The sequence below is a fragment of the Bradyrhizobium sp. AZCC 1719 genome, from assembly GCF_036924525.1.
In the GTDB taxonomy this organism is placed as follows: Bacteria; Pseudomonadota; Alphaproteobacteria; order Rhizobiales; family Xanthobacteraceae; genus Bradyrhizobium.
Map to the genome: position 1 here is coordinate 2,202,852 of NZ_JAZHRU010000001.1, position 56,033 is coordinate 2,258,884.

51 protein-coding genes, 2 pseudogenes and 1 riboswitch (1 of these 54 only partly in view) are annotated in these 56,033 nt (G+C 62.5%); of the genes and pseudogenes, 39 read left to right on the forward strand and 14 right to left on the reverse strand.

The features are described 5' to 3' along the window. Window positions 1-39: 39 nt before the first annotated feature. Window positions 40-1,254 carry an ABC transporter substrate-binding protein gene (locus tag V1292_RS10430; RefSeq protein ID WP_334372299.1) on the forward strand — a complete coding sequence of 405 codons (1,215 nt, stop codon included), beginning with the start codon at window positions 40-42 and terminating at the stop codon, window positions 1,252-1,254. A 334-nt stretch (window positions 1,255-1,588) separates the two neighbouring features. Then, the gene (locus tag V1292_RS10435; protein WP_334376992.1) at window positions 1,589-3,169 is read left to right on the forward strand and encodes a tannase/feruloyl esterase family alpha/beta hydrolase; all 1,581 of its coding nucleotides are present in this window, start codon (window positions 1,589-1,591) and stop codon (window positions 3,167-3,169) included. Window positions 3,170-3,203: 34 nt separating this feature from the next. Here V1292_RS10435 and V1292_RS10440 read toward each other — a convergent pair whose 3' ends face one another. After that, window positions 3,204-4,478: an NAD(P)/FAD-dependent oxidoreductase gene (locus tag V1292_RS10440; RefSeq protein ID WP_334372301.1), complete on the reverse strand. Its 1,275-nt coding sequence runs from the start codon at window positions 4,476-4,478 to the stop codon at window positions 3,204-3,206. Between the two features lie 333 nt (window positions 4,479-4,811). Here V1292_RS10440 and V1292_RS10445 point away from each other — a divergent pair, with 333 nt between their 5' ends. From V1292_RS10445 to V1292_RS10475, 7 genes are all read left to right on the forward strand, one after another. Beyond that, window positions 4,812-5,141: a hypothetical protein gene (locus tag V1292_RS10445; RefSeq protein WP_334372303.1), complete on the forward strand. Its 330-nt coding sequence runs from the start codon at window positions 4,812-4,814 to the stop codon at window positions 5,139-5,141. Further along, window positions 5,142-6,029, forward strand: a complete 888-nt coding sequence (locus V1292_RS10450) for a sigma-70 family RNA polymerase sigma factor (protein ID WP_442895513.1) — start codon at window positions 5,142-5,144, stop codon at window positions 6,027-6,029. It abuts the gene before it with no gap. Window positions 6,030-6,362: 333 nt separating this feature from the next. Further along, a complete protein-coding gene (locus V1292_RS10455) occupies window positions 6,363-7,538 on the forward strand; it encodes an ABC transporter substrate-binding protein (protein ID WP_334372305.1) in 1,176 nt (391 codons plus the stop codon). Window positions 7,539-7,775: 237 nt separating this feature from the next. Further along, a complete protein-coding gene (locus V1292_RS10460; protein WP_334372307.1) occupies window positions 7,776-8,693 on the forward strand; it encodes a branched-chain amino acid ABC transporter permease in 918 nt (305 codons plus the stop codon). Further along, on the forward strand, window positions 8,690-9,637 hold the full coding sequence (locus tag V1292_RS10465; protein WP_334372308.1) for a branched-chain amino acid ABC transporter permease: 948 nt from the start codon (window positions 8,690-8,692) through the stop codon (window positions 9,635-9,637). Before V1292_RS10460 ends, V1292_RS10465 begins: the two co-directional genes overlap by 4 nt. 4 nt (window positions 9,638-9,641) lie before the next feature. Next, window positions 9,642-10,409 (forward strand): ABC transporter ATP-binding protein, encoded by a 768-nt coding sequence (locus tag V1292_RS10470; protein WP_334376994.1) that lies wholly within the window; start codon window positions 9,642-9,644, stop codon window positions 10,407-10,409. After that, the gene (locus V1292_RS10475; protein WP_334372309.1) at window positions 10,402-11,130 is read left to right on the forward strand and encodes an ABC transporter ATP-binding protein; all 729 of its coding nucleotides are present in this window, start codon (window positions 10,402-10,404) and stop codon (window positions 11,128-11,130) included. The genes V1292_RS10470 and V1292_RS10475 overlap by 8 nt, the downstream gene beginning before the upstream one ends. Window positions 11,131-11,241: 111 nt before the next feature. On the opposite strand, the gene V1292_RS10480 is transcribed toward V1292_RS10475, so the two are convergent. Both V1292_RS10480 and V1292_RS10485 read right to left on the reverse strand, forming a co-directional pair. After that, the gene (locus V1292_RS10480; RefSeq protein ID WP_334372310.1) at window positions 11,242-12,678 is read right to left on the reverse strand and encodes a glutamine synthetase family protein; all 1,437 of its coding nucleotides are present in this window, start codon (window positions 12,676-12,678) and stop codon (window positions 11,242-11,244) included. Window positions 12,679-12,786: 108 nt separating this feature from the next. Beyond that, window positions 12,787-14,145 (reverse strand): aromatic ring-hydroxylating dioxygenase subunit alpha, encoded by a 1,359-nt coding sequence (locus V1292_RS10485; protein WP_334372312.1) that lies wholly within the window; start codon window positions 14,143-14,145, stop codon window positions 12,787-12,789. Between the two features lie 97 nt (window positions 14,146-14,242). On the opposite strand from V1292_RS10485, the gene V1292_RS10490 reads away from it, so the two are divergent. Further along, window positions 14,243-15,034, forward strand: coding sequence for an IclR family transcriptional regulator domain-containing protein (locus V1292_RS10490; RefSeq protein ID WP_334372314.1), 792 nt, complete (start codon window positions 14,243-14,245; stop codon window positions 15,032-15,034). Here the strand turns inward: V1292_RS10490 and V1292_RS10495 are convergent. From V1292_RS10495 to V1292_RS10510, 4 genes and pseudogenes are all read right to left on the reverse strand, one after another. Beyond that, window positions 15,015-15,557, reverse strand: a complete 543-nt coding sequence (locus V1292_RS10495; protein ID WP_334372316.1) for a hypothetical protein — start codon at window positions 15,555-15,557, stop codon at window positions 15,015-15,017. The genes V1292_RS10490 and V1292_RS10495 overlap by 20 nt on opposite strands. Window positions 15,558-15,603: 46 nt before the next feature. Continuing rightward, on the reverse strand, window positions 15,604-15,825 hold the full coding sequence (locus tag V1292_RS10500) for a hypothetical protein (RefSeq protein ID WP_334372318.1): 222 nt from the start codon (window positions 15,823-15,825) through the stop codon (window positions 15,604-15,606). A 5-nt stretch (window positions 15,826-15,830) separates the two neighbouring features. Further along, on the reverse strand, window positions 15,831-16,190 hold the full coding sequence (locus V1292_RS10505; RefSeq protein ID WP_334372320.1) for a PilZ domain-containing protein: 360 nt from the start codon (window positions 16,188-16,190) through the stop codon (window positions 15,831-15,833). A 168-nt stretch (window positions 16,191-16,358) separates the two neighbouring features. Next, a pseudogene (locus tag V1292_RS10510) lies at window positions 16,359-17,327 on the reverse strand (helix-turn-helix transcriptional regulator); the annotation flags it as partial. Between the two features lie 64 nt (window positions 17,328-17,391). Here V1292_RS10510 and V1292_RS10515 point away from each other — a divergent pair. From V1292_RS10515 to V1292_RS10545, 7 genes are all read left to right on the forward strand, one after another. Continuing rightward, window positions 17,392-18,948 (forward strand): benzoate-CoA ligase family protein, encoded by a 1,557-nt coding sequence (locus tag V1292_RS10515; RefSeq protein ID WP_334372322.1) that lies wholly within the window; start codon window positions 17,392-17,394, stop codon window positions 18,946-18,948. 208 nt (window positions 18,949-19,156) lie between these two features. Continuing rightward, window positions 19,157-19,975 carry an alpha/beta fold hydrolase gene (locus V1292_RS10520; protein ID WP_334372324.1) on the forward strand — a complete coding sequence of 273 codons (819 nt, stop codon included), beginning with the start codon at window positions 19,157-19,159 and terminating at the stop codon, window positions 19,973-19,975. Window positions 19,976-20,011: 36 nt separating this feature from the next. Beyond that, window positions 20,012-20,530, forward strand: a complete 519-nt coding sequence (locus V1292_RS10525; protein WP_334372326.1) for a DUF309 domain-containing protein — start codon at window positions 20,012-20,014, stop codon at window positions 20,528-20,530. A 106-nt stretch (window positions 20,531-20,636) separates the two neighbouring features. Beyond that, entirely contained in the window at window positions 20,637-22,325 is a 1,689-nt protein-coding gene (gene boxC, locus V1292_RS10530) for a 2,3-epoxybenzoyl-CoA dihydrolase (RefSeq protein ID WP_334372328.1), read from the forward strand. A gap of 161 nt (window positions 22,326-22,486) precedes the next feature. Next, entirely contained in the window at window positions 22,487-23,923 is a 1,437-nt protein-coding gene (gene boxB / locus V1292_RS10535) for a benzoyl-CoA 2,3-epoxidase subunit BoxB (protein ID WP_334376995.1), read from the forward strand. A 28-nt stretch (window positions 23,924-23,951) separates the two neighbouring features. Continuing rightward, complete coding sequence (locus tag V1292_RS10540; RefSeq protein ID WP_334372330.1) at window positions 23,952-24,236, forward strand: hypothetical protein; 285 nt, start codon at window positions 23,952-23,954, stop codon at window positions 24,234-24,236. 375 nt (window positions 24,237-24,611) lie between these two features. Next, on the forward strand, window positions 24,612-25,895 hold the full coding sequence (locus tag V1292_RS10545; RefSeq protein ID WP_334372332.1) for a hypothetical protein: 1,284 nt from the start codon (window positions 24,612-24,614) through the stop codon (window positions 25,893-25,895). A gap of 180 nt (window positions 25,896-26,075) precedes the next feature. Here V1292_RS10545 and V1292_RS10550 read toward each other — a convergent pair whose 3' ends face one another. Both V1292_RS10550 and V1292_RS10555 read right to left on the reverse strand, forming a co-directional pair. After that, the gene (locus V1292_RS10550) at window positions 26,076-26,876 is read right to left on the reverse strand and encodes an SDR family oxidoreductase (RefSeq protein ID WP_334372333.1); all 801 of its coding nucleotides are present in this window, start codon (window positions 26,874-26,876) and stop codon (window positions 26,076-26,078) included. Between the two features lie 260 nt (window positions 26,877-27,136). Further along, complete coding sequence (locus V1292_RS10555) at window positions 27,137-28,195, reverse strand: polysaccharide deacetylase family protein (RefSeq protein ID WP_334372334.1); 1,059 nt, start codon at window positions 28,193-28,195, stop codon at window positions 27,137-27,139. 168 nt (window positions 28,196-28,363) lie between these two features. On the opposite strand from V1292_RS10555, the gene V1292_RS10560 reads away from it, so the two are divergent. The 4 genes from V1292_RS10560 (at window position 28,364) to V1292_RS10575 (ending at window position 32,741) form a co-directional block, all read left to right on the forward strand. Next, complete coding sequence (locus V1292_RS10560; RefSeq protein WP_334372335.1) at window positions 28,364-29,758, forward strand: OmpA family protein; 1,395 nt, start codon at window positions 28,364-28,366, stop codon at window positions 29,756-29,758. A gap of 2 nt (window positions 29,759-29,760) precedes the next feature. Continuing rightward, complete coding sequence (locus tag V1292_RS10565) at window positions 29,761-30,057, forward strand: hypothetical protein (RefSeq protein WP_334372336.1); 297 nt, start codon at window positions 29,761-29,763, stop codon at window positions 30,055-30,057. A gap of 277 nt (window positions 30,058-30,334) precedes the next feature. Continuing rightward, the gene (locus tag V1292_RS10570) at window positions 30,335-31,393 is read left to right on the forward strand and encodes a lysylphosphatidylglycerol synthase domain-containing protein (RefSeq protein ID WP_334372337.1); all 1,059 of its coding nucleotides are present in this window, start codon (window positions 30,335-30,337) and stop codon (window positions 31,391-31,393) included. Window positions 31,394-31,439: 46 nt separating this feature from the next. Then, entirely contained in the window at window positions 31,440-32,741 is a 1,302-nt protein-coding gene (locus V1292_RS10575) for an ATP-binding protein (RefSeq protein ID WP_334372338.1), read from the forward strand. A 10-nt stretch (window positions 32,742-32,751) separates the two neighbouring features. Here V1292_RS10575 and V1292_RS10580 read toward each other — a convergent pair whose 3' ends face one another. Then, window positions 32,752-33,222, reverse strand: a complete 471-nt coding sequence (locus tag V1292_RS10580; protein ID WP_334372340.1) for an ArsR/SmtB family transcription factor — start codon at window positions 33,220-33,222, stop codon at window positions 32,752-32,754. 226 nt (window positions 33,223-33,448) lie between these two features. On the opposite strand from V1292_RS10580, the gene V1292_RS10585 reads away from it, so the two are divergent. The 10 genes and pseudogenes from V1292_RS10585 to phoB all read left to right on the forward strand — a co-directional run bounded on the left by V1292_RS10585 (window position 33,449) and on the right by phoB (window position 43,445). After that, window positions 33,449-33,970 carry an arsenate reductase (azurin) small subunit gene (locus V1292_RS10585; RefSeq protein ID WP_334372342.1) on the forward strand — a complete coding sequence of 174 codons (522 nt, stop codon included), beginning with the start codon at window positions 33,449-33,451 and terminating at the stop codon, window positions 33,968-33,970. Window positions 33,971-33,985: 15 nt separating this feature from the next. Beyond that, window positions 33,986-36,448, forward strand: a complete 2,463-nt coding sequence (locus V1292_RS10590) for an arsenate reductase (azurin) large subunit (protein WP_334372344.1) — start codon at window positions 33,986-33,988, stop codon at window positions 36,446-36,448. A gap of 267 nt (window positions 36,449-36,715) precedes the next feature. Next, complete coding sequence (gene pstS / locus V1292_RS10595; RefSeq protein WP_334372346.1) at window positions 36,716-37,726, forward strand: phosphate ABC transporter substrate-binding protein PstS; 1,011 nt, start codon at window positions 36,716-36,718, stop codon at window positions 37,724-37,726. Window positions 37,727-37,801: 75 nt separating this feature from the next. After that, window positions 37,802-37,941, forward strand: a pseudogene (locus tag V1292_RS33840) (two-component sensor histidine kinase); the annotation flags it as partial. 154 nt (window positions 37,942-38,095) lie between these two features. Beyond that, window positions 38,096-39,121 carry a PstS family phosphate ABC transporter substrate-binding protein gene (locus V1292_RS10600; protein WP_334372348.1) on the forward strand — a complete coding sequence of 342 codons (1,026 nt, stop codon included), beginning with the start codon at window positions 38,096-38,098 and terminating at the stop codon, window positions 39,119-39,121. A gap of 76 nt (window positions 39,122-39,197) precedes the next feature. Continuing rightward, window positions 39,198-40,106 (forward strand): phosphate ABC transporter permease subunit PstC, encoded by a 909-nt coding sequence (gene pstC, locus V1292_RS10605; RefSeq protein ID WP_334372349.1) that lies wholly within the window; start codon window positions 39,198-39,200, stop codon window positions 40,104-40,106. After that, window positions 40,106-41,065 carry a phosphate ABC transporter permease PstA gene (pstA, locus tag V1292_RS10610; protein WP_334372351.1) on the forward strand — a complete coding sequence of 320 codons (960 nt, stop codon included), beginning with the start codon at window positions 40,106-40,108 and terminating at the stop codon, window positions 41,063-41,065. The genes pstC and pstA overlap by 1 nt, the downstream gene beginning before the upstream one ends. Window positions 41,066-41,171: 106 nt before the next feature. Next, the gene (pstB, locus tag V1292_RS10615; protein WP_334376996.1) at window positions 41,172-41,939 is read left to right on the forward strand and encodes a phosphate ABC transporter ATP-binding protein PstB; all 768 of its coding nucleotides are present in this window, start codon (window positions 41,172-41,174) and stop codon (window positions 41,937-41,939) included. A gap of 11 nt (window positions 41,940-41,950) precedes the next feature. Beyond that, window positions 41,951-42,667 carry a phosphate signaling complex protein PhoU gene (gene phoU, locus V1292_RS10620; protein WP_334372352.1) on the forward strand — a complete coding sequence of 239 codons (717 nt, stop codon included), beginning with the start codon at window positions 41,951-41,953 and terminating at the stop codon, window positions 42,665-42,667. Between the two features lie 73 nt (window positions 42,668-42,740). After that, a complete protein-coding gene (phoB, locus tag V1292_RS10625; RefSeq protein ID WP_057853529.1) occupies window positions 42,741-43,445 on the forward strand; it encodes a phosphate regulon transcriptional regulator PhoB in 705 nt (234 codons plus the stop codon). 179 nt (window positions 43,446-43,624) lie between these two features. On the opposite strand, the gene V1292_RS10630 is transcribed toward phoB, so the two are convergent. Beyond that, on the reverse strand, window positions 43,625-44,134 hold the full coding sequence (locus V1292_RS10630) for a GcrA family cell cycle regulator (RefSeq protein ID WP_028351833.1): 510 nt from the start codon (window positions 44,132-44,134) through the stop codon (window positions 43,625-43,627). A gap of 496 nt (window positions 44,135-44,630) precedes the next feature. Between V1292_RS10630 and V1292_RS10635 the strand changes: the two genes are divergently transcribed. From V1292_RS10635 to V1292_RS10650, 4 genes are all read left to right on the forward strand, one after another. After that, window positions 44,631-45,839 (forward strand): aspartate aminotransferase family protein, encoded by a 1,209-nt coding sequence (locus V1292_RS10635; protein WP_334372354.1) that lies wholly within the window; start codon window positions 44,631-44,633, stop codon window positions 45,837-45,839. Then, on the forward strand, window positions 45,839-46,765 hold the full coding sequence (gene argF / locus V1292_RS10640; RefSeq protein WP_334372356.1) for an ornithine carbamoyltransferase: 927 nt from the start codon (window positions 45,839-45,841) through the stop codon (window positions 46,763-46,765). Before V1292_RS10635 ends, argF begins: the two co-directional genes overlap by 1 nt. A 178-nt stretch (window positions 46,766-46,943) precedes the next feature. Continuing rightward, a complete protein-coding gene (locus V1292_RS10645; protein WP_334372358.1) occupies window positions 46,944-47,945 on the forward strand; it encodes an Hsp33 family molecular chaperone in 1,002 nt (333 codons plus the stop codon). An 88-nt stretch (window positions 47,946-48,033) separates the two neighbouring features. Continuing rightward, window positions 48,034-48,411, forward strand: a complete 378-nt coding sequence (locus V1292_RS10650; RefSeq protein WP_334372360.1) for a hypothetical protein — start codon at window positions 48,034-48,036, stop codon at window positions 48,409-48,411. An 814-nt stretch (window positions 48,412-49,225) separates the two neighbouring features. On the opposite strand, the gene apaG is transcribed toward V1292_RS10650, so the two are convergent. Next, entirely contained in the window at window positions 49,226-49,618 is a 393-nt protein-coding gene (apaG, locus tag V1292_RS10655; protein ID WP_028351829.1) for a Co2+/Mg2+ efflux protein ApaG, read from the reverse strand. Between the two features lie 251 nt (window positions 49,619-49,869). On the opposite strand from apaG, the gene V1292_RS10660 reads away from it, so the two are divergent. The 3 genes from V1292_RS10660 to V1292_RS10670 are packed head-to-tail and all read left to right on the forward strand — an operon-like array spanning window position 49,870 to window position 52,931. Further along, entirely contained in the window at window positions 49,870-51,129 is a 1,260-nt protein-coding gene (locus tag V1292_RS10660; RefSeq protein ID WP_334372362.1) for an OpgC domain-containing protein, read from the forward strand. Further along, window positions 51,126-51,887, forward strand: coding sequence for an SGNH/GDSL hydrolase family protein (locus V1292_RS10665; RefSeq protein ID WP_334372364.1), 762 nt, complete (start codon window positions 51,126-51,128; stop codon window positions 51,885-51,887). The genes V1292_RS10660 and V1292_RS10665 overlap by 4 nt, the downstream gene beginning before the upstream one ends. Before the next feature lie 12 nt (window positions 51,888-51,899). After that, complete coding sequence (locus tag V1292_RS10670; RefSeq protein WP_334372366.1) at window positions 51,900-52,931, forward strand: SGNH/GDSL hydrolase family protein; 1,032 nt, start codon at window positions 51,900-51,902, stop codon at window positions 52,929-52,931. 173 nt (window positions 52,932-53,104) lie between these two features. Here V1292_RS10670 and V1292_RS10675 read toward each other — a convergent pair whose 3' ends face one another. Next, entirely contained in the window at window positions 53,105-54,298 is a 1,194-nt protein-coding gene (locus tag V1292_RS10675) for an O-succinylhomoserine sulfhydrylase (RefSeq protein ID WP_334372367.1), read from the reverse strand. Window positions 54,299-54,370: 72 nt separating this feature from the next. Next, a riboswitch (SAM riboswitch) is annotated at window positions 54,371-54,450 on the reverse strand. Between the two features lie 119 nt (window positions 54,451-54,569). Between V1292_RS10675 and V1292_RS10680 the strand changes: the two genes are divergently transcribed. Further along, window positions 54,570-55,676: a 2'-deoxycytidine 5'-triphosphate deaminase gene (locus tag V1292_RS10680; protein ID WP_334372369.1), complete on the forward strand. Its 1,107-nt coding sequence runs from the start codon at window positions 54,570-54,572 to the stop codon at window positions 55,674-55,676. A 21-nt stretch (window positions 55,677-55,697) separates the two neighbouring features. On the opposite strand, the gene V1292_RS10685 is transcribed toward V1292_RS10680, so the two are convergent. Further along, on the reverse strand, window positions 55,698-56,033 hold the end of the coding sequence (locus V1292_RS10685; protein WP_334372371.1) for an alpha/beta hydrolase. 561 nt of this gene lie beyond the right edge of the window; only the last 336 of its 897 coding nucleotides appear in the window; its start codon lies beyond the right edge, outside the window; its stop codon occupies window positions 55,698-55,700.

A 56,033-nucleotide genomic window follows, 5' to 3' on the forward strand; every position in this document is an offset into this window, starting at 1 on the left:
CGGGAACGCTCAAGATCAAAATTCAAAAGGGAGAGAACAATGAGGGGTTTAAGGTTAGGTCTCGCGCTTGCCTTGTCTTGCATGGCGTCGGGCGCGGTGCGCGCGGAGATTTCCGAAAATGTCGTGCGCATCGGCGTGCTGAACGACATTTCCGGTATCTTCCAGGACACCAACGGCATGGGCTCGGTAGAAGCCGCGCGCATGGCGGCGGAGGATTTCAACGGCGGCGGCAAGGGCATCAAGGTCGAGATCGTCTATGCCGATCACCAGAACAAGGCCGACGTCGGTTCGGCGATCGTGCGCAAATGGCTCGACGTCGATGGCGTCGATGCCGTGGTCGACGTGCCGAATTCCGCCGTCGGGCTCACCATCAACTCGCTGCTGCGTGACAGCCGCATGACGTTTCTTGCGTCGTCGACGGCGAGCTCCGACCTGACCGGCAAGGCCTGCTCTCCTAACACCATCCAGTGGGTCAATGACGCCTGGGCGACCGGCAACTCGACCGCGGCGGCGATGATGGCGCGGGGCGGCAAGGAATGGTACTTCATCACGGTGAATTTTGCGCTCGGCCAGGGCATCGAGGCCGAGGCCACCAACTACATCGAAAAGCACGGCGGCAAGGTGCTGGGCTCGGCCAAGCATCCGCTCAACACGCCGGACTTTGCCTCGCTTCTGCTCCAGGCGCAGAATTCCAAGGCCAAGGTGATCGGCCTTGCCAATGCTGGCGGCGACACCGTCAACGCGGTGAAGCAGGCGGCGGAGTTCGGGCTTCAGCAAAGCGGGCAGACGATGGTGGCATTCCTGCTGTTCATCAACGACGTCCATGGCATGGGGCTTAAGGTAGGCCAGGGCCTGCAACTGTTCGAAGCGTTCTATTGGGACATGGATGAAAACACCCGCGCGTTTGCAAAGCGCTTCGCGGCGCGGCCGGGCGTGAACGGCAAGATGCCAAGCGGCAATCAGGCCGGCGTCTATGCTTCCACGCTCGCCTATCTCAACGCAGTGGCCGCGACCGGCAGCGATCACGCCAAGGATGCGGTGCCTGAGATGAAAAAGTTCAAGGGCAAGGACAAACTGTTCGGCGACGTCACCATCCGCCAGGACGGCCGCGTCATCCACCCGATGTACCTGTTCGAGGTGAAAAAGCCGGAAGAGTCGAAATATCCTTACGACTACTACAAGCTGGTCTCGACCATTCCGGCCGACCAGGCCTTCCGCCCGCTCGCCGACGGCGGCTGCTCGCTGGTGAAATGAAAGTGCTCTCCCTCTCCCGCTTGCGGGGGAGGCATAGGCGGCCTGTGGCCGCCGTTCTCTAGAAGAACGCCGATGCGGAGCATCGGCTATGGGTGGGGGCATCGCCGCATAAAGAACGCGAGACGTTGGCGTCGTTCTTGCCTCGTCTTATTTCTGATTGACGCCCGCTTCGCCTGCACCACCATTGTAGGCCAGACGGCTGGTCAAAAACGCTGCTGCGACAGCGAAGGGGGAAACGATGCAACGTCTCAGATTCCATATTCGCACGCCGATCCAGTTGGCCTCGCTGCTCGCCGCAACGACGTTCTTTGCCGTCGACGCGACAGCAGCAAAGATGGTCGGCGATCCCGCCGCGACCTGCAGCGATTTGATCCGGCCGGTCGACAATGCCGTGCGGATCGATTCTGCGACCATGGTCGCGCCGTCGCCGCTTGCGGTCGCCGAAAGAGCACCGACGCCGGCGGCGCGCATCACGCCGGCCAATCCGGAATTCTGCAAGGTCCTCGGCCAGATCGCGCCGGCCGATCCCAAGGCGCCGCCGATCAAATTTCAGGTGAATCTTCCGGTCGAGTGGAACGGCCGCTCGCTGCAATATGGTGGTGGCGGCTTCAACGGCGTGCTGATCACCGGGCTTGCCTTGCCGCCGGCGTATCCGTTCGGCGCGCCGTCGCCGCTGGCGCGCGGCTTCGTCACCTATGGCACGGATTCCGGCCACGAGACCAAGCCGGGCGAGCCGCCGCAGACGTTTGCGCTCAACGACGAGGCCTTTGAGAATTTCGCCCATCGTTCCTACAAGCGCGTGCGCGACGCCGCGGTTGCGCTGATGGTGCGCGCCTACGGCAACCCGCCGGCCAAGCTGTATTTCATGGGATCGTCGGAAGGCGGCCGCGAGGGGCTAACGATGGCGCAGCGCTATCCCGACGATTTTGACGGCATCTTTGCCCGCGTGCCCGTCATCAACTGGGTCGGATTGCAGCATGCCGGGACGCGGTCGGGGCTTGCAACGATGGGTGAGGGCTGGATCCGTCCCGCGCAGGTCGAGCTCGTGGCCAAGGCGGTGCTTGCTGCCTGCGACAAGGCGGACGGCGTCGAGGACTCGCTGGTGCTGGACCCGGTTGGCTGCAAGGCGAAATTCCAGCCGGACACACTGCGTTGCGCGCCGGGCCAAAGCGGCGATCAGTGCCTGAGCGAGGCGCAGATCGCGGCGATCAGGACGCTGCATTCGACGTACAAGTTCTCGTTTGTGCTGGAGAACGGTCTTGACGATTATCCGGGCTGGGGCGTCTCCGGCGAAAACACCCCTGCGTTTGGTCCGACCGGCGGCTGGGTCGCCTGGTGGCTCGGCAAGGCGGCGCCGGCGCAGCCGCCGCTGCCTGCCAACGGCATCGCCTGGATCTACGGTGCGGGCGGCATCCAATATGTCTTCGCGCGTGATCCGAAGCTCGACGTCACGACCTACAAGCCCGAGGATCACAAGGAGCGCCTGCTGCAGGTATCGCGGTTGATGGATTCGACAAATCCCGACCTCAGCCGCTTTGCCGCGCGCGGCGGCAAGCTCGTGATTCTCGAGAACATGGCCGACTATGCCCAGAGCCCTTACGCAGGGATACGCTATTTCGAAAACGTGCAGCGCACCTTGGGCCGCGAGAAGACAGCGGCGTTCGCCCGCCTCTACACGGCGCCCGGTGTCGACCATGTCGGCTCCGGCGCGCCCGCCAATCTCGACATGCTGGCCGTGCTCGTTGATTGGGTCGAGAACGGCAAGGCGCCCGGCGACCTCGAGGTGATCGAGCAGAAGGTCGAAGCGCCGGCGTTTGAGACCACGCGCTCGTTGCCATTGTGCCAATGGCCGGCATGGCCGCATTACAAATCGGGGCCGACGAGTAGCGCGGCCAGTTTTGCCTGCGCGCGGTGAGGGGCTCCGCCCGCACGATCCCTGCGAAGCGAGCCTATCCCGTGACCTTGCTCGAGCCCTGCGTGATCAGCCGCGCCGCGCGCTGGTCGCGGGCGTGGATCCACAGCCAGCTCAAGGCGACGCTGAGCCGGTTGCGCAGGCCGATCAGGAAGTAGATGTGGGCGATGCCCCAGATCCACCAGGCGAGATTGCCGCGCAGCTTGATGCGGCCGAAATCGATCACGGCCTTCTTCTTGCCGATCTGCGCGAGACTGCCGGCATGCTTGTAGCGGAACGGCGGCAGCGTGCCGCCGCTCAAGCGTGCCTTGATCAGCGCCGCCACGTAGCGCCCCTGTTGCTTGGCCGCCGGCGCGATGCCGGGCACGGGATTGCCGTCGGGGCCGGCGATCGTCACGGTATCGCCGATGGCAAACACGTCGGGATGGCCGGGCACGGTCAGATCAGGCTCGACCTTCAGGCGGTAGGCGCGGTCGGCGGGCGCCTTCAGCCATTCCGCCGCGCGCGAGGCGCGCACGCCGGCTGCCCAGACGATGGTCCTGGCCTCCAGCCTGTTGCCGCCATAGACGACGCCATCGATCGCACATTCGGTGACCGGCTGCCCCAACACCACTTCGACGCCGAGTTCCTCCAGCGCGCGCTGCGCATAGGAAGAGAGGTCTTCGGGAAAGCCCGCGAGCACGCGCGGGCCGGCCTCGATCAGGATAACGCGGGTCTTGTGGGTATCGATGTTGCGAAAGTCCGGCGGCAGCGTGTCCTTGGCGAGGTCGGCGATTGTTCCGGCCATTTCGACGCCGGTCGGGCCGGCGCCGATGATGACGAAGGTGAGTAGCGCCGCGCGCCGCGCCGGATCCTTTTCGCGCTCGGCGCGCTCGAAGGCGACGAGGATGCGCCGCCGCAGCGTCGTGGCATCCTCCAGCGTCTTCAAGCCTGGTGCGAACGGCTCCCATTCATCGTGGCCGAAATAGGCATGGCGGGCGCCGGTGGCGAGGATCAGCGTGTCGTAGGAAATCGTCTCGCCGTCTTCGAGCAGCACGCGCTTTCCCTCGGCATCGACGCCATTCACATTGGCAAACAGCGTCGTCACTTCGGGGCGGTCGCGCAGGAGATAGCGGATCGGCCAGGCAATTTCCGACGTCGCCAGCGAAGCGGTCGCGACCTGGTAGAGCAGCGGCTGGAACAGATGATGGTTGCGGCGGTCGATCAGCGTGATCCGGACCGGCGCACCGGCGAGGCCGAAGGCGGTCTCCAGACCGCCGAAACCGGCGCCGACGATCACGACGTGATGGGGTTCTTTCGGCACGGTCGTCATGGAACGGGACCCCGGTTTCAGATGTCTCAACGCATTGGATTATGTAGCCATTTGCGGCTCCGCTCCAATACGTCTTTGTCAATCGGCCGATAGCGAAAGTGCATCGTGCTGTCGTCCCGGCCCTTATGCGCAACTGCGCATCAGGAGCCGGGACCCATAACCACAGAAGATTATTGTTGAGAATGCTGGAGCCACAGCACAGCGCAACAACAAAATCCTGTGGTTATGGGTCCCTGCGCAGGGACGACGGCAAAATAAATTTCCTGCCACCGCATCCTTTGCCCGTTCCGAAACGTCCTTGGGGTCGAGATGGCCGCAGAACAGGAGAAAGCCATGAGACGGACCGTAATCAGGTACAAAACCAAGCCGGAAATGAGCGACAGGAACGCCGAGTTGGTGGCGGCGGTGTTTGCCGAATTGCAGGCGGCCGAGCCGGAAGGCTTTCGCTATCTGTCGCTGCGGCTGGAGGATGATACGTTCATCCATTTCGTCGAGACCGCAGCCGATGACGGCTCCAGCGCCTTGCCGAAACTGGCGGCGTTTCAGGCGTTCCAGAACGGCATTCGCGAGCGTTGCGCCGAACCGCCGCTGGCGAAAAGCGTGACCATCGTCGGCAATTATCGCATGTTGCGCGAGACCGAGAACGCGCTTGCCGGAGTCTGAATGACAGTGGGTCCCGAGACGTCCGCCACGTTCGACATCGAGCGCCTGCTGGTGGCGATGCGCCCAAAGCTGCATCGCTACTGCGCGCGCATGGTGGGCTCCGTCATCGACGGCGAGGACGTGCTGCAGGATGCCATGATCAAGGCGGTGGAGGCGCATGCCTCCGCCCGCCCGCTCGGCAATCCCGAAGGCTGGCTGTTCCGCATTGCGCACAACACCGCGCTGGATTTTCTGCGCCGGCGCAAGCGCCAGGAGGCGTTCCGGGGACCAGCGGAGGTGGACATGATCGTTGACCAGCTCGATGCCGTGGCGAGCCGCCAGATCGCCGCGACCTCCTTGCGCACCTTCATGCGGTTGCCGGTACCACAGCGCGCGAGCGTCATCCTGATGGACGTGCTCGGCTGCTCGCTGAAGGAAATCTGCGACGTAATGGATTGCAGCCTGCCCGCGGCCAAGGCCGCGCTGCATCGCGGCCGCGCGCAATTGCGTGAAATTGCCGTCGAGCCGGACGACGCGCCGCAGCAAAAACTATCGGACGCCGATCGTGAGCGGCTCGGCGCCTATGTCGCCCATTTCAACGCGCGCGATTTCGATGCCATCCGCGCCATGATCTCGGACGATGTCAGGCTCGATCTCGTCAGCAGGACCCACTTGCGTGGCAAGGCCGAAGTGTCGCGCTATTTCGGCAATTACGACAAGGTCAGCGACTGGCGCCTGGTGGCGGGTCTGGTGGAGGGGCGTCCCGCCATCCTGGTGTTCGATCCCAACGAAGGCGATGCAAAGCCGAAATATTTCGTGCTGCTGGGCTGGTCGGCCGGCAAGGTCGCGACCATCCGGGATTTCCGCCACGCGCCTTACGTCATCGATGGCGCTGAATACCTGATCTGAACGAGCGCTTCTGGAAGGTGCGCCATGACGCTCGTCACGGCGCGCCGCCCCGGCTGCAGCGGTCGACCCATCAGGCTTCTCCGGCCCCCAAAACCGCGACAATTGTTGCCGGGGCAACCGGCATTATATTTCTTGCCATCCCCGCCATCCGCGAATTATGGTGCAGGTGGCTTAAGCATGCGCCGAAGGTTCTAACCGGAGCCTTGGGTTCATGCTTGCCGCTGACCGGCGATTTCGCGCACAAAATACCTCACAGATAAGAGGCGCGCGGAGCAAGCGTTGCCGGTCGCCCGGTTGACCGGGTTTTGAGCGATAAACAGGAGGGGAGTGATTATGAAAAAGGCATTCTGGCTGGCAGGCGCAACAATTCTGGCGCTGGCGCAGCCCGCGCTCGCTGGCGACACCATCAAAATCGGCTTTGTCTCGACCTTCAGCGGCCCGACCGCTGTGATCGGCAACGACATGCGCAACTCGTTCGAGCTGGCGCTCGACCATCTCGGCCGCAAGATGGGCGGCAAACCGGTCGAGGTGATCTATGAAGATGACGGCCAGAAGCCCGATGTCGGCAAGCAGAAGACCGAAAAGCTGATCCAGTCCGACAAGGTCGATTTCATCGCGGGCTATATCTGGTCGAACGTGCTGCTGGCCTCGCTGAAGACCGCAGTGGATTCAAAGACCTTCCTGATCTCGGCCAACGCCGGTCCCTCGCAGCTCGCCGGCGATCTCTGTTCGCCTTACGTGTTCTCGACCTCCTGGCAGAACGATCAGACCCCGCAGGCGGTCGGCACCTACATGAACCAGAAGGGCGTGAAATCAGTGTTCCTGATCGGCCCGAACTACGCCGCCGGCAAGGACATGCTGGCCGGCGTCAAGAGCACCTTCAAGGGCCAGGTCGTCGGTGAGGAATACACGGTGTGGCCGAGCCAGCTCGACTTCTCCGCCGAGCTCACCAAGGCCAAGAATTCCAAGGCCGAGTCGATCTTCGTGTTCTATCCCGGCGCAGCCGGTGTCCAGTTCCTCAATCAATACGCCCAGGCCGGACTGAAGGGGCAGATCCCGCTCTATACGGCGTTCACGATCGACGAATTGTCGCTGCCGCTGCAGAAGGAAAACGCGATCGGCGTACCCGGCGCGCAGCAATGGGTCAACGATTTGCCGTTCCCGGAGAACAAGAAGTTCGTCGAGGACTATCGCAAGAAGCATCCGGGCCTCCGCCCGACCTTCTACGGCGCGCAGTCCTATGACGCCGCGAACCTGATCAACAGTGCGGTGGTTGCGGTGAAGGGCGATACCTCGAAGAAGGACGAGATGAAGGCCGAGATGGAGAAGGCCAACTTCAAGTCTGTGCGCGGCCCGTTCAAATACGGCAACAACCACATTCCGATCCAGAACTTCTACCTGCAGGATGTGGTCAAGGACGCCGACGGCCAGCTCTCGCTGAAGACAGTGGCGACCATCGTCAAGGACGACCAGGATCGCTTCCACGACAAATGTCCGATGAAGAAGTGATTGTTGGCATGGCCGGTGCATGATCGCCGGAGCGCGCCCTCGGGCTTGACCCGGGGGCGGTTAACGACAGATCGTCCGCCCAACAAGAAAAATGGCGGCGGCGCAGATGTGCTGCCGCTGTTTTGTTAGGGCATGATCCGGAAAAGTGGGATCCGGTTTTCCGAAAGATCATGCCCAAAATAGAAAAATAGAGCGGGATGACGCGTCATCACGCTCTAGGTCTAGAGTTTTAGGTTCATGCTCGTCCTTATCGAACAATCGCTGAACGGCCTGCAGTTCGGCCTGTTGCTGTTCCTGCTGGCGGCCGGCTTGACGCTGGTGTTCGGCATCATGGACTTCGTCAATCTGGCGCACGGCTCGCTCTACATGATGGGCGCCTATTTCGCCGCGACCTTCGTGGCGTGGACGAATAGTTTTGTGCTCGGCATATTGCTCGCGCTCGGCGCCACGCTGCTACTGGGCATCGCGCTCGAATTCATCGCGCTGAGACATCTCTACGGCCGCGACCATCTCGATCAGGTCCTGGCAACCTTCGGGCTGATCCTGTTCTTCAATGACGCGGTGCGGCTGATCTGGGGCCCCGCCGGCCTGTCGCTGCCGCTGCCGGCCTGGCTGACCGTGCCGGTGCAGATCGTCCCCGGCGTGTTCTATCCGGCCTACCGGTTGTCGATCATCGCGGTTGCGCTGGCGGTTGCGGCATTGCTTTATATCGTGGTGATGCGGACCAGGATCGGCATGCTGATCCGCGCCGGCGCCTCCAACCGTGAAATGATCGGCGCGCTCGGCATCAACATCAAGCTGTTGTTCACGCTGGTGTTCGGACTTGGCGCGGCGCTCGCAGGCCTTGCCGGCCTGATGCAGGCGCCGATCCTCACCGTGCAGATCGGCATGGGCGAAAACATCCTCATTCTTGCTTTCGTCATCATCGTGATCGGTGGCATCGGCTCGATCCGGGGCGCCTTCATGGCCGCGATCTTCGTCGGCATGATCGATACGCTCGGCCGCGCCTTCCTGCCCGATCTCCTGCGCACCGTGCTGAGTTCCGCCGCCGCTTCCACCGCCGCACCCGCGCTGTCATCGATGCTGATCTATCTCCTGATGGCCATCGTCCTCGTCGTGCGGCCGGAGGGGCTGTTTCCGGCTGCCAAGCGATGAAATCTCACATCAACGCCCGCAACGTCATCGTGGCGCTCGTCGCGCTTGGCCTCACCTTGCTGCCGGCCTATTCGGCACTGACCGGCAACATCTTCATCCTGACGCTGTTCACCCGCATCGTCATTTTCGCGCTGGCGGCCGCGAGCCTCAATCTCATCATGGGCTATGGCGGCATGATGAGCTTTGGCCACGCCGCCTATCTCGGCATCGGCGGCTATGCCGTGGGCATTCTCGCCTATGAGGGCATCGGCTCCGGTTTCATCCAGTGGCCGGTTGCGCTCGCGGTGTCCGCGCTCTATGCGCTCGTGATCGGCGCGCTGTCGCTGCGCACCCGCGGCGTCTATTTCATCATGATCACGCTCGCGTTTGCGCAGATGGCTTATTACATCGCCTCAGGTCTTTCGCGTTATGGCGGCGACGACGGCCTCACCATCTACAAGCGCAGCAATTTCGGCGGCCTCATCGACATGTCGAACCGCGTGCAGTTCTACTATCTCTGCCTGGCCTGCCTGTTCGGCGGCATCTATCTGATCTGGCGCATCGTCAATTCGCGGTTTGGCATGGTGGTGCAGGGCGTGCGCTCCAACGAGCAGCGCATGCAGGCGATCGGCTTCCACGCCAACAGATATCGTCTCGTCTGCTTCGTGATCTCAGGCACGATCTGTGGCCTTGCCGGTGCGCTGCTCGCCAACAACACGGATTTCATCAGCCCGGCCACGATGTACTGGACGCGCTCCGGCGAACTCATGGTGATGGTGGTCTTCGGCGGCATGGGATCGCTGTTCGGGCCTGTCATCGGCACCATCGTGTTTCTGCTGCTGGAAGAGCTGTTGTCGCAGTTTACCGAATACTGGGCGCTGATCATGGGCCCGCTGTTGCTGCTGATCGTGCTGTTCGCGCGGGGCGGCATCATGGGACTGCTCGGGAGGTTGAGCCGTGGTTGATTCTTTGGCCGAACCCCTGCTTCGCGTCGAAAGCCTGGTCCGCCGCTTCGGTGGCATCAAGGCCACCGACAATCTGTCGCTCGATGTCGTGCCGGGCGAGCTGCACGCCATCATCGGCCCCAACGGCGCCGGCAAGACCACGCTGATTAGCCAGTTGACCGGGCAGTTGATGCCGAACTCCGGCACCATTCACTTCGCCGGCCGCGATATCACCTGGCTGCCTTCCTATCAGCGCAGCCGGCTTGGCCTGGCGCGCTCGTTCCAGATCACCTGCCTGCTGCCGAATTTTACCGCGGCCGATAACGTCGCGCTCGCAGCCCAAGCGCATGACGGCCACTCGTTCCGCTTCTGGGGCGCTGCCCGCAAGGAGAGGCATCTGCGCGACGCGGCGCAGGCGGCGCTCGCGCGGGTAGGGCTCGCCCGGCGTGCCGACGTGCTGGTATCCGAACTGAGCCACGGCGAACAGCGCGAACTCGAGCTGGCGGTGGCGCTTGCGACCAAGCCGCAATTGCTGTTGCTCGACGAGCCGATGGCCGGCCTCGGCGTCACCGAATCCGCGCGCATGGTGGCGCTATTGAAGGAGTTGCGGAAGGAAGTCACCATCGTGCTGGTCGAGCACGACATGGAAGCGGTGTTCGCGCTGGCCGACCGCATCACGGTGCTGGTCTATGGCCGCGTGATCGCCTCGGGCGATCCAGACGCCATCCGAAATAATGAAGAAGTCAAGCGCGCCTATCTCGGCGACCAGCACGTGGTGGTGAGCCATGGCTGAATCAAAAACCGCCGAAACCCTGCTCGAAGTTGAAGGGATCGAGACCCGCTACGGTCTCAGCCAGGTGCTGTTCGGCCTGTCGCTGAAGGTTCAATCGGGCGAGATGGTCGCCCTGATGGGCCGCAACGGCATGGGCAAGACCACGACCATCCGCTCCATCATGGGCATGACGCCGGCCGGTGCGGGCACGATCCGCTTCGCGGGTGAGCAAGTGCGCAGCCTGCCGTCCTACAGAATAGCAAAACTCGGCATCGGCCTGGTGCCGGAAGGCCGCCAGATCTTTCCGAACCTGACAGTCTACGAGAATCTGGTGGCGGCCTCGGGCAACCGCTCAGGCAATCCCGATCCCTGGACTATCGACAAGATCCACGCGCTGTTTCCGCGACTCGCCGAGCGCGGCAACAACATGGGCGTGACCTTGTCGGGCGGCGAGCAGCAGATGCTGGCGATCGGCCGCGCGCTGATGACCAACCCGAAGCTTCTGATCCTCGACGAAGCCACCGAAGGGCTCGCACCGCTGATCCGCGAGGAAATCTGGAACTGCCTGTCGATGCTGAAGGGCCGCGGCCAATCGGTACTGGTGATCGACAAGAACGTCGCCAACCTCTCCCGCATCGCCGACCGCCATTACATCATCGAGCGCGGGCGGACGGTGTGGACGGGGACGAGCGAGCAGTTGATTGCCGAGCCGGATCTGCAGCACCGGTATCTGGGGATTTGAAGGGGGCACGTCATTCCGGGGCGATGCGCTAGCATCGAACCCGGAATCTCGAGATTCCGGGTCTGGTCCTTCGGACCATCCCGGAATGACGGCGGAGAGGCGTGCGCCCCCTCAAAACATCTCGAAATATTCGCGGTGCTCCCAATCAGACACTTCGGCCTGAAACCGCTCGATCTCGGCGTTCTTGATGTGGACGTAATAGTCCACGAACTCCGTCCCCAGCGCTTGCCGGAAAAACGGATCGTCCTGCAGCGCGAACACCGCCTCGCGCAAACTCTTCGGCAACAACGCCGCCTTGGTCTCGTACGGTGCATCCGCTGACGGACCCGGATCGAGCTTGCGGTCGACGCCGTCCAGCCCTGAGAGAATCTGCGAGGCCATGTAGAGATAAGGATTCGCCGCGGGCTCCCCGATACGGTTTTCCAGCCGGGTGGCCGCATCGCCCGGACCGCCGAGCACACGGATCATGACGCCGCGGTTGTCGCGGCCCCAGATCGCGCGATCCGGCGCCAGCGAATAGGAGCGGTAGCGCTTGTAGCCGTTGATGGTCGGCGTCGTGAACACGGTGGATGCGCGGGCGTGCTCCAGCAGTCCCGCGAGATAGGCGCGTCCAAACGAGCTCAGCACCTCATCCTTTTCGCCGGCCATGAACGCATTCTCGCCGCTTGCGCGCGACACCAGCGATTGATGCAGGTGCCAGCCTGAGGCGAAGACATTGGGCAGTTTTGGCCGGCACATGAAGGTGGCGTGATAGCCGTGGCGGCGCGCGATCTGTTTTACGGCCGATCTGAACAGCACCATGTTATCGGCGGGCGCGAGGCCCCTGGTCGGTTGGAAGGTGAATTCGCACTGGCTCGGACCGAACTCGACCTCGACCGATCGCAAGGGAAGCCCGAGCGCCAGCACGTCGCGGCGGATGATCTCCAACGCGGGCTCCATCTGGTCGTAGCGCTGCTCGGTGAGATACTGGTAGCCGTGCGAGAGCAGGCTCACCGATGGCGGGCGACCGGGCTGGCCGGCATCCTCCGGCGCCATATGCGCGTCGTCGAGCTTGAAGAGATGGAATTCGACTTCGAGGCCGGCCACGAAATCGTAGCCGCGCTGTCCGAGCTGATCGATCACCTTGCGATAGAGATGCCGCGTGGCGAATGGCACCGGGCGGCCGTCATTGAAATAGAGGTCACACAGCAGCCAGCCGGTGGTCGGCGCCCACGGCAGCACCCGAAACGTGGTGGGGTCGGCGACCATCAAGACGTCGGCGGCGCCCTCCATCTCCTTCATCCCGAACCCGCCGCCGGCGGTGAACACCGGGAACACCGTCTTGTGCGAGGTGTCCTTGGCAAGCATGGTAGTGGTGATGGAGCAGCCGCTTTCCAGCGAGGCAATCGCTTCGCTCGCGACCAGGGTCTTGCCGCGCAGGATGCCGTGCTGGTCGGGGAATGACAGGCGGATGACTTCGAGGTTTTTCTCCTCGACGATCCTACGCAGGCGGCTCGCGGCCTCCTGTTGCTCTTTCGACCACAGCCCGTGACGTTCGACGAAACTCAACGCCAATCCCCCATCTTCAGTCGTTCCGGGGCGATGCGCAGCATCGAACCCGGAATCTCGAGATTCCGGGTTCGGCTCTGCGAGCCGCCCCGGAATGACGGTGCTAAATTACTCCGCCGCCGTAAGGTGGGGCACCTTGCCCGCGATCTCGGTCGGCACCGGCGCGGCCCAGGGCGCGCCGCGGCGGCGCTTGACGTCGATTTCCATCCAGTAGATTTCCCAGCCCTGCGTGGGCCCGATGCCGTCCATCGTGGCAGGCCCCTGGATCGAGCGCGCATGTGCCGCGTCGAGGAACAGCATAGGCTTCTCGCCGCCGACCACCTTCTCGATCTCCTGCCGCAGCAGGCGGCGATACTGCACGATCGCCTTGTCCGATTGTCCCAAATGCTCGTTGGTGCGGTCCTGGATCGGGCCCATCGACTCCACCGCCCACTGGTCGTGGACATTGATGTCGGTCCCCATGCCGGTATAGGTCGCAGTCGCCTGTTCGTGCGGATCGAAACCGTAATCGTTCGACTTGTTCTTGCGCGACTTGTAGTCCGGCAGCTCATAGAGCTCGAGACGCTGGTCGCGCATCTTCGTCTTGTCGACCGGCGTCGTGTAAGAGGTGAAGATCGCGTACCAGTAGCAGTTCTCGTCATCGATCGGCACGTGCCACTGCGTGATCGTCATCTCCGTGCTCATCGGGATGACGAAGCCGTGCGGGAAGAGCTGGTTGGTGACGCGCACATGGGTGCGCTCCGCATCTAGCTCGCGCAGCGCGATCAGGCGAAGCCCATATTCGGTGTGCTCGACATTGATGATCGGGTTGTCGTATTCGCGCAAAATCTTCGTCATCGGCATATCGCTTCCGGCAGACGCGCCGCGGAACTGCTTGCCGTAGGCGGTGGAAGTGTCTTCGTCCTCGAAGAAGCGGTGCAGGAAGGAGGCATGCGCCGGATCGATGCCGACTTCCAGCGCCTGCAGCCAGTTGCAGTTGATGTGGCCCTTGAACGCAAAGGTATGGCTGTCGGGCGCCACAAAACAGTCGATCTCCGGAAACGCCGGCGGTTCGCCTTCGCCGAGATACGCCCAGAGGATGCCGCTCTTCTCGACCACGGGATAGGAGCGCTGCTTGATGCCCTGGCACAGCTTTGAGTCCTTCGGCTCGGCCGGCGTCTCCAGGCACTGGCCGGAGACGTCGAACAGCCAGCCATGGAAGGCGCAACGCAGCCCGCCATTCTCCAGCCGTCCGAACGCGAGGTCGGCGCCGCGATGCGCGCAGTGGCGATCGATCAGGCCGTAGCGGCCCTGCTCGTCGCGAAACAGCACGAGGTTTTCGCCGAGCAACTTTACGGGGCGCACCGGCCGCGATCCCTGCAGCTCGTCGACCAGCGCCGCCGGCTGCCAGTACATCCGCATCAGCTTGCCGCACGGGTCCTTGCGCCCGGTGCGGGTGATCAGGTCATTCGCTTCCTGGCTCATCATGGCGAGGATCTCCGCAAGTTAGATTTGTTCGCCTATTGAACTTTTGTGCGATTTTAGCGTAGGCTTGGCGTGAGGCAAGCGGATTATGGAGGCAGCGATGCCCAAGCTTAAGCGCGCGGCGGACGCTGACAACCGCGGCGCGACCGATTTCATCGAAAGCCTCGACCGCGGCCTGCGTGTGCTCGAAATATTTGGCGGCAGCCGGCAGCCGATGACGCTGAGCGACCTCGCCAAGGCGGCTGAGCTGCCGCGCGCCACCGCGCGGCGCATCCTCTTCACGCTCGAACGCGCCGGCTTCGTCGCAACCGACGGCAAGCTATTCCGCCTGACGCCGCGCGTGCTGGTGCTGGCGTCAAGCTATCTCGCCTCCAACCATGTCGTCTCGGTGCTGCAGCCGGCGCTTGATCGATTGTCGGCTGAAGCGCAGGAAATCGCGTCGATGGCGATCCTCGACGGCGACGACGTCGTCTTCATCGCGCGCGCCAGCCCGACGCGAATCTTCTCGTCAGGCATCGATATCGGCTACCGGCTGCCGGCGTTTTGTACTTCGGTCGGCCGTGTCCTGCTGTCGCGGCTGGCCGACGACGAACTGGCCGCCGTGCTCGACCGGATGGAGCTTGCGCCGCTGACACCGTTCACCGTCACCGACAAGAAGCAGCTCCTGAAGACGATCGTCGCCGATCGCGCGCAGGGTTATTCGCTGGTCGATCGCGAAGCCGAGCCGGGTTTCCGTTCGGTCTCGGTGCCGGTCCGCCGCTACGACGGCGCGATCATCGCCGCCATCAACATGGGCGCGCATGTCGACCGCGTGTCCGCGGAAGAGATGGTCGAGAAATTTCTGCCGCGCCTGCGCGAGGCGGCGGCATCAGTCAAAGCGATGCTGGTGTGAGTCCGAAATGGCGGACGATGTTCTGCGCGATCGCCTCCGCCGAATTCAGTTCGGTATCCAGCCGGACACAATCGGGCCGCGGCACTGCCGTGAAGTCGTAGCTGTCGAGAAATCTGGTGAGGGCTTCGCCTGAAGCCATCTTGCGTCGCGCTACCCGGTCGGGATTGCCGACCCGCTTCATCGCTTCTTCGCGCGAACAATGCAGGAAGACCGGCAGCAACTCGCCGCCGTACCGTTGTACGATCTCCTCGAAATTTGCGAACTGGACGCGATCGTCGGGCTCGGCGTAGCAGAACGTCATCACCAGCAACGGTACGCCGTTCGCTGCCGCGGCATTGAGCGCCGACGATCTGACGTCGTGGACAAGCTCCCAGAATCCGGGCGCGTCGAAGTCGAAGATCGTACGTGCAAGATCGATCGCCGCGTGATTGTCCATCAGTCGGCCCGGCACCATCCGGAGCAGAGCGTTGGCGACCGTCAGCTTGCCGACCGCGGGTGAGCCATGGAGGAAAAGCAGCTTCATGCGCCATCAGTATCGCGAACAGGCCCGAAGTTCGAGGGCACCCGGGCTAATGCTTGAACGCCGCGGCGATCGCCTCGAACTGGGCGACGACCTTCGGCGTCACCAGATAGTGCAGGATGCCCGCAACCGAGAGGCTGACGGCCATGGCGACGAGCGTGTATTGCGCGGTGAACACGGCCAGAAGGATCGTGCGCAGGCGGCGTCGGCGCACCTTCGGTGCCCGGGCGACGGCAAGGATGGCGTCGTCTTCGCCTTCAACGCTGCTCATGCGTTCTAATGCTCGGACAGAAGCTGATCGAGACGCGACTGCAGCCGCCGGTTGGCCCGTTCGGTCGCGCGCAGCTTGCGTGCCCGTTCCAGCGGAATGACGTCGCTCGTCTCTTCTACATCTGAAAACGCCAGCCCGGCCGCGTTGTGGTCGCGCCAGACGAGGCGGGCCGGGCAGGAGAGGCCCCTGCGCCCGATTTCGAAATCGATCCGGTCGGGGACGATGGCAGAGTTCTCGAATTCGATCTTCGCGCCACGCCTGCTGAAATTACGCACGACACAGGCAAGCGTCGAATTGCGCGCGTTGAACGCGACCATCCCGCCGTAATAGACGCGGGCTCTTTGGTGTTGACGGCGCTCCAGCATGATAGTCCTCCATGCGATTAACGCTTTAGTAACACTCCTTCAGCGTGTGTTACAGCCGTCGCTCGCATGAAGCTTGTGCGGTGGTTAACGGGCGCGCTTGCCATCGGATGCAACCGTCGAGCGCGTACCTTCGGCCTGGCCGAAACAGCCGTTTACGAATGGAAGCGATCAGGACACCGCGCTGCGCAGGCCGAACGCGTGCTTGTCATGCAGCACCGGCGCGACTGCATCGCTCAGCCGCGCCGCCGCCGCGTCGACGGAGAGCCCGGCGGTATCGACCACGGCTGACGCCCGTGCATAGAGCGGTTCGCGGCTGACCAGGATGTTGCGCAATTCCGCCATCGCGGAACGGTCGTCAGCCATCGGGCGCAAATCGCCCTGGCGGCGGACGCGGGCCATGTGCTCTTCCGGCTCGGCCTTGAGCCAGATGGTGTAGAACGACGACAGGATCAGGTCGAAGGTCAACGGCTCGGAGACGATGCCGCCGCCGGTCGCCAGCACCATCAATTCCTTGCGCGCCAGCAATTGCGTCAGTGCCGACTGCTCCATGCGGCGAAAGCCTTCCTGGCCGTAGAGCGCGATGATCTCGGCGACGGACAAGCCGTTCTGCGCCTCGACCTCCTTGTTGAGCTCGACGAATTTCCAGCCGATCTTCTTCGCCAGCATCCTGCCGAGGGTGGATTTGCCGGCGCCGCGCAGGCCGATCAGGGCGATGCCGGCAAACGAAATCCGCCGCTGCGCCGATAGGCCGCCGCCGGCCAGCGCATCCTTGGCCTGCGCAATCTGCGCCGGCGTTGCCTTGCGCAAGAGATCGCGGATCACGGCCCAATCCGGCGCGGGCTCGGCCGAGGGAATGAGATCTTCGAGATGCGCGCCCATCGCGTTCGACACGCGTCTGAGCAGCACGATCGAGACGTTGCCCTTGCCGCTTTCGAGCTGCGCGATATAGCGCTCCGAAATTCCAGAAACTTTTGCGAGCACTTTTCGCGACATGCCGCGAAGGGCGCGCATGGTGCGCACACGCTGGCCAAGCTGCTCGAGAAAGCCGGATTCGGGGTCGCTGGCCTCGGTCATTTCCCTCGTTCGGCATTGCGTCGGGGTGAACGGATTTCGGAAACATAATGCCGATGAGGATTGACAGCAAGCGTAGCCGGTGTCTTTGTATGAATTATAATTCTTAAAAACTCAGGGGAGAAGCGTCGTGAGCGGCACGTCCGGTTCGTACAATGCGGTGACCTGGCTGCTCGACCGCAATGTCGAGGAGGGGCGCGGCGCCAAGCTCGCCTTCACCGACACCGTCACCGAACTCACCTATGGCGAGCTGCAGCGGCGGACCCGCCGCGTCGCCAACATGCTGCGCCGGCTCGGCGTCCGCCGCGAAGAGCGCGTGGCAATGATCATGCTCGACACCGTGGACTTTCCCGCGGTGTTCCTCGGCGCGATCCGCGCCGGCGTCGTGCCGGTGCCGCTCAATACGCTGCTGACGTCGGAGCAGTACGCCTACATTCTCGGAGATTGCCGCGCGCGCGTGCTGTTCGTCTCCGAAGCGCTGCTGCCGGTCGTCAAAGATGTCGTCGCGCGGATGCCGGACCTCGAGCATGTTGTCGTGTCGGGCAAGGACGCCCACGGCCACAAGAAACTCTCCGATGAACTCGCACGCGAGAGCGATACGTTCGCGACCGCGGCGACGCATCCCGACGAGCCTGCGTTCTGGCTCTATTCGTCGGGCTCGACCGGCATGCCGAAGGGCGTGCGGCATCTGCATGCCAATCTCGCCGCCACCGCGGAAACCTATGCCAAGCAGGTGCTCGGCATTCGCGGGGACGATGTTTGTCTCTCGGCGGCAAAACTGTTCTTTGCCTATGGCCTCGGTAATGCGCTGACGTTTCCGATGTCGGTCGGTGCTTCCACGGTGTTGCACACGGAACGGCCGACGCCGGCTGCGATGTTCGCGCTGATGAACAAGTACAACCCGACTATCTTCTACGGCGTGCCGACGCTGTTCGCCGCGATGCTCAACGACGAGACGCTGAAGGACGCGCGCGCCGGCAATCGCTTGCGCATCTGCACTTCCGCCGGCGAAGCGCTGCCGGAATCGGTCGGCAACGCCTGGAAGGCGCGCTTCGGCGTCGATATTCTCGATGGCGTCGGCTCGACCGAGCTGCTGCACATCTTCCTGTCCAATGCGCCCGGCGACATCAAATACGGCTCCTCCGGCCGTCCGGTGCCCGGCTACAAGGTGCGGCTGGTCAATGAGGCCGGCGCCGAAGTGGCCGATGGCGAGGTCGGCGAATTGCTGGTCGATGCGCCCTCGGCCGGCGAAGGCTACTGGAACCAGCGCGCCAAGAGCCGTTCGACCTTTGAGGGCCACTGGACCCGCACCGGCGACAAATACACTCGCGACGCCGATGGCCGGTACACCTTCTGCGGCCGCAGCGACGACATGTTCAAGGTTTCCGGCATCTGGGTCTCGCCGTTCGAGGTCGAGAGCGCGCTGATCACCCATCCGGCCGTGCTCGAGGCCGCCGTCGTCCCCGAAGCCGATCCCGAAGGACTGTTGAAGCCGAAAGCCTTCGTCGTGCTGCGCGCCGGCGCCAGGACGGATGATTTACATGAAGCATTGAAGGAGCACGTCAAGCAGAAGATCGGCCCATGGAAATATCCGCGCTGGATCGACGTGGTGGACAGCCTGCCGAAAACGGCGACGGGGAAGATTCAACGGTTCAAGCTGCGGGATGGCGAAACGGCGAAGGCATGATGGACTTGTCATTCGAAGTGCAAAGTGTTGCCGCAAGTGGCGCTCGTTCCCTCCCCCCTTGCGGGGTCCGAGGCGAGCGAAGCTCGCTCTCGAGGCTAGGGAGAGGGGTAAGCCGCAACGGCGGTGCGCGTGGCTACCCCTCTCCCCAACCCTCCCCCGCAAGGGGGGAGGGAGCTCACCGCGCCGTGTTGTGAGGGGAGCGGTTACAATGACAACCCTAACCCCCTCAGGCTTCCTCACGGTCGGCGCCTCCCATCTCGAATACCGCATGATCGGTCCGTCGCCCGAGCACGCGCCGGTTATCGTGATGCTGCATGAGGGTCTCGGCTCGACCGGCCTGTGGGGCGACTTTCCCGATAAGCTGCAGGCCGCGACCGGCGCCGGCGTATTCGTCTATTCGCGCGCGGGCTACGGCGCGTCGACGCCGGTAAAGCTGCCGCGGCCGCTCGACTACATGCATGTCGAGGCGCTCGACGTGTTGCCAAAACTGCTCGACAAGATCGGCTTTCGCCGCGGCCTGCTGCTCGGCCATTCCGACGGCGCTTCGATCGCGGCGATCTATACGGGCTCGCATCAGGATCACCGCGTGCAGGGCCTCGCGCTGATCGCCCCGCATTTCATCGTCGAGGATATTTCGGTGGCGTCGATTGCGGCGATCCGGACCGCCTACGAGACCACGAACCTGAAGGGCAAGCTTTCGCGCTGGCACAGGGACGTCGACAACGCCTTCTATGGCTGGAACGGCGCATGGCTCGATCCTGATTTCCGCAACTGGGATATTTCCGAATACCTCGCCTATATCCGCGTGCCGGTGGCGATCGTGCAGGGCGTGGATGACCAGTATGGGACCATGCGCCAGGTCGAGATCGCGCAGGAAGAATGCTATTGTCCGGTTGATGTGACTGTGATTCCGGGCGCGGGACATCAGCCGCATCGCGAAACGCCGGAGGCGACGCTCGATGCGATTTCGGATTTCGCAAAGGCGGTGTTGCACACAGGTAGCGGCTCGCAGGGACGGGCCGCGTAACGCATTTGTTCATGCGCTTGCCGAGGCGCTGTTGCGATGACCGCGCCGTCCTCAGGCATCGGTCATCTGCCGCTGCCGCGATGGGCTTATGTGCCCGGCCAGTCCAAGGAAGCCGCCGCCGATTACGAAACGCTGGCACAGATCGCAGCGCTGGTGCCGGCGCGCTTCCAGGGCTACGTGCCCGCGCGCCACCCGGCGCTGCGCTACGGCATGGCGCTCAACGACCACGGCTACTTCTGGGAATCGCAGGAGATCCTGGAAGCGGTATGGGCGGCGGCGCCGCAGGGCGGCCGCGAGCGGATTTTGCTGCGAGCCTGCATCCTGATCACGACCGCCAATCTGCGGCTGCGCATGCAAAAGCCGCACGTCGCGGTCCGGCTATTCGGTGAAGCGTTCGACGAACTCGAGGCGCTCGGTATGCGCAATGTCGGCGGCGCCGGCTTTGCCGACAGCTTTCCGGTTGCCGCCCTTGCGGGCCTCATCAAGGCCAAGCTGGAGCAGCCGCAGCTCGCCAAGGGCGATTGCGTGGCCTTTGCGGCCGCCGGCCGAACATGAAACAAAATGCATGTTCCGGCGTTTTAGGCTGGACTCACTCAAAAACATGCACTATTGTGCATGAAGCGAACCAAACAAATCCTGAGAAAACGACAGAGGGTGGCTCATGGCCGGTGAAGATCGCGTCCTTGCGGGGGGAGCGAAATACATCGATTTTCAAACCGATCCGTCGCGTTACCGTCACTGGAAGTTGGCGGTGGAGGGCGAGGTCGCAACCCTCACCATGGACGTCGATGAGAATGCCGGCCTGTTCGAGGGCTATCAGCTCAAGCTGAATTCCTACGATCTCGGCGTCGATATCGAACTTGCCGACGCCGTGCAGCGGCTGCGCTTCGAACATCCTGAAGTGAAAGTGGTGGTGATGCGTTCCGGCAAGAACCGGGTGTTCTGCGCCGGCGCCAACATCCGCATGCTGGCGGGGGCGACCCACGCCCATAAGGTCAATTTCTGCAAATTCACCAACGAGACCCGCAACGGCCTGGAAGATTCATCGGAAAATTCCGGGCAGCGTTTCATCACCGTCGTCAACGGCACCGCGGCCGGCGGCGGCTATGAGCTGGCGCTCGCGACCGATCATATCGTCATGGCCGATGACGGCGCCGCCGCCGTGGCGCTGCCGGAAGTGCCGCTGCTCGCGGTGTTGCCGGGCACCGGCGGTCTGACCCGCGTGGTCGACAAGCGCAAGGTGCGCCGCGACCATGCCGACTTCTTCTGCACCATTGAGGAAGGCATCAAGGGCAAGCGCGCCGTCGCGTGGCGGCTGGTCGATGAAATCGCCCCGAACAGCAAGCTCGAGGCCAAGGTTGCCGAGCGCGCCAAGGAATTCGCCGCCAGCTCGAAGCGCAATGGCAGTGGCAAGGGCATCACGCTTGCGCCGCTCAACCGCACCATCGACGAGACCGGCATCCGCTACGGCTTTGTCAGCGTCGACATCGACCGCGCGGCGCGGATTGCGACCATTTCGATCAAGGCGCCGGAGGCCGCGCCGCCCGCCGATATCGACGGCCTGATCGGGCAGGGCGCCTCGTTCTGGCCGCTCCAGGTGGCGCGCGAGCTCGATGACGCAATCCTTCACTTGCGTATCAACGAACTCGAAATCGCGATGCTGGTGTTCAAGTCGCACGGCGACCCCGCCAATGTGGTCGCCTGCGACGCCTTCCTGGAAGCCAACAAGGCGCACTGGCTGGTCAACGAGATCAGGCATTACTGGAAACGGGTGTTGAAGCGCATCGACGTCACCTCGCGCACGCTGGTGACGCTGGTCGAGCCCGGCTCCTGCTTTGCCGGTACGCTCGCCGAACTCGTGTTCGCCGCCGACCGTTCCTACATGCTGATCGGCTCACGCCAGGGCGACAACCGCCCGCCGCCGGCGATCCAGCTCACCGCGCTGAATTTCGGCCCCTATCCGATGAGCCACGGCCTGACCCGCTTGCAATCGCGCTTCCAGGCCGATCCGTCCGATCTGGAACGCACGGAAGCCACCATCGGCACCACGCTCGATGCGGAGGAAGCCGAAGAGCTCGGTCTGGTTACCTTCGCGCTCGACGACATCGATTGGGACGACGAGGTGCGGGTGTTCCTGGAAGAGCGCACATCCTTCTCGCCCGACGGCCTCACCGGCATGGAAGCGAATCTGCGCTTCGTTGGTCCCGAGACCATGGAATCGAAAATCTTCTCGCGCCTCACGGCGTGGCAGAACTGGATCTTCCAGCGCCCCAACGCGGTCGGCGAAGAAGGCGCGCTGCGCCGCTACGGCACCGGACAGAAGGCGCAATTCGATATGACGAGAGTTTAGGCCCGTGTCCCGGGCGCTGCGCGGCACGCTTGTGACGCGGCTCGCAGAACCGGGACCCACCCTAGCCACCGAAATAGGTCCCGGCTCTGCGGTGCATCGTGAAGAACGCTGCACCGCGTCCGGGACACGAGACCGAAACACGGGAGGCCCCAATGAACTACATGAACGTCGACTATTCGACCAAAATCCCCAACAACGTCAATCTCAGCGAAGACCGCCAGGTGCTGAAGGCGCTGGAAGGCTGGCATCCCGGTTATATGGACTGGTGGGGCGACATGGGGCCGGAAGGTTTTCAGCAGTCGCTGGTTTACTTGCGCACCGCCTATTCGGTCGATCCGCGCGGTTGGGCCAAGTTCGACTACGTCAAGATGCCGGAATATCGCTGGGGTATCCTTCTTGCTCCCCAGGAAGAGAACCGCGTCATTCCCTTTGGCGAGAATTACGGCAAGCCGGCCTGGCAGGAGGTCCCCGGCGAACATCGCGCCACGCTGCGCCGCCTGATCGTGATCCAGGGCGACACTGAGCCAGCCTCCGTCGAGCAGCAGCGCCATCTCGGCAAGACCGCGCCCTCGCTCTACGACCTGCGCAACCTGTTCCAGGTCAATGTCGAGGAAGGCCGCCATCTCTGGGCGATGGTCTATCTCCTGCAGAAATATTTCGGCCGCGACGGCCGCGAGGAGGCCGACGATTTGTTGCGCCGCCGCTCGGGCGATGCGGATTCCCCGCGCATGCTCGGTGCCTTCAATGAGGCGACGCCGGACTGGCTGTCGTTCTTCATGTTCACCTATTTCACCGACCGCGACGGCAAGATGCAGTTGCACTCGCTGGCGCAATCCGGCTTCGATCCGCTGTCGCGCACCTGCCGCTTCATGCTGACCGAAGAGGCGCATCACATGTTCGTCGGCGAGACCGGCATCAGCCGCGTCGTGCAGCGCACCTGCGAGGCGATGAAGGCGGCCGGCATCACCGATCCGACCGATGTCGCCAAGGTCCGCGCGCTCGGCGTGATCGACCTGCCGACCATCCAGAAGAAGCTGAACCTGCACTATTCGCTGTCGCTCGATCTCTTTGGTTCGGAAGTCTCGACCAACGCGGCGAATGCCTTCAATGCCGGCATCAAGGGCCGTTACAAGGAAACCCAGATCGACGACGACCACCAGCTCAAGAACGCCACCTATCCGGTGCTCAAGCTGGTCGACGGCGTGATCACGCGGGTCGACGAGCCGGCGCTGACCGCGCTCAACATGCGGCTGCGCGACGACTACACGCAGGATTGCGTCAAGGGCATGCTGCGCTGGAACAAGGTGATCTCGACCGCGGGCTATCAGTACAAGCTGACCCTGCCGAACGTCGCGTTCCACCGACAGATCGGCGAGTTCAAGGACGTCCATGCCACGCCCGACGGCGTCCTGATCGACGATGCCACCTGGAACCAACGCAAGGGCGAATGGTTGCCTTCGTCGCAGGACGGCGACTTCATCGCCTCGCTGATGAAGCCGGTCACCGAAGCCGGCCAGTACGCCTCCTGGATCTCGCCGCCGAAAGTCGGCATCGACAACAAGCCCGGCGATTTCGAGTACGTGAAGATCGAAACCTGAACCCGCCCCGCAATCGGGGAGCAGTAACATGGACCCCGACCGCGACCTCGAACAACTAAGCCGCGACCAATTGGTCGCGGAGGTGAAGCGCCTCAGAGCAGGCATCCGCGCGCACCGCGACAGCACCGGTCACGACCTCTGCTGGCATCATCCCGATCTCTGGGGCCTGTTGCCCGAGCGCGTCACGCCCGAAGTGGCTGTCCCGCCTTGGCCGAAATTCCTGCGCGGCTGCGTGCGCTATCGCGAAGCGCTGGAGCGCGAACTGCCCAACGCGCCGAAGGCTGATGTCGAATATGATAAGGACGAGCCGTAATTCTACGTCGCCCCGGCCTTGAGCCGGGGCCCATAACCACCGGCCGTCGTTGTTTTGGCACGGCGTCTGCTATCGTGCGTTATTGATGGATCACGCGGTATGGGTCCCGGCGCCCGTGCGCAATTGCGCCACTAGGCCGGGACGACGTTGGCTTCGGGGCTGCGGATCTACCCTGCGATCTCACTTCCCGCGGTCGCATAGACTACCCCGCCGTCGACAGCGATGACGACCAACGCCAACGAGGCGGCCGGAGCTGGCGCAAAATATGCGTGAAAACATTCAGGGTTCTTTCAAGAAGGCAGCCGTTCCCTTATGAGGAGCGGTAGGGCCACTATTCTCGCTCCAGTAGACGTGGTGGCCATCGGGGACCTTTGAATGTTTGGCTGGATCAAGAAGAATTTGTTCGGGAAACAGGCCGAAGTCGATCCATACGATCAATGCACCATCGAATTCATCGAGGAATGCAAGCGGCAGAACTGTGTGCCGGCGAGCTACGACCCTCAGGCGCGTAGCTTCCAGTTCACCGACGGGAGGAACGTCAATCTCCACAATCTCTTTGCCGCCTGGCTGCCGCTCGACCAGCAGGGCCGTGCGGAGGCAGTCGCGAGGTTTGTTCGATCGATTGACGAGTCCCCGAAACATGCAGACATCTCGCCGGAGGCGCTTCCCGATCAACTGATGCCCGGCATTCGTCCCCGTGCATTGATTGGAAACGCGCTGCTGCAGCATTGGATCGACGGAGCGCCGGCTGATGCGACCACCGAGATCGCCTGGCTTCCATTCGCAGCCGACCTTGCAGCCTGTGTCGTTCGCGACATGCCCCTGACGATGGCGCCGATGGCACGTGACAATCTGGCGTTCGCCGGTCTTCCCATTGAAGACGCGATGTCGAAAGCGATGTCGAATTTCCGCGCGAGAATGCCGGCGGTTGTTTTCGAGCCTGTCGGGAACGGTGTCTTCGGCTGTAACAACTTCCAGGATCATCAATCCGCGTTGCTTCTGCTGGAGCCCGGCAAGGACTACGCCTTGCCGCCTATCGAAGGTGCTCCCGTCGCGCTCGTTCCAGGCCGGAACGTCTTCTATCTGACCGGAAGCGCCAATCTGCCGGGGCTGATCACGCTGCTGGAGATGTCCGAGACGGCAGGTCAGACGCCAAATTTCTGCTCATCGATGATCTTGCAATGGGCCGGCGATCGCTGGTCAGAATTTCGTTTCGAACCGGGCACCGCTAATGCTGACCGTCAGCGACTGATTGCGCTGCGTCAGGCGACAGCCGATTACGCATCTCAAAAACAAATGCTGGATCAATATTACCTGAATCAGGGGTTGGACATTGCAGTTTCCGAACTTCTGGCCTTCCAGAAACAGGATCGGGCGGCTTCGGTCATCAGCATTACAGTTCTGGCCTCGGGCACCAGCGGTACGCTCTTGCCGCAGGCTGAACGCCTCAGCTTTGTCAGGCAGACCATCGATCCCAAGACCGGAGTGGCGCAGAATGGCTCTGAAGACGTTGCCGATGTCACATGGTCCGAAGCGATGGACATGGTCGGCCATTTGTTCGAGCCAGTCGACCATCTCTATCCACCGCGTTTCCGCGCCCTGGGTTTCCCTGAAGCCGACGCCTGGACGAAACTGAAGGCGTTGACGCGACGGGTTTGAGTCCGGTAAGGCGCTCAAAGCGCAATCCGCGCTTCCAACAAAAGCTGTCACCCGCGAAGGCGGGTGATCCAGTCGACACTGGCCTCAATCACAGAAACACCGTGGTCAACCAATTGAGGCCGCGGCGTACTGGATACCCCGCCTTCGCGGGGTATGACAGCCAGCGGTGCGTCCGCCACACTACCCCGCAATCTCACTCCCCGCGGTCGCATACACCACGCCGCCGTCGACCGCGATCGTGTTGCCGACTACATAGTCGCCGGCCCGCGAGGCGAGGTAGATCGCCACACCCGCCATGTCCTCATCGGTGCCGATGCGCCGCGCCGGAACGCGTTTTGCCACCGCGTCGGCCTGGTCGCGCGCGGCGCGGTTCATGTCCGATGCGAAGGCGCCCGGCGCGATCGCGGTGACATTGATATTGTCCTTGATCAGCTTGGCCGCCATGCGCCGCGTCAGGTGGATCACCGCAGCCTTGCTTGCGGCATAGGAATAGGTCTCCGTCGGGTTGACGAAGATGCCGTCGATGGAGGCGATGTTGATCACCTTGGCGGGACGATCGGGCGAGGCCGCCGCGCGCAGCGGTTTCGCCAGCGCCTTGGTCAGGAAGAACAGCGACTTGACGTTGAGGTTCATCACCTTGTCCCAGCCGCTTTCCGGGAATTCGTCGAATTCCGCGCCCCACGCCGCGCCGGCATTGTTGACGAGGATGTCGAGCTTCGGCTCCAGCTTGATGATTTCGGATGCCAGCTTTTCGCAGCCTTCGACGGTCGAGATGTCGATCGGCAGCGCGATGCATTCGCCGTCATAGGCGGCGGTGAGTTCTTTGGCGGTCGCCTCGCAGGGACCTGCCTTGCGCGCGGTGATGTAAACCTTCGCCGCGCCCTGCGCGAGAAATCCGGCCGCGATCATCTTGCCGATGCCGCGCGAGCCGCCTGTCACCAGCGCGACGCGGCCGTTGAGCGAGAAAAGATTCTTGAACATTGCGTTCCTCCATTTGCTTTGCCGGAGGTTTTGGGCGTGGGAGCAGAGCGAGTCAAGGAAGGCGCCATTCTTCCTTCTCCCCTTGTGGGAGAAGGTGGCATAGGCGGCCTTTGGCCGCCGTCTCTTAGAACGCCGATGCTTCGCATCGGCTACGGCGCCGGATGAGGGGTTCTCTCCGCGGAAAGAACCCCTCATCCGTCTCGCTGCCGCTTCGCGCCAGCGATCCACCTTCTCCCACAAGGGGAGAAGGGAAGTAAGGACTACGCCGCGTCGATGCGGCGAAAGCCGTTCCACATCGCGGTGGCAGCGCCGGAGGTCAGGACCGGGATGATCCGTGCGTCCTGGTAGTTGCCGTTGAGGGAGACCCGCTGCAGCGCGGTCATGTGGCCGGCGCTTTCGGGGAAGATCATGCCCGGCCGCGTCGTGACTGCCGTCTTGAATCCCGCCGCCTTCGCCAGGGCGAATTCGCGCTGGCCCGCGGCGATCCGGTCGCCATAGGGATAGGCGAGATGAAGCACCGGCCGCTGCAACTTGGCTTCGATCCGCGCGCGGCTTTCGGTCAGTTCGAGCCAAACGGTCTCTTCGCTCTGCCGCGCCAGATTGCAATGCGTGATCGTATGCGCGCCGATCGTCACCAAGGAATCGTCCGCGAACGCCTTCAATTCCTCCCAGGACATGCAGAGATCGCGGGCGATGAGAGACTCGTCGACATCATGGCGCGTGCATAGCGCGGAGATTTCGCGCTGCAGGTCGTGCTCGCCCGGCAGTCGACGCAGCCAGTCGTGCACGCGGTCAAAGGCGGCCTGCTTGGCTGCCGGCGTCGAGGTATCGAGGCGGATTGCTGTGCCGCCGATCGGGACTTCGATCGAGGTAGTGTTGGCGATCGCCTTTTCGAGCGCGACCCACCATAACCTTCCGGCGCCTTCGGCGAAATCGCTCGTGACGTAAACGGTGAGGGGCGCGTCAAACTCACGCATCACCGGCAAAGCGCAATCGCGGTTGTCACGATAGCCGTCGTCGAGGGTGAAGCAGGCAAAGCGCCGCGCGAAATTCCGCTTCTGGAGTCGCTGATGCACCTCGTCCATGGTGACGATGTCGACGTCGAGCGCGCGAAGATGCGCGAGCATCGCGCGCAAGAACTCCGGCTCGACTTCGAGATGATGATTGGGCTGAAACTCGCCATCGCGGCGCGGACGGACGTGGTGCAGCATGAAAATGATGCCGACTCCTGCGAAGATTGGTCGCAGCAGGTGGTGCGCTCCGGAGAAGTACAGCGCTTCCAGCCCGGCCCGAATGACGGTGTTGCGAAGCAGTTTCATCGAGATGCAGGGCTGCCCGGTTAATTACGGGGACGAAACTAGCGACAGACGGCTGAAGAAACTGTTAGCCGGACCGATTTCCGTCTCCTTTCGCGCCTGCGACATTTCGGGTTTGACAGCCCCGCAAGGGTTTGTTTTCTCTCCGTTCCGGACCCGGCGGGAACTCGAATGCGCGGACTTTTCAAGTGGAGTAGCAAATGGTGGCCGGGTGTCATTCCGCTGGTCGTCTGTTGGGCTATCGCGGCGTGGACGAGCACCGAACCGCTGGAAATCGACCTGGCGCAGCGTTCGGCGGCGGCCCTCAAGGGCACCATCCTCGATAAGCGGCGGATCTCGGTCGAAGGCCGCGACGTGACCCTGGCCGCAGACGCATTCTCGGAAGACGGCCGGCAGAGTGCGGTGGCTTCGGTGGAAGCGGTGCCGGGCGTGCGTTTGGTTAACGACGCAACCCGGCTCGTTCCCGAAGCCAGGCCGTTCGTCTGGTCGGCTGAACGCGACGTGGTCCGGGTAACGCTATCGGGCAGTTCGCCCCTGCCGGCGAGCAAGGGCCGGCTGATGGAGGCGGCTCGCGCCAGCCTCGGCGGTGTCGAGGTGGTCGACCGGACGACTCTTGCGCGCGGGGCGCCGCCTCGTTTCGACAATGCCGCGCTGTTGCTGATCGACCAGATCGGCAAGCTGAAGGACGGCAAGATCACGCTGTCGGACACCACGGTCAGCCTGTCCGGCATGGCACGCGAACTCGGCGGCCGCGAAGCGATTGCCGCCGCGCTGAAAAATCTGCCCGAGGGCTTTTCGATCGCGTCCAACGAGGTCAAGGCACCGCCTTACATTTTCCAGGCCTACAAGGATCCCGTCGCGGTAACGCTGACGCTGACCGGCAACGTGCCCGACAACAACGTCCACGCCGCGCTGGTGGCGGCGGCGGGGCGCAAGTTCTTCAGCGAAAAAGTCGTCGATAACCTCAAGACGAGCATCGGCGCGCCCGCAGGCTTCGCCAACGCGGTGGTACCCGCGCTCGGCGCGCTGTCGCGGCTGTCGACCGGTACGCTCGTCGTCTCCGACCGCGAGGTGAAGCTGTCGGGTGATGCGCTCTATGAAGCCGCCGCCAGTCAGATCCGCGCCGGCCTCGGCAAGGACTTTCCGCAGGGCTGGCAGTTCAAGCCGGAAATCTCGGTCAAGCCGGCCGCGGCGCCGGTGGATGCGACGGTCTGCCAACAATTATTTACCGAACTGCTCGGCAAGGCCCGGATCCGCTTCGAATCCGGCAAGGCCGACATCGTCGCCGATTCCGCCGGTCTGCTCGATCGCCTGATCGAAACCGCGTTGCGCTGTCCGGCCGCCAATATCGAGATCGCCGGACATACCGATACCGACGGCGACGAGGCGGCCAACCAGGCGCTGTCCGAGAGGCGCGCGCAGGCGGTCGCCGACTATCTGGTCAAGGCGGGATTACCCGCCAACCGGTTCAGTGCGGTCGGCTACGGCTCGACGCAGCCGATTGCGGGTAACGAGAGCGACCAGGGCAAGGCGCAGAACCGCCGTATCGATTTCGTGGTGAAGTGAGCATGGCCTATCTGACCACATTCTACTGGGGCTGGCTCCTGGCATCGGTGCTGCTCGGCTTCGGCATGGGCTGGATATCCGTGGTTCAGCACGGCGAAGGCATCTCGCGGAAATGGCGGTGGGCGCTTTCGGCTTTGGTCGCGGCGCTGGTCGCAGCCGCGCTCGCGCGCATTGTGCCCGGCCGTTTCGGCTACTGGCTCGATCTCGGCCTGATCATGTTCGCACTCTATCTCTGCGGTTGTGCGATCGGATCATTGTTGCGCAACTGGGTGGTCTCGCGCACTGCACCGCCGGCCTGACTGCATCATGAGCCGGCCAGCATCACCGCCGTCATCGTCACGGGTTGTTGACCGGTCCCGGCTATGGTCCGAAACTCCCATCGGGCGGCGGGAATGCAGAAAAACTGTGCTACCGCCGTCATCAACTTCGCCTAATATGTTGAAGAAGCGCGTTTTATTGTCGTCAGACGAATTCCACTCCGGCCCAAAACGCGCTACCAGAGGGGCAAGGGAGCCGCGTAGCGGCGGCGGGGTTCGCGCCATTGCCGTCGTCGCAGAAGCGCAATTCGAGGTGTAGATGCTGGAAGCAATACGCAGGGCAACTTCGTTTCTGCGCCAGAAACAGGTCCTGCATAAGCTCGGGGTCCTTATCAGCATCACGGTCATCGCCGTTGCGTGCTACGTGCTCTATCACATGCTCCGCGGCATCGACACCAACGAGGTGATCGACGCCATCAAGGGCACCGAGCCGCGCCGGATCGCGCTGGCGGCCCTGTTCGTGGCGGCAGGCTATTTCACGCTGACCTTCTATGATTGGTTCGCCGTCCACGCCATCGGCCAGCACCACATACCCTACCGCATCAACGCGCTGGCTGCATTCACCTCCTATTCGATCGGGCACAATGTCGGCGCCAGCGTCTTCACCGGCGGCGCGGTGCGCTACCGGATTTATTCGGCCTGGGGGTTGAACGCGATCGACGTCGCCAAGATCTGCTTCCTGGCCGGACTCACCTTCTGGCTCGGCAATGCCGCGGTATTGGGACTGGGCATCGCCTACCACCCGGAAGCCGCCGCCTCGATCGATCAACTTCCGGCCTGGCTCAACCGCGTTGCGGCGTTCGGAATCATCATCGCCCTGGTCGGCTATGTCGCCTGGGTCTGGGCCCAGCCGCGCGGGGTCGGCCGCGGACCGTGGACGGTCACCCTGCCGGGCGGCCCGCTGACGCTACTGCAGATCGCCATCGGCATCGTCGATCTCGGCTTCTGTGCGCTGGCGATGTACATGCTGGTGCCGGACGAGCCCGATATCGGCTTTGTCGTCGTCGCGGTCATCTTCGTCTCGGCCACGCTGTTGGGATTCGCCAGCCATTCGCCGGGCGGGCTCGGCGTCTTCGATGCCGCCATGCTGGTCGGCCTCTGGCAGATGGACCGGGAGGAACTGCTCGCTGGCATGCTGCTGTTCCGTGTCCTCTATTATATCGGCCCTTTTGTCATATCTGTAATCTTGCTGACGCTTCGGGAGATTATCATCGGCGCGCGATCGAAGCGCCTGCGCCAGTTGGCGTCTGCCGCCGACCCCGAGCCGAGGCATGAGGCCCCCGTCTACGTGCGCGAGCGTGGAGACACCGGCGCCTGATGATGTGGCGGGCGCCTCGCGAATAGCGGAAGGAAAGCCTGCGTCCATGGCGATAGACGATTCGAACTCCTCCTCCTTCTTTGCACCGTGGCCGGACCGGTTGCGGCATTCGGCCATCATCCTGTTGGCCGCCGGGCTGGCGCTGTGCGCGCTGGTGCTGTTGGCCGATCTCTCGCTGGCGCGTGCGGTAGCGGTCTTCATCTGCATTGCCGCCGCAGCGCTGGTGCCGTGGCGGCTGCATGATACCGTCGGTTCCCGCGAGGATGTCCGCGCCGTCAGTCCGGTTGAATCCGCTGCCGTCAGCGCGGTCGTTGCCGGCATGCCGGACCCGGCCGTGCTGCTCGACCGCGCCGGCCGCGTCATTCATCTCAATGCGGCAGCCGCCCAGCTCGCGCCAGCGCTGCGCAAGAACGAACTCGCCCAGTTCGCGCTGCGCTCTCCCGAGATCATCACCGCATTGCGCGAGGCGATCGCCACCAGCGAGCCGCGCCGCGCCAACTATCTCGATCAGGTGCCGGTCGACCGCTGGATGGAACTGGTCATCACCCCGGTGCCGGTGCCGACGCTGTTCGGCGGCACCGAACGATGCATGCTGATGACCTTCCATGACCAGACGCCGCTACGGCGGGTCGAGGAAATGCGCGCCGATTTCGTCGCCAATGCCAGCCATGAGCTGCGCACGCCGCTCGCCGCCTTATCGGGTTTCATCGATACGCTGCAGGGCCCGGCCAAGGATGATGCCAAGGCGCGCGAGCGCTTTCTCTCCATCATGCATGCGCAGGCAACGCGGATGGCGCGGCTGATCGACGACCTGCTGTCGCTGTCGCGGGTCGAGCTGTCGGCGCATGTCCGCCCGGAAGCTTGTGTCGATATCGTGCCGATCATTCGTCAGGTCGCCGACGGGCTGGAGCCGTTGGCCAGGGAACGCCAGGTCGCGATCGAGATCGATCTGCCGGAGACGCCGGTCGCGATTGCGGGCGATCGCGAGGAACTGCTGCGGCTGTTCGAGAACCTGATCGAGAACGCGCTCAAATATGGCGCGTCCGGCGGGAGGGTGATCGTCTCGCTGAATCAGGTCGCCTCGGGAGAGGGCGCGCCGGAAGTGCGCGTCACGGTCCGCGATTTCGGCCCGGGCATTGCGCCCGAGCATCTGCCGCGGCTGACCGAACGCTTCTACCGGGTCGATGTCGGCGACAGCCGCGCGCAGGGTGGTACCGGGCTCGGTTTATCCTTGGTGAAACACATTGTTAACCGCCATCGCGGCCGGCTGTTGATCGAAAGCGTGCCGAAAAACGGCGCCACCTTTACCGCCTGTTTTCCCCCGGCGAAGCCGAGGCCCGAAGCCTGAGATCCAGCGATTACCTCTTTCGGGCGCGGGTCGCCGATTGCATCCTTTTTGCCTTCCTCCGGCCTGCGGCCTTGCTTGATGAAGGTGCGCAGCAAGCGCCCTCAGTCGGTCCATCAAACATGTTGCAAAGCTCGGGATGACCATTGCAGCAATCGTTGACCAGGAATTGGAGAAGCGACTGCATTCCCTCGACATCCGAGCGGTAAACTATGGTGCGACCATCCCGGGCCGCGCGCAGCAATCCCGCCCGCACCAAAATGGCCAGATGCGTGGAGAGCGTATTGTGCGGTGCACCGATCGTTTCGGCGATCACGCCTGCCGTAATGCCAACTGGTTCGTGTTTGATCAGCAGCTTGAAGATAGCAAGACGTGTCGGCTGCGCCAGCGCAGCGAGCGCGGAGATGGCGTGGGGTTCGGTCAGTTGGCTGCCGGTGGGGACGAAGCTGGCGTGACTTGCGGCAGCCAGCATGGATTTGCGCATTGCTTCCTGCTTTCGAACGAGTCGGAATCTTAAACTTTTACCGACTGGTCTGGTGACAGGCTAGAACAATTCCATTATTGAATATGTCGAGATGTCTCGACAGATGGGTTTTTGGCTTCGTGCCAAAAGCGAGAAAGGTCCCACGAGGCATCAGCCGGTAGGCGTTACCGGCTGACCGAGGAAACCCGCCGATAGGCGTATCGGCGTAGCCGAGGAGTGAATTACCATGTCGCGATGCGATCGCATGGTCGATGTCGGCCGCCGAAAATTCCTGGGCGGCGCAGGTCTTGCCGCCGCCGGTGCAGCCGCCACCACAATCGTTTCGACGCAAGTCAAAGCCGCCCCGCCCGCCGCGCGCGTCGACTATCCCTCAAACCGGCTCGCCAATATCGGTGATCTCAAGCTTAACGAGCCGGTGAACGTCTCTTATCCCGACGGAGATGCGCCGGGCGTACTTTTGAAGCTCGGCAAGAAAGTACCGGGCGGCGTCGGTGCGGATGGCGACATCGTGGGCTTCTCGATCGTATGCCCGCACAAGGGATTTCCGCTCAGCTACAATGCGGCCGACAAAACGATGAACTGCCCAGGGCATTACTCACGCTTCGACTGCGAGGCTGGCGGCCAGCAGGCCTGGGGCCAGGCAACGCAGAATCTCCCGCAATACGTGCTTCGTGTGGACGACAAGGGTGACATCTACGCCGAAGGCGTGGATGAGCTGCTCTACGGCCGTCTTTCCAATGTGCTCTGAGGGGGAGAAACGTTCATGGCCTACAAGCGTCAAATCGATCGGCTCCCAATCATCCCCGCGGACGCCAAGGAATTCAACGTTACCTGCCATTACTGCATCGTGGGATGCGGCTACAAGGCCTACACCTGGCCCGCCAACAAACAGGGCGGCGTGGCTCCGGGGCAGAATAAATTCGGCACCGATCTAGCCAAGCAGCAGCCTGCCGAAACTGACGCATGGTACGCACCCTCGATGTACAACGTCGTTCGCCAGAACGGCCAGGACGTTCACATCGTCATCAAGCCGGACAAGAACTGCGTTGTGAATTCAGGATTGGGGTCAGTGCGGGGCGCGCGCATGGCGGAGATGAGCTATTCGCAGCAGCGCAACACGCAACTTCAGCGCCTTACCGATCCCATGGTCTGGCGCTACGGGCAAATGCAGCCCACAGGCTGGGACGACGCACTCGATCTGGTGGCGCGGGTTACCGTGGCCGTAATGAACGATATGGGCGAAGATGGAATATTCGTCTCAGCTTTCGACCACGGCGGTGCAGGCGGTGGTTACGAAAACACCTGGGGTACGGGCAAACTCTATTTTGGGGCGATGAAGATCAAGAACATCCGCATCCACAACCGGCCGGCCTACAATTCCGAAGTCCACGCAACCCGCGACATGGGCGTGGGCGAGCTCAACAACTGCTACGAAGATGCCGAACTTGCAGATACGATCGTGGCGGTCGGGACCAATGCCCTGGAAACGCAGACCAACTACTTCCTCAATCACTGGGTGCCGAACCTGCGCGGAGCTTCGCTTGACAAGAAGAAGGCACAGTTTGGTGCGGAGCCGGTAGATCGGGCAAAAGTCATCATCGTCGATCCACGTCGGACAGTGACGGTCAATGCCTGCGAAGTCGAAGCCGGCAAAGACAACGTCATGCATCTGGCGATCAATTCCGGTACGGACCTGGCTCTGTTCAATGCCTGGATGACCTATATCGCGGAGAAGGGCTGGCTCGACAAGGCCTTCATTGATGCGTCGACAGCCAACTTCGAGCAGATGAAGGCTGCGAACAAGATCAGCCTGGAGGACGCTGCCAAGATCACTGGCTTAAGCGCTGATCAAATTCGCAAATCGGCAGAATGGATCGCGCAGCCCAAGCCAGGCAACGCCCGTCGTCGAACGATGTTTGCGTACGAAAAGGGACTGATCTGGGGCAACGACAATTACCGGACCAACGGCGCGCTGGTAAACGTCGCACTGGCGACCGGAAATGTCGGGCGCCCCGGGGGCGGTTGCGTCCGCATGGGTGGCCACCAGGAAGGCTATTCGCGGCCTGCGGATGCCCATGTCGGCCGGCCCGCCGCCTACGTCGATAAGCTCTTGATGGAAGGCAAGGGCGGCGTGCATCACATCTGGGGATGCGACCATTACAAGACGACGCTGAACGCCTTCAAATTCAAGCAGAGCTACAAGAAGCGCACTGACATGGTGAAGGACGCAATGATGACCGCTCCCTATGGGGACCGGCCCGCCATGATCAATGCCATTGTCGGGGCGATCAAGAAGGGCGGACTCTTCGCGGTCGACGTCGACATCGTGCCAACCAAGATCGGTGAAGCGTGCCACGTGTGGCTGCCGGCAGCCACATCGGGAGAAGCCAATCTTACTTCAATGAATGGCGAGCGGCGCATGCGCCTCACCGAGAAATACATGGATCCGCCAGGGCAGGCGATGGCCGATTGCCTGATCGCGGCGCGCATCGCCAACCACATGGAGCGGGTGCTGCGTGAGCAAGGCAAGGCCGATATCGCCGACCGCTTCAAGGGCTTCGATTGGAAAACCGAAGAGGACGCCTTCATGGATGGTTATCACAAGCATGAAAAGGGCGGCCAGTTCGTTACCTATGAGCGCCTGCGCGCGGTGGGTACCAACGGTTTCCAGGAACCCGCCGTCGATTTCAAGGACGACAAGATCATTGGCACCAAGCGACTGTTCACCGATGGAAAGTTCGGTACGAAGGACGGCAAGGCCAAGTTCATGGAAACGGCATGGCGTGGCTTGCAAGCGCCGGGCAAGGAAGCCGAGAACAAGAAATTCCCGTTCCTCATCAATAATGGCCGCGCCAATGTTATCTGGCAGAACGCGTATCTCGACCAGGACAACGAGTTCGTCATGGACCAGATGCCGTATCCCTACATCCAGATGAACCCGAAGGACATGGAGGAGCTCAAGCTCAAACAGGGGGATCTCGTTGAAGTCTACAACGACAACGGCTCGACGCAGGCTATGGTCTATCCCACGACGACTGCCAAGCCGAAGCAAACCTTTATGCTGTTCGCTTATCCGACCGGCGTGCAAGGCAACGTGGTATCGGACGGCGTGAACGAATTCATCATCCCCAATTACAAGCAGACATGGGGAAGCATTCGCAAGCTCGCCGACGCGCCGGAAGGCGTCAAGCATCTCAGCTTTAAGTCGCTCGACTACACGGCCTAGAATTTCGATGTTGATTCCGAGATCAAAGCACGGTCGCTAACAGGGTAGCGACCGTGAGTATCCAGACTGCGTCCTAACCAGACGAAGCGGTGCTCCTGCAAGCCTGTTGCTCCGAGATGAGCACCTGGGAGGCCGGGAACAAATTTGCCTGTTTCCCCAGGCGAACCGCCCTTGCGCTTTTGCAATCCAAAGTAAAATCCAGGTCGGACGCCCTAAACGGGATCAGCGCGCGGGTCCGGTGCTTCGTTCGCCAGATGGAGATCCAACATGACTTTCGTCGGGACAATCGTCGCTGCCGGCTTGGTCGCCGCGTCGACGTCGGCCTTTGCGGCCGATATCACCGGCGCGGGCGCCACCTTCCCGTTCCCGCTCTATTCGAAGTGGGCCGACGCCTACAAGAAGGAGACCGGCAACGGCCTGAACTACCAGTCGATCGGCTCCGGTGCCGGCATCAAGCAGATCGTGGCCAAGACGGTGACGTTCGGCGCGAGCGACATGCCGCTCGAGCCGGAGCAGCTTGAAAAGTATGGCATGATCCAGTGGCCGCAGGCCATGGGCGCCTTGGTGCCCGTCGTCAATCTTGAAGGCATCGAGCCGGGTGAACTGGTGTTCTCGGGCGAGCTGCTCGGCGACATCTATCTCGGCAAGGTCAGGAAGTGGGACGATCCCGCGATCACCAAGCTCAATCCGAAACTGAAACTGCCGAGCGAGGCCATCACCGTGGTACGCCGCTCCGACGGATCGGGCACGACCTTCATCTGGACCGACTATCTCTCCAAGACGAATGCCGAATGGAAGGCCAAAGCCGGCTCCGGCACTGCCGTGGAATGGCCGACCGGCGTCGGCGCCAAGGGCAACGAAGGTGTTGCCGGCAACGTCAGCCAGACCAAGAACTCGATCGGCTACGTCGAGTACGCCTACGCCAAGCAGAACAAGCTGACGCATGGCGCGGTCATCAACAAGGCCGGCAAGACGGTGCGACCGACCATTGCGGCGTTCCAGGCTGCAGCATCGAATGCTGACTGGGCCGGTGCCAAGAACTACTACGTGATCCTGACCGACCAGCCGGGTGAGGCGTCGTGGCCGATCACGGGTGCGACCTTCATCCTGATGCACAGGGAACCCGCGAACAAGGCGGCTTCAGCCGAAGCCATCAAGTTCTTCAAATGGGCGTTCGAGAAGGGCGCCAAGATGGCTGAGGAACTCGACTACATCCCGATGCCGGATTCGGTCGTCAGGCTGATCGAGAAGACCTGGTCGGCCGGCATCAAGAGCTGAGCAACCCACGCTCATTTCCCAATGTGCAATGGCACATTGGGAGGGCGTAAAACGAGCCAGGTGGCCTGCGCGATCTCGCGAGGACACGGGGAACCGGGCTCGGTTTTATCTCTGATGAAACATATTCTTAACCGTTATCGCGGCCGGCTTTTGATTGAAGCGTGCCTAAAAACGGGGCGACTTTTACCGCCTGTTTTCCCCCATACCAAGATCCCGACAGCGCATTAAACCTCAGCGATTTCAATCGCTTGGTACTGTCATCCAACTGTCATCTAACCTTCGTAAAAGCTCTATCGACCGCTCCTAAACGGGGCGGCGTGAGCGCGATCGGGCGCATTCCGGCGCTTCGCTCACCAGATGGAGACCACCATGAAATTTTTCAAAACACTCGGTGCTACCGGCCCGATCGCTACATCGCTGGTAGCCCTGGCTTGCGCGTCGAGCCTGTCCACGTCAGCGTCCGCCCAGACCAAGACCATCACCATTGACGGTTCGAGCACCGTGTTCCCGGTTTCCGAAGCAGTCGCCGAGGAGTTCCAGAAACAGAAGAAGAACGAGGTGCGCGTGACCGTCGGTATTTCCGGTACCGGTGGTGGGTTCAAGAAATTCTGCCGTGGCGAAACCGATATTTCCAACGGATCGCGGCCGATCCTGCGCCAGGAAATGGACGAGTGCGCCAAGAATGGCGTCAAGTTCATTGAAATGCCGATCGCCTTTGATGCGCTCACTGTGGCGGTCAGCCCAAAGAACAAGACCCTCGAATGCGTCAAGGTTGCCGAGCTGAAGAAGATGTGGGAACCCGCCGCCCAGGGCAAGGTCATGAACTTCAGCGACGTCAATCCGGCATGGCCGAACAAGAAGATGACGCTGTTCGGCGCGGGCGCCGATTCCGGCACCTTCGACTATTTCACCGAAGCCGTGAACGGCAAGGCCAAGGCTACCCGCGCCGACTTCACCGCCAGCGAAGACGATAACGTTCTGGTAACGGGCATCGAGCGTGACGAGAATGCGCTCGGCTACATCCCGTTCGCCTATTACGAGCCGCACAAGGACAAGCTGAAGGCGCTGGGTATTGATGAAGGCAAGGGCAAGGGCTGCGTGAAGCCGTCGCTCGAAGCGGTTACCGCCGGCACCTACAATCCGCTCGCGCGTCCGCTCTTCATCTATGTCAGCACTAAGGCCGCCGATAAGCCCGAGGTGAAGGACTATGTCGAGTTCCTGATGACCAAGGGCCCGGCGCTGGTGAAGGAAGTGAAGTATCTGCCGCTTCCGCCCGCCGCCTATGCGACGGCTCACAAGCATTTCAAGGAAGGTCGGGTAGGCACCGTGTTCGGGGGTGTTCCCGAAGTTGGTGTCTCGATCGATGACCTGATGAAGCGTGACGCGAAGACCTGATCGAACGCAGTGAGCACTAAGCCGGAGAAGCAATGGCTTCTCCGGCGCCGTCTGATACGAGCTGGTGGGGGATATTATGGCGTCAGCGTTAACTGTCGGGGAGCGCCGCAGGCAACGATTGCGCGAGCGGGCGATTGAATTCGTTCTTCTTGCCGCTGCCGCGTCCTCAGTCTTTGTGACGCTCTCTATCGTCGGCGTCCTCATCTTTGAATCGATAGGCTTCTTCAGGTCTGTACCGATCACGGAGTTCCTGTTCGGGACGGTATGGACGCCGCTGTTCGCAAATCCTCGATACGGTATTCTTCCTCTTCTTGGCGGCACGCTTTTGAGCACCGTGGTTGCGCTGCTATTCGTTGCGCCAATCGGGCTCATAACGGCCATCTATCTGAGTGAATTCGCGTCACCCAGAACCCGTGAAATCATCAAGCCGATCCTGGAGCTGCTGAGCGGCGTGCCGACGGTGGTGTATGGCTTTTTTGCCCTCTTGTTCATGACGCCGTTTCTGCAGACCTTTGTGCCGGACTTGCCGGGCTTCAACATCTTGAGTGCGGGCATTGTCATCGGCATCATGATCATCCCGTACGTCGCTTCGCTGTCGGAAGACGCCATGCGCGCTGTTCCGAACAACCTTCGCGACGGTTCGCTGGCGATGGGAGCGACGAGGCTGGAGACCGCCGTCAAGGTCGTGCTTCCTGCTGCGACCTCGGGCGTGGCGGCCGCCTTTATTCTCGGGATCTCGCGTGCCGTCGGCGAAACGATGATCGTCGCGATCGCTGCCGGGCAGCAACCAAATCTCACGATCGATCCGCGCGAGCCCGCCGCGACAATCACAGCGTATATCGTTCAAGTCGCCCTTGGTGACCTGCCGCACGGCAGCCTCGCCTATCAGACGATTTTTGCGACCGGGCTGGCGCTCCTGCTGCTCACCCTCGTCTTCAACATCGCCGGCTTCTGGCTCCGCCACAAATTCCGTGAGGTCTACTGATGTCCATTGCATCGACCATGACCGACGAAACGGTGCCGAGCCAGGCAGTCGACAACGAGTTTATCGATCGCCTCAAGCGTCGCCGGAGGAACGAAATAATATTCATTTGTTTCGGACTCGCGGCGACATCCATCGGATTGATTGCTCTGGCGGCGCTGATGGTCGACCTGGCGGTTTCCGGCTATCCGCGGCTGACGGCTGAATTCTTCACCAATTTTCCGTCCCGGCGCGCCGGCCAGGCAGGAATCCTGTCAGCTTGGGTCGGATCGCTTCTGGTGATTTCGGTTACTGCCTTTATCGGCGTTCCTCTCGGTGTGGCCGCAGGCATCTATCTCGAAGAGTATGCACCCAAAAACATCTGGACAAACATCATCGAAATCAACGTCAGCAATCTTGCGGGCGTTCCGTCCATTGTTTTCGGCCTTCTGGCACTTGGACTCTTCGTCTATGGCTTCGGCACGGGACGCAGCATATTTACGGCGGGCCTCACACTGGCTTTGCTGATCCTGCCCATCATCATCGTTGCCACCCGTGAATCGATCCGGGCCGTGCCATGGAGCTTGCGCGAGGCGGCGTACGGGATTGGTGCAACGAAGTGGCAAGTCACCCAGGATCACGTCTTGCCGGCGGCAATTCCGGGCGTCCTGACCGGCGTCATCATCGGTATTTCGCGCGCGCTCGGCGAGACCGCGCCGCTGGTCACTATCGGCGCTCTTTCATTCATCGCGTTCTTGCCGCCGGCCCCGATCAACGGTGAGTTTCCCTTCGTATCATTTGCCTGGTTGTTCGAAGGCTTCACCGTCCTGCCGATTCAGGCGTTCAATTGGGTGTCGCGTCCGGGCGCTGATTTCCATTCAAACGCGGCCGCCGCGGGCCTCGTTTTGATGGCGATCACGCTTATTTTGAATGGGGTCGCCATCTACTTCCGCTACCGGCTCCGAAAGAAACTGCAATGGTAAAACTCGATTGGCGCGCGCGTCCGGCAAATCCAGAGTTACGGAGTTTTCAATGAATACCCATAGCGCTTCAGCCATGTCGTCGGTGACGATTCCCGTATCCGGCGAAATGCCGGTGGGTCGGTCGAAAATCACCGCAAAGAACGTCAACGTTCATTATGGAGAGAAGCAGGCGCTCTTCGACGTTACGGTGAACATTCCGGAGAAATCCGTCACTTCGTTCATTGGCCCGTCGGGCTGCGGCAAATCGACGTTCTTGCGCTGCCTCAATCGAATGAACGATACTATCCTGACATGCCGCGTTACCGGCGACATCGAGATCGACAATACGAACATTTACGAGCGCGGGCTCGACGTGGTCCAGCTTCGTGCTCGCGTGGGCATGGTGTTCCAGAAACCCAACCCGTTTCCTAAATCAATCTACGATAATATTGCTTATGGACCTCGCATTCACGGGCTGGCGCGCAGTAAGAGCGACCTCGATCACATCGTTGAAACCAGTCTGAAGAGGGCGGGGCTTTTTGAGGAAGTGAAGGATCGGCTCCATGAAGCTGGCACCGGACTGTCGGGCGGCCAACAGCAGCGGTTGTGCATCGCTCGGGCCATTGCTGTCGGTCCGGAAGTCATTCTCATGGATGAGCCTTGCTCCGCGCTTGATCCGATCGCGACCGCTCGCATCGAGGAACTGATCGACGACCTGAAGGAAAACTTCACGATCATCATCGTCACTCACTCGATGCAGCAGGCCGCGCGCGTCTCGCAACGCACGGCGTTCTTTCATCTCGGCGTTCTGGTGGAAGAGGGTGTAACGCAGACGATCTTTACCAATCCGCGCGACAAGCGCACCCAGGACTACATCACGGGCCGGTTCGGCTAAGGAGAACAAGGATGGCGTCTGAACACACGGCCAAGGCATTCGACAGCGACCTCCAGGAATTGACTCGTCTGGTCGCCGAGATGGGCGGCCTGGCCGAGCGCATGATCACCGAATCCGTCGACGCGCTGGTCCGCCGCGACGTCGCGCTCGGCAAACGCGTCGTCGCCAACGACCTCGAGGTCGATCGTCTACAGCATCTGATCGAGGAGCGCGCGGTGCTGACCATCGCCCGCCGCCAGCCAATGGCGATCGATCTGCGCGAGATCGTCGGCGCGATGCGGGTTGCCACCGATCTGGAGCGGATCGGCGACCTCGCCAAGAACATGGGCAAGCGGGTCGCGGCGCTGGAGAACGATTTCCAGCCGCTGAAACTGATGCGCGGCCTCGAGCACATGACCGATCTGGTGCAGTCGCAGGTCAAGTCGGTGCTGGACGCCTATGCCGCGCACGATCTGCCGGCGGCGATGGCGGTGTGGAAGGGCGACGAGGAAGTCGACGCCATCTGCACCTCGCTGTTCCGCGAGCTCCTCACCTACATGATGGAGGATCCGCGCAACATCTCGTTCTGTATTCATTTGATGTTCTGCGCCAAGAATATCGAGCGGATCGGCGACCACGCCACCAACATCGCCGAAACCGTGTTCTACATGATCGAGGGACAGCAGATGCTCGACAAGCGCCCGAAGGGCGACATGACGACGTTTGCCACCACGGTGCCGAATACCTGACAAAGCGTTTTCAGGCGAAGTGGAGACCGGTTCGCGTGAAGATAACGCGTCAAACAGAAGAGGCTGATGCAAGATGAGCGCGCGCATAATGGTGGTCGAGGACGAGGAAGCGCTGACCACGTTGTTGCGCTACAACCTCGACGCCGAAGGTTATGATGTCGAAACCGTCGCCCGCGGCGACGATGCGGATACGCGGCTGAAGGAGCGCGTGCCCGATCTCGTCGTGCTCGACTGGATGCTGCCGGGGCTCTCCGGCATCGAGCTGTGCCGCCGCTTGAGGGCGCGCCCTGAAACCAAGCAATTGCCGATCATCATGCTGACCGCGCGCGGCGAGGAGAGCGAGCGGGTGCGCGGGCTTGCGACCGGCGCCGACGATTACATCGTCAAGCCGTTCTCGGTGCCGGAACTTTTGGCGCGGGTGAAGGGCCTGCTGCGCCGTGCGAGCCCCGAGCGGCTCGCCACCGTGCTGACCTATGGCGACATCGAACTCGACCGCGAAAAGCGCCGCGTCGCGCGCTCGGGCCGCCAGATCGATCTCGGTCCGACCGAGTATCGCCTGCTGGAATTTTTCCTCGAGCATCCCGGCCGCGTCTTCAGCCGCGAGCAGTTGCTCGACAGTGTCTGGGGCCGCGACATCTATATCGACGAGCGCACCGTCGACGTCCACATCGGCCGCCTGCGCAAACTGCTCAACCCCGGCCGCGAGCAGGATCCGATCCGCACCGTCCGCGGCGCCGGTTACGCGCTGGATGATCGGTTTGCGAAAGTGGAGCCGTAAGGTTTCGCTGTTATCTCGGCGCATTCGGCTGTCGTCCCCGCGAACGCGGGGACCCATAACCACCGATGCTGATTGTTGAGAAACGCTGGAGCTCCAGCGAAGCATAACCACGCACACCCGTGGTTATGGGTCCCTGCGTTCGCATGCGTTCGCAGGGACGACATCTGTGAGCGCGCCCCTTACCTCGTTTGCTTCGGCTGCTGCCTCCGCCGATCGGCGGCGGGCTGGTAGGCGATGCGCGAGTGGTGGGCGCAATAGGGCAGGCCGGTGAGCGCCTTGCCGCCGCAGAAGAAGAATTCCGGGCTCGAGGGATCGCCGACCGGCCAGTGGCAGGTGGCCTCGTTCAGTTCGAGCAGCGACAGCCGCTGGCTCATCGGCACGACGTTGTCGAAGGCGATCGGATCCGGCTCCATCTCGACTTCGAAGGCGTGTGCCAGCGCGGTGTTGCCGCGCGAGACCGGGCGCGACACCCGCATCATCGGCTGGGCGGGGCGTGCCTTGCGCTGCCGCGGGGCGGCCGAGGAGGGGCTCTTGGCACGGCCGGAAAGGCCCAGCCGGTGCACTTTGCCGATCACGGCGTTTCGCGTCACATTTCCGAGTTCCGCGGCGATCTGGCTCGCCGACAATCCGGCTTCCCAGAGCTTCTTAAGCTGTTCGACGCGATCGTCGGACCAGGTCAAAACGGTCATCGTAATCTTCCCTTCGCATCGCGCCGGCCAATCGGGGGCAGCGCCGGCGAGTCAATCGTCTCAAAAATCCCTGCGGTCAGAATCCCTTAGCCCTCGCCGGACGCGCTAACCGCGCCGAACGTTTACGCCTGCACAAAAAGGACTCTAAGGGATCAGAACTGCCGCACGAGATGTCGTACCCGACAGCCCAAACGCTACAATATGGCGTGACTCGGGCGCAAGAGTCCGGGCCCGAACGTCCACATGTTCTGACAATCTAGGCATTTCACTGCGTGTTTTCCACCACACCGCAATCTTACGGATTTCAGCATCTTGCACTGCAGGAAAGGCCGTTCCGTGCGTGTTGACAGCGCTCCCCACCCACATAGAATGCCTCTCACGTGCCGCCCTTAAGAGGCGGCACGTTTCGTTTTCGCAAGACCGGCTGTTGCCGCGTTCGCGCCAATGCACGCCCGCGGCAGGTCTCAAAGGCAGGTCTCAAACCTCAGTGATTGCCATGACCAATAGCGCCACGTCGCATCTGCTCCCCGTCTTCGCCAGGGTCGATCTCGGCTTCGAACGCGGCGAGGGCTGCTGGCTGACGGCCACCAATGGCGAGCGCTATTTGGACTTCACCTCGGGCGTCGCGGTGAATGCGCTCGGTCACTGCCATCCGCACCTGATCGCGGCGCTGCAGGAACAGTCGACGAAACTCTGGCACATGTCGAACCTGTTCAAGTCGCCGGATGGCGAGAAGCTCGCCGCGCGGCTCTGCGAGCAGAGCTTTGCCGACCTCGTGTTCTTCTGCAATTCCGGTGCGGAGGCGATGGAAGGCGTGATCAAGGTCGTGCGCCGCTATCAATTCTCCAAGGGCCATCCTGAACGCTATCGCCTCGTCACCTTCGAGGGCGCCTTCCACGGCCGCACCCTGGGCACGCTCGCAGCAACCGGCTCCGCCAAATATCTCGAAGGCTTTGGGCCGCCGATGGACGGTTTCGACCAGGTGCCGCATGGCGATCTCGAAGCGGTCAAGAAAGCGATCGGCCCGCAGACCGCGGGCATCCTGATCGAGCCGGTGCAGGGCGAGGGCGGCGTGCGCTCCGCGCCGCAGTCTTTCTTCAAGGCGCTGCGCCAGCTCTGCGACGAGAAGGGCCTGCTGCTCGCGTTCGACGAGGTGCAGACCGGCATGGGCCGCACCGGCGATCTGTTCGCCTATAAGCGCGTCGGCGTGACACCGGATGTGATGTCGCTGGCCAAAGCGTTGGGCGGCGGTTTCCCGATCGGCGCGGTGCTGGCGACGTCGGAAGCAGCAAGCGGCATGACGCCGGGCTCGCACGGCTCGACCTTCGGCGGCAATCCGCTGGCGATCGCAGCGGCGAATGCGGTGCTCGATGTGATGCTGAAGCCCGGCTTCTTCGATCACGTGCAGAAGATGTCGCTGCTGTTGAAACAGAAACTGGCCTCCGTCGTCGACCGCTATCCCGCCGTGCTGTCGGAAGTGCGCGGCGAGGGGCTTCTGGTCGGCGTCAAGGCCGTGGTGCCGTCGGGCGATCTCGTCAACGCGTTGCGCGACGAGAAATTGCTCACGGTGGGCGCCGGCGACAATGTGGTGCGGTTCCTGGCGCCGCTGATCGTCACCGAGGCCGAGATCGAGGAATCCGTGCAAAGGCTGGAGCGCGCCTGTGTCGCGCTGTCCGCTGGCCAGTTGAAGAAGGCGGCGGGATGATGAGCAAGTCCGTCCGTCACTTCCTCGACATCAACGAACTGCCGTTGGATGAATTGCGCAGCATGTTGGCGTTAAGCGCCACCATGAAGGCGAAGCTGAAAGCGCATGAGAAGGGCAAGAAGCCGCTCGAAGGCAAGACGCTGGCGATGATCTTCGAACGTCCCTCGACCCGCACGCGGGTGTCGTTCGACGTCGGCATGCGCCAGCTCGGCGGCGAATCCATCATGCTGACCGGTGCCGAGATGCAACTCGGCCGCGGCGAGACCATCGCCGACACCGCGCGCGTGTTGTCGCGCTATGTCGATGCGATCATGATCCGTATCCTCAATCACGACGCGCTCTTGGAATTGGCCGCGCACGCCACCGTGCCCGTGATCAACGGTCTGACGCGGCGCTCGCATCCCTGCCAGGTGATGGCCGACCTGATGACCTTCGAGGAGCATCGCGGGCCGATCGAGGGCAGGACCGTGGCCTGGACCGGCGACGACAACAACGTGCTGGCCTCCTGGGCGCATGCAGCCGAGCGTTTCAAGTTCAAGCTCAATGTCGCAACCCCGCCGCAGCTTGCGCCGAACAAGGCGATGAAGGACTGGATCAAGGCGACGCAGGCGCCGATCGTGCTCGGCACCGATCCCGAAGCTGCCGTGCGCGGCGCCGATTGCGTCGTTACCGATACCTGGGTGTCGATGGGCGACAAGGACGGCGAACACCGCCACAATGTTCTGAAGCCTTATCAGGTCAATGCGAAGCTGATGTCGCTGGCCAAGCCTGACGCGATCTTCATGCACTGCCTGCCCGCCCATCGCGGCGAGGAAGTCACCGATGAAGTAATCGACGGCGCGCAATCGGTCGTGTTCGACGAAGCCGAAAACCGCCTGCACGCGCAAAAGGGCATTCTGGCCTGGTGTTTTGACGCGGCAGGGTAGCTATCTCCGCTTGCGTTCCCCGGACGCTGCGCAGCGCGCAAGCGATGCGCTGCAGAGCCGGGGCCCATGTCGCATACATGAATAGGTCCCGGTTCTGCGGAGCAGCGTTGCACGCTGCGCCGCGCCCGGGACACGAGCCCCCTTTCGCTTTGCTCCTTCCGACCCCAGATAGAGCGCCATGGTTTCAGATTCCCCCGACATCAAAATCACCACCGAGGCGCCGATCCGCGCGCCCTCGTCCGTTCCCGTCGATGATGCGGTGCTGCCGTTCGAGGTCGCCTCGCTCGATCTGCGCGGGCGGCTGACCCGGCTCGGCCCCGCGCTCGACGACATCCTGACCAAGCACGATTATCCGGCGCCGGTCGGCAAACTGCTTGGAGAGGCGATCGTGCTGGCGACGCTGCTTGGCTCGGCGCTGAAGTTCGACGGCCGTTTCATTTTGCAGACGCAGACCGACGGTCCGGTGTCGTTTCTGATCGTGGATTTCCAGTCGCCGGACCGGCTGCGCGCCTATGCGCGCTACGACGCGCGGCGGCTGAAGGACGGCCAGAGTTCGGGCGCCCTGCTCGGCAAGGGCCATCTCGCCATGACCATCGACCAGGGCGCGGACATGAGCCGCTATCAGGGCCTGGTGGCGCTCGACGGTGGCAGCCTGGAAGACGCGGCGCATGAGTATTTCCTGCGCTCCGAGCAGATCCCGACCCGCGTGCGGCTTGCGGTCGGCGAGGAGTGGCGCGGCGGCGACGGCGGCAAGCATCGCTGGCGCGCCGGCGGCATGCTGCTGCAATTCCTGCCGAAGTCGCCCGAGCGGGCGCGGCAGGCCGATCTGCATCCGGGCGACGCGCCGGAAGGCGCGGTCACGCATCAGGTGGCGGAAGACGACGCATGGGTGGAAGGTCAGTCGCTGATCGGCACCGTGGAGGATGTCGAACTGATCGATCCCGATCTGTCGGGCGAGCGGCTGCTGTATCGCCTGTTTCACGAGCGCGGCGTGCGCGTGTTCACGTCGCTGCCCTTGCGCGCGCAATGCTCCTGCTCGCGCGAGGCGGTCTCGGCGATGCTGAAGAGCTTTGCGCCCAAGGACCGCGCCGAGATGGTCAAGGACGACAAGGTGGTGGTGACCTGCGAGTTCTGCTCCTCGGTCTACCAGTTCACCCCACATGAAGCGGGCGTGGAGTAAGGGAGAGGTCCCTCTCGACGCAGCGCAATTCTTGCGTGTAAGTTCCCCTGCCGTCGTCAGGCGGCATGATGGGCAGGGGAAGCAAGAAATGCGAATTGTACTGACGTGTCTCGGACTATTGCTGTCGGTTGTTTCCGCGCAGGCGGACAAGGTGGTGGCCTCCGGCAAGCCTTTGATGCTCTATGAAGCCTATTCGACCAACCCGGATTGCAGCTCCGCCGGCAACGTGGTGTTGCGGGTCGCGCAATCGCCCGAACACGGCCGGGTGAGCATCCGTCAGATTGGTGTCTTCCCGCGGTTTCCGGAAGCCAATCCCCGCAGCGCCTGCAATCGCCGCCGGGTGCCCGGCGTGCAGGCGACTTATGTCTCGCAGCGCGGATATCTCGGGCCTGATTACGTCGTGCTGGAGGCGCTGTTTCCGGCCGGGCGCGGCGTTCGCATCAGGTTTCCGATCCGGGTGATGTAGCTGATCGATAATCCGTAGGGTAGGCAAAGGCGCGATAGCGCCGTGCCCACCATCTATCATCGAGCACGTTTCCCGATGGTGGTGGGCACGCTTCGCTTTTGCCCACCCTACGGGACACGAACTGATTTGCCGCGCACGCAAGCGCAATTTCGTGCAGCGGCTGCGACACGATGGCACGACGGGCAAATCACTTCTGATTTTCCGAAATCATGTCAAGCCCGGGAATCAAAAATATTCCGCTTAACGCGAGGCGCAAATCAGCGGCATAACTCCGCCCGTCTCACCCATTGAGGGGCGCTCGCGATCGTCACGACCGTGCGGTGAGATGCGATGGACGCGGAAGGCGCACAAGACGTAGGCGCCCGACGCGTACGGCGAAGTCGTGTGGTTCGGGCGCCGCGGTGCTGGCGTTAAGTTGGCGGGAAGTGTCCCGCCGATGACGGAGGCAAGAAAGCCGTTCTCCGGGGAGAGCACGAAGTAAGCCGTAAGGCCATTGCGCAGGGAAGGCCGGGATGCTCCCGCTGTACCTGTATGCTCGTGTGCATTTTCTTTAGCGCAAATCGCACACGAGACCTCGGGTGCAGCCAGCACCCGGTCTTCCCTGCGCCCTCCAATATCGAGGAGGGCAAAAGATATGCAAACCTCGGGCGAGATGCGTCGCGAGAATGCTGCCTCATATTCAGTTGTCATCGTCCGCGAAGGCGGACGATCCAGTATCCCAGAGACGCTGGTGATTGAATTGATAAGCTGCAGCGTACTGGATGCCCCGCCTACGCGGGGCATGACAGTCGGTGATGACGAGCGCGAGCGTTCGTCAATTCAACACCCGCTTATTATCCGGGCTGTCCAGCGAGAACGTCGGCACGTCGATCTCGAAACGCTCGCCGCTTTCGCTGACCATTTGATAGCGCCCTGTCATGAAGCCCGATGCGGTCGGCAGCGGCACGCCGCTGGTATATTCGAAGCGCTCGCCCGGCGCCAAAACAGGCTGCTCGCCGACCACGCCCTCGCCGCGGACTTCCTGCTTGCGGCCGGTGGCGTCGGTGATGATCCAGTGCCGGGTACGAAGCTGCACGGTCTCGGCGCCGGTATTGGTGATGACGATGGTGTAGGACCAGAAATACTGGCCCTTGTCGACCGACGAGCGCTCGGGGAGGAAGTTCGGCTCGACGGTGACTTCGATCTGGCGGGTGACGGCGCGGTACATGTGGGCAAGCTTCCGGAAATCCTGTGTCGCATCATAGCCGGGAATGCCGGGGGAACCAATCTCCGCCGCGCCGGGTTGCCGCTTGCTTCATCGCGGTTTCAACATAGTTCCGTTCTAGAGCGCAGCCGCGCTGCCCGGCCCCGGACCTTCCGCTTGCGTATTCCTTGCGTATCTGGTGTGCAAGTTGCGGGCGGATATTGCCATTTCCGGACAGTGCACGCGCAAAAGCTCAACTGCCCAAACGGTGCCAGATGTCGTCCATTGCCGATCCAGTCGCCGGAACGCCTCGCGGCGATGCCAAGGCCAGCGATACCAAGGCCGCCGCTGCATCTTCCGCGCCGGCGATTGCGTTCCCGGTGGCCGGCGAGCGCGAATTGCGGCTCGACCTGTTTCGCGGCATGGCGCTGTGGCTGATCTTCATCGACCATCTGCCGACCAACATCCTGACCTGGTTCACGATCCGCAACTACGGATTTTCCGACGCTACCGAGATCTTCATCTTCATCTCCGGATACACCGCCGCCTTCGTCTACGGTCGCGCGATGCTCGAGGCCGGCTTCGTGGTGGCGACCGCGCGCATCATGCGGCGCGTGTGGCAGATCTACGTCGCGCATGTGTTCCTGTTCACGATCTTCCTGGCGGAAATCTCCTACGTCGCCACCCGTTTCGAGAACCCGCTCTATAGCGAGGAAATGGGCATCATGGATTTCCTCAAGCAGCCGGATGTCACGATCGTCCAGGCGCTGCTGCTGAGATTTCGGCCCGTCAACATGGACGTGCTGCCGCTCTATATCGTGCTGATGCTGTTTCTGCCGATTATCCTGTGGCTGATGAAGTGGCGGCCGGACGTGTCGCTGGGGCTATCGGTGCTGCTGTACGCGCTGACGTGGCACTTCGACTGGTATCTGACGGCCTATCCGAGCGGCTTCTGGATTTTCAATCCGTTCGCCTGGCAATTGCTGTTCGTGTTCGGCGCGTGGTGTGCGCTGGGCGGTGCGCAGCGGATGTCCCGCATCCTGTCGTCGCCGGTGACGATGTGGATCTGCATCACCTACCTGGTGGCCGCATTCTTCGTCACGCTGACCTGGCATTTGCCGCAACTCGGCCACTTCATGCCCAAGCGGATCGAACAGTGGATGTACCCGATCACCAAGACCGATCTGGACGTGCTGCGGTTTGCCCATTTCCTGGCGCTGGCCGCGCTCACCGTGCGCTTCCTGCCCAAGGATTGGTCGGGCCTCAAGTCGCGCTGGCTGCGACCATTGATCCTGTGTGGCCAGCATTCGCTCGAGATATTCTGTCTCGGCGTCTTCCTGGCCTTTGCAGGACACTTCGTGCTGGCCGAAATCGGTGGGGGTGCCCTCACGCACGCCCTGGTCAGTCTTGCCGGTATCCTCATCATGTGGGGCATGGCGTCGGTGATTTCGTGGTACAAGCATTCGGCCGACAAAGGAGCCTCGAAAACGAAAAGCACGGCAATCAACGCCGATATGGCGGGAGGAAGCGCATGACGCCCGGCTCGGGAGCTGTGCTGATCCTGACGCTGCTTGCGGGTCTTGCAGCGGCCGGATTGGCTCGTGCCCAGGATGCCGCCCCCCAGGCTTGCGAAGTTCCCTCCTACCTCCTCTCCACCGAGAGCACGCTTCCGAAGGTGGCCGAGGCCGTCAAGAACGCCCGGCCGCTGACCGTCCTGGTGGTGGGGAGCCGCTCATCGACCATCCTGTCCTCCGAAAACAGCGCCTATCCGGCCAGGCTGCAGGCGGCGCTGAAGGAGAAGCTGCCCTCCACCCCAATCAACCTCTCCGTAGAACTACAGACCGGCAAAACCGCCGAGGAGGTGGATGCCGGCCTCGTTAAGCTGGTGGAAGCAAAAAGGCCTACTTTGGTCATCTGGCAGACGGGAACCGTCGATGCTATGCGATCCGTCGATCCCGACGATTTTCGCGGCGCCGTCGACGAGGGCGTTGCTGCGATGCAAAATGCGGGAGCCGACGTGGTTTTGGTCAATCTGCAATACAGCCCGCGCACGGAAACGATGATTTCGGCGCCGCCATACCTAGATAATATGCGCGTGGTGGCGCAGCAGCATAATGTTCCGCTGTTCGATCGGTTCGCCATCATGCGCCACTGGAACGACGCCGGAGATTTCGATCTGTTCAGTACTTTTCATGGCACCGACATGGCCAAGAGAGTTCATGCCTGCCTCGGCCGCGCGCTGTCGAAATTCGTGCTCGATGCGGCCCGCCTCGATCAGGCGCAGCAGAATTAGGGGCTAGCGTTAATGAGTTCTCACTGCCCTTTTCGTTTGTCGAAATTGCTGACTGTCTTCGCCGCGGGCCTCGCGCTGTTGATGGCTGCCTCGGTGGTGTCGCTGCATGCCCAGACGGCTTCACAACAAGCCGGCCAACAGGCGGCGCTGTCCGACGGCGCCAAAGCCGAAAACAACCCGGAAAAGAAACCCGCGGCTGAAAGCGCCCCGCCGCAGGCTGCGCCGGCGGCCACCGGCAATCCGGCCGCGCAGAAGGGCGTCACCGGCAAAGCGATCGACAAGGTGAAGGAAGTCGCGAAATCGGCCGGCGACATCTTCAGCCGCGTTCCCTGCCTGCCGCCGAAGGGCGCTTCCAAATCGATGGGATCGCTGCCGCGTGTCGCGAACAAGCTCGTCGCGGGTCAGCCAGTGGTGATCATAGCTTTCGGATCGTCATCGACCCAGGGGTACGGCTCCAGTTCACCGGAATTCACCTATCCGAACCGGCTGGCGGCGCAGCTACGCCGCAAATATCCGACAGCCGACATCTCCGTGGTCAATGCCGGCAAGGGCGGCGAGGACGCGCCGGAAATGATGAAGCGGCTGCAGACCTCCGTGATCGACTTGCGTCCGGATCTGGTGATCTGGCAGGTCGGCACCAATGCGGTGCTGCGCAACCTCGATCCCGCCGAGACCGCCAAGCTCATCGACGAGGGCATCGCACGCATTCAGGCTGCGGGCTCCGACGTCGTGCTGATCGATCCGCAATATTCGCCGCGGGTCAACGAGCACGCCGAAAGCGCCGGCAAGATGATGAAGCTCTTGAACAAGACGGCCGAGCTTCGCAAGGTCGGCGTCTTCCCGCGCTTCGCGGTGATGAAGGACTGGCACGAGCGGCAGGCGATTCCGATCGAGAATTTCGTGATCGCCGACGGCCTGCACATGAGCGACTGGGGCTATGCCTGCTTCGCCCAACTGCTCGGCGACGACATCATCAAATCGGTCGGCCAGATCAAGCTCGGCGTCGCCGTGCCGTCGGACGTGCGAGCCTATCGGCCGATGTGACCTCTTACCCTCCCCTGGAGGGGGAGGGTCGACGCGCGTGAAACGCGCGACGGGGTGGGGTGACGGTCCCTCCACTCGAACAGTACCCGAGTGGAGAGATCACCCCACCCCGTCTCGCATTTCGCTGCGCTCAACGCGAGCCGACCCTCCCCCTCCAGGGGAGGGTAAGCACCTTACGCCTTCTCCAGCGCCTGGGCAAAATCCTCGATCAGATCATCCGCATGCTCGAGCCCGGCTGAGAAGCGGATAAAGCCTTCGCTGATGCCGAGCTCGGCGCGCGCCTCTGGCGTCAGCCGTTGATGCGTCGTCGTCGCGGGATGGGTGACGAGGCTCTTGCTATCGCCGAGATTGTTGGAGATGCGCGAGATCTGCAACGCATTGAGGACGCGGAAGGCGGCGGCTTTGCCGCCCTTGACCTCGAAGCCGATCAGCGTCGAGCCGCCGCGCATCTGCTTCTTCACCAGCTCCGCTTGCGGATGATCGGCGCGGCCAGGATAGATCAGTCGCGCAATCTTCGGATGGCTTGCCAACGCCTCGGCGATTTTCGCCGCGTTGTCGGTCTGCGCGCGTACCCGCACGCCCAGCGTCTCCAGTCCCTTGAGCAGGACCCACGCGTTGAAGGGAGAGAGCGATGGCCCGGTCTGGCGCATGAAGTTGTGAATGTGCTCTGCGATGAAGGCTTCGGACGAGAGAATAATGCCGCCGAGGCAGCGCCCTTGACCGTCGATATGTTTGGTCGCGGAGTAGACCACGACATCGGCGCCGAGCGAAAGCGGGCTCTGCCAGATCGGCGTGGCAAAGACGTTATCGACGACCAGCCGCGCGCCGCCCTTGTGCGCGATGCCGGCGATCGCCGGAATATCGAGCACGTCGAGCGTCGGGTTGGTCGGGCTCTCCAGGAAGAAGGTCTTGGTGTTGGGCCGCAATGCGCGCTGCCATTGGTCGAGATCGAGGCCGTCGACCAGCGTCGTTTCGATCCCGTAGCGCGGCAGGAGGTCCTGCACGACGTAAAGGCACGAGCCGAACAGGGCTTTCGAGGCCACCACATGGTCGCCGGCTCTGAGCGGCGCGAGGATCGCGGTCGTCACCGCGGCCATGCCGGTGGCGGTGGAGCGTGCAGCTTCCGCGCCTTCGAGCTCGATCATTCGGCGCTCGAACATTGAAATCGTGGGATTGGAATAGCGGGAATAGATAAAGCCGGGATCCTCGCCCTTGAAGCGCGCCTCGCATTGCTCCGCGCTGTCGTAGACATAGCCTTGGGTGAGAAACAGCGCTTCCGACGTCTCGCCGAATTGCGAGCGCAGCGTGCCGCCATGGACGAGGCGGGTTTCGGGACGAAAACGCTTGGTAGAACCAACTTCAGACATGTGACCTCCGCCGTGACCAGTAAGAAAATGGTCACAAAAAAACCGGCCTGGAAAAATCTCCACAGGCCGGGATCACACGTGTCCCCGGCCTGTTTAGCTACTTATTTAACGTGGCTGCAAGCCGGCCGGCTCAAATCACCACGGGATAAGTCATGCTGATATTCGCTTGCGCCCTTTCAGTCAAGGCGGCCATCGGATAACCCCTAAAAGCCCATATTTACGAGGTTTGGATGACATTTGGGCATCCAGGGCCACCTCAGAGGACCGCGCCGTGTCGTTCACGCTTCCGCCCGACGGTAACGGAATTCTACCCGACCGCATGATCGCGGCGATGGCGGATGCGGGCCTCATCCTGCCGGCCTATCCGTTTGTCGAGAGCCAGATCCAGCCCGCAAGCCTCGATTTGCGCCTTGGTGATGTTGCCTACCGGGTGCGCGCGAGCTTCCTGCCTGGTCCGGGCGCGACCGTCGCCGAGCGCATCGACGAATTGAAGCTGCATGAAATAAATCTCTCCGACGGCGCGGTACTGGAGACCAATTGCGTCTATATCGTGCCGCTCCTGGAAAGCCTCGCGCTGCCGCCGGAGATCGTGGCCGCCGCCAATCCGAAGAGTTCGACCGGCCGGCTCGACGTCTTCACCCGCGTGATTGCCGACGGCACCCGCCGCTTCGATATGATCGGCGCGGGCTATCACGGCCCGCTCTATGCCGAGATCAGCCCAAAGACGTTTCCGGTGCTGCTGCGCGAGGGCTCGCGGCTATCACAAGTGCGTTTCCGCACCGGCGACGCCATCCTCAATGCCGACGAACTCGACGCGCTGCATGGCGCCGAGCGCCTGGTCGATATCGATGACGCCGATCTCGCCAATGGCGTGGCGCTGTCGGTCGATCTCTCCGGCGAGAACACCAGCGGCTTCGTCGGCTACCGCGCCAAGCGCCATACTGGTGTGGTCGATATCGACCGCCGCGGCGGCTATGCGGTCGATGAATTCTGGGAACCGATCCCGGCTCGATCAGACGGCAGCCTCATCCTCGATCCCGGCGAGTTCTACATCCTGGCCTCGAAGGAGGCCGTGCAGGTGCCGCCGGATTACGCCGCCGAAATGGTGCCATTCGATCCCCTGGTCGGCGAATTCCGCGTGCATTACGCCGGATTCTTCGATCCCGGCTTCGGCTATGCCGGCGCTGGCGGGCAGGGTGCGCGCGCCGTGCTCGAAGTGCGCTCGCGCGAGGTGCCGTTCATCCTCGAGCACGGCCAGATCGTCGGGCGCCTGGTCTACGAGAAAATGCTGTCGCGGCCCGATGCGATGTACGGCCAGCGCATCGGCTCGAACTATCAGGCGCAGGGGTTGAAGCTCTCCAAGCACTTCCGGGTCTGACCGCCTGCGCCAGACCGCGCCTCAGTCGCGCACGTCAGAGATAAACTCGCCGATCTGCGCAATCGCGCGATGGGCCTCAGGCAACACCGGCACGAACAATTGCCAAGTGTGCGGCATCCGCCGCCAGACCTCGAGCTTGCTGCACAGATTGTGTGACCGAAGATTCTCCGCCATTCGGACAGCGTCGTCCCTGAGAATTTCGTCGCTGCCGACCTGAATAAGCACCGGCGGCAATCCGGCGGGATCGCCGTAGAGCGGCGAAGCATAGGGCGTACGCGGATCGGCTCCACCGAGATAGAGCTTCGCCAGATCGGGAAGATCCTCGACGTTCAGCATCGGATCGGCCGCTGCATTCGT

What these genes read in the sequence shown, in the direction of transcription:
- V1292_RS10430 (WP_334372299.1), top strand. Translation starts at nt 40, where the DNA reads ATGAGGGGTTTAAGGTTAGGTCTCGCGCTTGCCTTGTCTTGCATGGCG.
- V1292_RS10435 (WP_334376992.1), top strand. Translation starts at nt 1,589, where the DNA reads ATGGTCGGCGATCCCGCCGCGACCTGCAGCGATTTGATCCGGCCGGTC.
- V1292_RS10440 (WP_334372301.1), bottom strand. Translation starts at nt 4,478, where the DNA reads ATGACGACCGTGCCGAAAGAACCCCATCACGTCGTGATCGTCGGCGCC.
- V1292_RS10445 (WP_334372303.1), top strand. Translation starts at nt 4,812, where the DNA reads ATGAGACGGACCGTAATCAGGTACAAAACCAAGCCGGAAATGAGCGAC.
- V1292_RS10450 (WP_442895513.1), top strand. Translation starts at nt 5,142, where the DNA reads ATGACAGTGGGTCCCGAGACGTCCGCCACGTTCGACATCGAGCGCCTG.
- V1292_RS10455 (WP_334372305.1), top strand. Translation starts at nt 6,363, where the DNA reads ATGAAAAAGGCATTCTGGCTGGCAGGCGCAACAATTCTGGCGCTGGCG.
- V1292_RS10460 (WP_334372307.1), top strand. Translation starts at nt 7,776, where the DNA reads ATGCTCGTCCTTATCGAACAATCGCTGAACGGCCTGCAGTTCGGCCTG.
- V1292_RS10465 (WP_334372308.1), top strand. Translation starts at nt 8,690, where the DNA reads ATGAAATCTCACATCAACGCCCGCAACGTCATCGTGGCGCTCGTCGCG.
- V1292_RS10475 (WP_334372309.1), top strand. Translation starts at nt 10,402, where the DNA reads ATGGCTGAATCAAAAACCGCCGAAACCCTGCTCGAAGTTGAAGGGATC.
- V1292_RS10485 (WP_334372312.1), bottom strand. Translation starts at nt 14,145, where the DNA reads ATGATGAGCCAGGAAGCGAATGACCTGATCACCCGCACCGGGCGCAAG.
- V1292_RS10490 (WP_334372314.1), top strand. Translation starts at nt 14,243, where the DNA reads ATGCCCAAGCTTAAGCGCGCGGCGGACGCTGACAACCGCGGCGCGACC.
- V1292_RS10495 (WP_334372316.1), bottom strand. Translation starts at nt 15,557, where the DNA reads ATGAAGCTGCTTTTCCTCCATGGCTCACCCGCGGTCGGCAAGCTGACG.
- V1292_RS10500 (WP_334372318.1), bottom strand. Translation starts at nt 15,825, where the DNA reads ATGAGCAGCGTTGAAGGCGAAGACGACGCCATCCTTGCCGTCGCCCGG.
- V1292_RS10505 (WP_334372320.1), bottom strand. Translation starts at nt 16,190, where the DNA reads ATGCTGGAGCGCCGTCAACACCAAAGAGCCCGCGTCTATTACGGCGGG.
- V1292_RS10520 (WP_334372324.1), top strand. Translation starts at nt 19,157, where the DNA reads ATGACAACCCTAACCCCCTCAGGCTTCCTCACGGTCGGCGCCTCCCAT.
- V1292_RS10525 (WP_334372326.1), top strand. Translation starts at nt 20,012, where the DNA reads ATGACCGCGCCGTCCTCAGGCATCGGTCATCTGCCGCTGCCGCGATGG.
- boxC (WP_334372328.1), top strand. Translation starts at nt 20,637, where the DNA reads ATGGCCGGTGAAGATCGCGTCCTTGCGGGGGGAGCGAAATACATCGAT.
- boxB (WP_334376995.1), top strand. Translation starts at nt 22,487, where the DNA reads ATGAACGTCGACTATTCGACCAAAATCCCCAACAACGTCAATCTCAGC.
- V1292_RS10540 (WP_334372330.1), top strand. Translation starts at nt 23,952, where the DNA reads ATGGACCCCGACCGCGACCTCGAACAACTAAGCCGCGACCAATTGGTC.
- V1292_RS10545 (WP_334372332.1), top strand. Translation starts at nt 24,612, where the DNA reads ATGTTTGGCTGGATCAAGAAGAATTTGTTCGGGAAACAGGCCGAAGTC.
- V1292_RS10550 (WP_334372333.1), bottom strand. Translation starts at nt 26,876, where the DNA reads ATGTTCAAGAATCTTTTCTCGCTCAACGGCCGCGTCGCGCTGGTGACA.
- V1292_RS10555 (WP_334372334.1), bottom strand. Translation starts at nt 28,195, where the DNA reads ATGAAACTGCTTCGCAACACCGTCATTCGGGCCGGGCTGGAAGCGCTG.
- V1292_RS10560 (WP_334372335.1), top strand. Translation starts at nt 28,364, where the DNA reads ATGCGCGGACTTTTCAAGTGGAGTAGCAAATGGTGGCCGGGTGTCATT.
- V1292_RS10565 (WP_334372336.1), top strand. Translation starts at nt 29,761, where the DNA reads ATGGCCTATCTGACCACATTCTACTGGGGCTGGCTCCTGGCATCGGTG.
- V1292_RS10570 (WP_334372337.1), top strand. Translation starts at nt 30,335, where the DNA reads ATGCTGGAAGCAATACGCAGGGCAACTTCGTTTCTGCGCCAGAAACAG.
- V1292_RS10575 (WP_334372338.1), top strand. Translation starts at nt 31,440, where the DNA reads ATGGCGATAGACGATTCGAACTCCTCCTCCTTCTTTGCACCGTGGCCG.
- V1292_RS10580 (WP_334372340.1), bottom strand. Translation starts at nt 33,222, where the DNA reads ATGCGCAAATCCATGCTGGCTGCCGCAAGTCACGCCAGCTTCGTCCCC.
- V1292_RS10585 (WP_334372342.1), top strand. Translation starts at nt 33,449, where the DNA reads ATGTCGCGATGCGATCGCATGGTCGATGTCGGCCGCCGAAAATTCCTG.
- V1292_RS10590 (WP_334372344.1), top strand. Translation starts at nt 33,986, where the DNA reads ATGGCCTACAAGCGTCAAATCGATCGGCTCCCAATCATCCCCGCGGAC.
- pstS (WP_334372346.1), top strand. Translation starts at nt 36,716, where the DNA reads ATGACTTTCGTCGGGACAATCGTCGCTGCCGGCTTGGTCGCCGCGTCG.
- V1292_RS10600 (WP_334372348.1), top strand. Translation starts at nt 38,096, where the DNA reads ATGAAATTTTTCAAAACACTCGGTGCTACCGGCCCGATCGCTACATCG.
- pstC (WP_334372349.1), top strand. Translation starts at nt 39,198, where the DNA reads ATGGCGTCAGCGTTAACTGTCGGGGAGCGCCGCAGGCAACGATTGCGC.
- pstA (WP_334372351.1), top strand. Translation starts at nt 40,106, where the DNA reads ATGTCCATTGCATCGACCATGACCGACGAAACGGTGCCGAGCCAGGCA.
- pstB (WP_334376996.1), top strand. Translation starts at nt 41,172, where the DNA reads ATGCCGGTGGGTCGGTCGAAAATCACCGCAAAGAACGTCAACGTTCAT.
- phoU (WP_334372352.1), top strand. Translation starts at nt 41,951, where the DNA reads ATGGCGTCTGAACACACGGCCAAGGCATTCGACAGCGACCTCCAGGAA.
- phoB (WP_057853529.1), top strand. Translation starts at nt 42,741, where the DNA reads ATGAGCGCGCGCATAATGGTGGTCGAGGACGAGGAAGCGCTGACCACG.
- V1292_RS10630 (WP_028351833.1), bottom strand. Translation starts at nt 44,134, where the DNA reads ATGACCGTTTTGACCTGGTCCGACGATCGCGTCGAACAGCTTAAGAAG.
- V1292_RS10635 (WP_334372354.1), top strand. Translation starts at nt 44,631, where the DNA reads ATGACCAATAGCGCCACGTCGCATCTGCTCCCCGTCTTCGCCAGGGTC.
- argF (WP_334372356.1), top strand. Translation starts at nt 45,839, where the DNA reads ATGAGCAAGTCCGTCCGTCACTTCCTCGACATCAACGAACTGCCGTTG.
- V1292_RS10645 (WP_334372358.1), top strand. Translation starts at nt 46,944, where the DNA reads ATGGTTTCAGATTCCCCCGACATCAAAATCACCACCGAGGCGCCGATC.
- V1292_RS10650 (WP_334372360.1), top strand. Translation starts at nt 48,034, where the DNA reads ATGCGAATTGTACTGACGTGTCTCGGACTATTGCTGTCGGTTGTTTCC.
- apaG (WP_028351829.1), bottom strand. Translation starts at nt 49,618, where the DNA reads ATGTACCGCGCCGTCACCCGCCAGATCGAAGTCACCGTCGAGCCGAAC.
- V1292_RS10660 (WP_334372362.1), top strand. Translation starts at nt 49,870, where the DNA reads ATGTCGTCCATTGCCGATCCAGTCGCCGGAACGCCTCGCGGCGATGCC.
- V1292_RS10665 (WP_334372364.1), top strand. Translation starts at nt 51,126, where the DNA reads ATGACGCCCGGCTCGGGAGCTGTGCTGATCCTGACGCTGCTTGCGGGT.
- V1292_RS10670 (WP_334372366.1), top strand. Translation starts at nt 51,900, where the DNA reads ATGAGTTCTCACTGCCCTTTTCGTTTGTCGAAATTGCTGACTGTCTTC.
- V1292_RS10675 (WP_334372367.1), bottom strand. Translation starts at nt 54,298, where the DNA reads ATGTCTGAAGTTGGTTCTACCAAGCGTTTTCGTCCCGAAACCCGCCTC.